We start from the raw sequence: 57,671 nt of genomic DNA on the forward strand, positions 1-57,671 counted from the left end.
ATCGAACGATTTGAGGGGCTCTGATATGCAACGAACTTCGGAGACAGGACACTAGTGTCCGAGTTGGTCGCCAGGCCGCGTCCATTTTCGGATGTTTGTGCACTCATGCGGCTGTGCGCTTGCGTGTTCGGCCCGGTTGAGACTGAGGACGAGGCCGGTTCTTCCCGCTGCGCGCAGCGAGCTGCTCCGGTTGGGGGAGCCGTCGGCTGATCCACTGGGGCAGCCTTTCGAACCCAAGAATGTTGGTTTCGTGTGACATTCCTGGTGTGAACTCTCGGGTACCCATCAGGTAGTCAAACCAGGGTTTGGTGACGCACCAGTTGGCGTTGGGGTTGGCGCCCATGTGGTGATCGTAATGCCAGGGGAGATGGCGGCGTCCCCAATCCGGATGGAGATGGGAGCGCTTGTGCACGCGGTAGTAGTTGGCAGCGCAATACCACAAGGTGCCCACAAAAAAAGGTGCCACCGGCAGCATGGGGGTCGCTACCGCGGCCCCGCCAATAAGCGCCCAGGCTTCTTTGCCCTGTGCGTGTGGGCCCAGGGGAAAACGCTTGTAGTTTGGGTCGAAATAGTTGTTTTTGCGGACGAGCCGATGGTGCTCATGGAAATGAAAAGACCAAAAGCGCCCGCGTTGCCGGCCCCAGCCGTGTAGCACGTGTTTGTGGGTCGCCCATTCGATGGCGTTCGCGGTGATCAAAGCGAGTGGGATGCCTAACATTCTGTCTCCTATAGCGTGGGGTCATGTTTTCGCGGTTGGGCTTTGCGCCGCCTCACCGTGGTTTACGCAGCGGCCTTTGTCCATCACGGCTTCATTCCTGGGCGCGGCGCTCCAGCCACTGCTGGATGCACTGGGTACCGATGGCAACATGGCGGGCCGCACAATGGCGTGCCTGGTCGGCGTCGCCTGCCTCGAGCGCGGCTTGCAGGTCCTGAAGATTCGCAAGGTCGCGAAACTCGGGGTCGAGGACGGGGGCGAGCAGGGCCTGTAAGGGCAAGTAACTGGCCCGTAACGAGTTCCAGGCGAGGCGATAGACCAGCTCCGAACTGGCCAGAACCAATTGATCCCAGTAATCGTGTGCAGCTAACAGGCGTGCCTTGCTATGCGGAGCCTCCTGCAGGGCAACTAATTGTTGTCGAAGCTGAGCCAATTGGCGTCCCTGCCGACGTTGCGCGGCTAGGCCCGCAATGGTGGGGGCCATATCTTCGCGCAGCCGCATGATGCCAAGTGCCAATGCGGCTTGTTCTTGGGAGGGCTGCAATTGCAGCAGCGCAGGGAGTTGCTCTAAGCCGCTTTGGTCTTGCCATGCCGCGATGCGCGTGGAGTCGCCATGCCGAATTCTGATCAAACCGGCTTGTTGCAGGCGCTGTAAGCCTTCGCGCAGAGCGCCGCGATTCACACCCAGGCTTTGGGCCAAATTCCGCTCCGCGGGTAGCGCGCTTTGTGCGGCTAAGTCTCCTCGAAGAATGCGGTCACGCAGTGTTTCAAAGACTTGTTGGCCTAGAGACGCAGCTCGCATGGGTTCGAACATGGTGGTCGCTGGAGTAAAAGGTCAACTGATCATACCAGTTGTTATAAAGAAGTTAACAACTCCCTGTACAACTTTTGTATCCCGAAATATCGGCGTTTGGGTTGGAGTTGAAGCCTTAGATCGCGCGTCTTCCGAACTTGGTACAAAAAAAATTGATTGAATTGCTTGGTAATTTCGTCGCTTAAGGCCTAGACCCGCGCCCGGCGGTCCTGGACTATAGATCCCGAATCGCAGCTCCCCCGGGCTGTGATCTCTTCAATCGTTGAAAAACCAGGCGGACACTCGCGTGCAGGCGAGTTTCCATAAGCGTGCAAACCCGGCCTTGAGCCGGGTTTGCTTTTTCTGGCTCTTTTTCAAAGTGAGCCTGTTTTACAACATGCTGTTGGTTGCAGCCGAATGCTCACAGCCTGATCTAGAGCGACTCACTGTCAGTGCGGCTGAGGCTGTGGCTAAAGCGCAAGGGCAATGCTTCGGGCAGTGCGGCGTTGAGCCTGAGGGCCTCGGCTTCCATTGGTGCGTGGCCGGCGACCACTCTTTGTAGACCTGCCAAGGCAGATTGCTGCCTGAGTGTCGGGGGTAGATCACGTTGCTGCGCGATGCAGCGCTCGGCTTGTTGTACCAAGGTCGCCATGCTCGCGGCATCTAAAACGCCATAATTGTCGTCAAGAGCAGAGCCTACCTTGGGCGCAATGCTGGGGCACTGCGCCACGAGTTGGGTCAGGTGCTCGACCTCCGCCGTCGATGCGGGTCGTTGGGCCACGTCGGCGCGCGGCGCGGCGAGTACCAGGGTCGAAGTGAGGGCGATGGCAGCGAGCCAGAGTTGACGGTGTTCCATGGCGACAGAGTGCCGCCGCAGTGGTCAACAAAATGTCATGCATGGTGAGGGCTAACGCATGGCCCCGGCAGCCTCGTGCTCTCTTCCGGTCTGCCCGCATTTACTTAGTCTCTGGTCTTCGCTCTCGCTATCACGAGCACGCAGATGCCGCCGCTGGCGCGCGTCACATGGTGCCAAGGCCCAGTCGGCGCTGAGGTCGGGGGTGCGCGCTCCGGAAAGCTTGATGGTGGCGCTATAAGGTATGGGCGTGGGCTCCGCAACCGCGGCCAGGGGAAGCAACCCAAGCACGCAGAAAGCTAAGCCCGAACGCAGTGGGAAGCTGCGGAGCATGAATAATCTCGTTGTATGAACCAGGCGGATTTCGCAGCATCCGGGATGCAAGCGTTATGCCAATCACCCCAAATTATAAGATGTCGCAGCGCAGGCTCGCGGCGAAATTGGCGCAGCTTTTGCACAACAAGAGCACACTACGCTTTGGGGCCGCCGTGTTGTGGCTGCCGGGACATTACGACTCAAGCTGTACCGCACCACACGCGCCCTTGGGTGCAGCTCGGATTCGCCACATTAATTAAGGGGTGGTTGGGGAAAAATGGCCATTACTGTCGCTCTCACGCACATTACGGAGTACCTCTACGACCGCGAAGTGGGGGTGTCGCCACAGATCATCCGCTTGCGCCCCGCACCCCATGCGCGCACGCCGATTCCCGCCTACAGTTTGCACATCGACCCTCAACCCCATTTTTTGAACTGGGCCCAGGATCCACAAAGCAATTGGCTGGCAAGAGTGGTGTTTCCGGAGCCTGTGCGTGAGTTTCGCGTGACGGTCGACTTGCAAGCCCGTTTGGAGGTCTTTAACCCCTTCGATTTCTTCTTGGATGAAGAGGCCCAAAGTGTTCCATTTCGCTACCCTGCGGACCTGCGCGAAGAGTTAGCGCCTTTTTTGCAGCCCCTACCCGCAGGTAAGGAACTCCGCGCTTATCTGCGTAGCTTGGAGAAGCTTCCCAGCACAACCATCGATTTTCTCGTCGCTTTGAATCAGCGCTTGCAAAGCGACATTGATTACACCATTCGCATGGAACCTGGGGTGCAAAGCCCGGAAGAAACCCTGCGTCTGGCGTTGGGCTCGTGTCGAGACAGTGCGTGGTTGTTAGTTCAATTGCTACGGCACTTGGGCTTGGCGGCGCGCTTTGTAAGCGGCTACTTAATCCAGCTCAAGGCTGATCAAACTCCAGTAGACGGCCCGGCAGGACCGACCGAGGATTTCACCGATCTCCATGCCTGGTGTGAGGCTTATGTTCCTGGAGCCGGTTGGATTGGCCTAGATCCCACCTCCGGGCTGCTGGCCGGCGAGGGGCATATCCCTCTCGCAGCTACCCCCGGCCCCAGCAGTGCTGCGCCTGTCACCGGCGGCGTCGAACCCTGTGAGGTGGAGTTCCGTCACCATATGGAGGTTCAGCGGGTACTCCAGCCGCCGCGCAATACCCGGCCATATGCTCCTGAGCAATGGGCCTCTATCGATGCCTTAGGCACTCGCGTAGATCAGCGTATGGCGCAAGCGGATATGCGTCTGACCATGGGTGGTGAGCCCACCTTTGTAGCCATGGATGACCCCCAGGCTGAGGAGTGGAATACAGCGGCGGTGGGGCCCACCAAGCAAGCTAGAGCGGCGGAGCTGGCCTTGCGCCTGCAGCAGCGCTTCGCCCCTGGGGGGCTGATTAGCTATGGCCAGGGCAAGTGGTACCCCGGCGAATCCTTGCCCCGCTGGGCTTACACCATTTTATGGCGCAAGGATGCAGTGCCAGTGTGGACCCGGCCGGCCTCGGCGCAAACCTTGGAGGGCTCCGGAACGACGCCCTCGGTACACGCAGCAAAGCATCTGCTCCAAGGTGTCGCCCAGCGTTTGCGCTTGCCGGAGGATTGTGTGCTGGAGGCTTATGAAGACCCCTGGCATTTTCTAGCAGAGGAGGCGGCCCTGCCCACCGGTGCCAGTGTGGATGAGCCTGCATTCTCCGATCCCGAACGGCGTGCTCAGCTGAGCCGCGCGTTTAGCAAACCCCTGGGCGAGCCACGCGGTTGTGTCTTGCCGGTGCAATGCTGGCAAACAGCTGCCGGCCCTACCTGGGTGTCGGAGCGTTGGCAGTTTAGGCGTGGCAAGTTGTTTTTGATTCCGGGCGACTCGCCGGTGGGTTTGCGGATGCCGCTGGATAGCTTGCCGGGTGGACACTCTGGCGAGGGTGTGGAGCTGGTGTTCCCTCTGGACCCATCTGAGCGCCCAGATCCGCTGCCCGCTCAATTTGTTTTTCAGCAGCCGTTTTTGCGCCAACAACAGCAAAGTGCGGGTCGACCCCAACATCAGCCAGAGGCGCCCGCAGGGCGGGTCACGCAGGGTATTCGTACTGCAATGGCAGTCGAGCCCAAGGCTGGGGCTTTGGGGGTGTTTTTGCCGCCTACGCATAGTGCCGAGGATTACCTGGCCTTGGTGAGCGCTGTGGAGGATGTCGCAGCGGAGCTGGATTTGCCGGTGCGCATCGAGGGTTACCCTGCGCCCACCGACCCGCGTTTGCAGCAAATGAAGCTCACGCCGGACCCCGGTGTTATCGAGGTGAATGTTCAGCCCGCGGCCAATTGGGAAGAGCTCAAAGCCATCAGCGAGGGGCTGTATGAAGATGCCCGCCAGTGCGGCTTGGGCACCGAAAAGTTTCTGGTTGATGGCAAACATACCGGCACCGGTGGTGGGAGTCACGTGGTGGTCGGCGGAGCCCATGTAGACGACAGCCCCTTCTTGCGGCGGCCCGATATGGTGGCCTCCATGGTGCGCTGCTGGCAGAACCATCCTTGCCTAAGCTACCTTTTTGCCGGCCTGTTTATTGGTCCTACCTCGCAATCCCCACGCACCGACGAGGCTCGCGATGACAACCTCTATGAGTTGGGCATTGCCCTAGCTCAGCTGCCGGATTCGGCCCAGACAAACATGCCGCCCTGGCTGGTCGATCGCACGCTGCGCCATCTACTCACCGACCTCACCGGCAACACTCATCGCGCCGAGATCTGCATCGATAAGCTTTTTTCGCCGGATTCCGCAACCGGTCGCTTGGGTTTGGTCGAGTTGCGTGCCTTTGAAATGCCGCCGCATGCGCAAATGAACTTGGTGCAACAGCTGTTGGTACGGGCCTTACTACTGTGGTTCTGGGAGCAGCCCTACACCCGGCCGCTGCGGCGCTGGGGACGGGATCTGCACGACCGCTACCTGCTGCCGTACTTCCTGGAGCAGAATCTGCATTCTTTACTGGCCGATCTGCGCCAGGCCGGTTTGGACTTTGATCCAGAGTGGTTCCGTGCGCAGTCCGAGTTTCGTTGCCCTGCCTTTGGCGTGACCGAAGTGGCTGGAATGCCGCTGGAGCTGAGGGCAGCTTTGGAGCCCTGGCCCACGATGGGCGAAGAGCCCGGTGGTGGTGGGACCGCTCGTTATGTGGATTCCTCGGTAGAACGGGTACAGCTCCGGCTGCAAAACTTCGACGCGGCTCGCTTTGCTGTGGTTTGTAACGGGCGCCGCGTACCCATGGAGGAAGTGGCCGATGGAGACTTTGTGGCGGGGATTAGGTTTCGTGCTTGGCAGCCTTGGTCTAGCTTGCATCCCGGCATTCCCGCGCATAATCCGCTGCGCATCTCAGTGGTGGAAAAACAAAGCCAGCGAGCTGTTGGCGGATGTCAGTACCATGTGCATCATCCCGGTGGGCGCAGCTATGACACCTTCCCAGTCAATGCCAATGAGGCGGAGTCGCGCAGGTTGAACCGCTTCTTTAGCTTTGGGCATCAGCCAGGGGTGATGTTAGTCCCCAGATTGCGGCCCAATCCTCGTCATCCTTGTACCTTGGATTTACGCTTTCCCGAGAACCTTGAGGAGCAGATATGACAGCTGCTACCGGCCCTTACGCTGATTTGGTTCAGCCGGGCTTTTACGATGAATTGGTGGCCCCGGCGCAGGCCGGAGACGTCGTCAGTCGGCGCATTTTGGAGTTTTTGCGCGGTATGAGCCCGCAGGAGCTGGCGCAACGCCGCGATGCGGCTGAGGTGGCCATTCGGTCTATGGGCATTACCTTCACGGTGTACTCCGAAGGCAGTGCTATTGATCGCATGTGGCCCTTCGATATCGTGCCGCGGGTGATCTTGCTGCAGGAGTGGGAGCGCGTCGCGCAGGGCTTGAAGCAACGCGTGGATGCCCTCAACCAGTTCATAAATGACATTTATAACGAGCAGGCCATCATTAAAGACGGCGTGTTTCCCAAATGGGTGCTGGAGAAGTCGGTGAACTTCCGCCCCGAATGTGTGGGGATGCAGCCGGCTTATGGGGTCTGGGCGCATATTTGCGGCTCCGACCTCGTGCGTGGCAAGGACGGCACCATGTATGTGCTGGAGGACAACTTGCGGGTGCCCTCCGGCGTGTCTTACATGTTGGAGAACCGTGCGGTGATGAAGCGCACCTTCCCCGAGCTTTTCGAGCATCAGGATATTCAGCCGGTGGATGAGTACACCACGCAGCTGTACGAGACCTTGGCCGCATTAAGCCCCTCCGGCTATGAAGATCCCACTATTGCGGTGCTCACACCAGGAATCTACAACTCGGCCTATTTCGAGCATTCCTATTTAGCGCAGCAAATGGGTGTGGAACTGGTCGAGGGAGCCGACCTCTTCGTAGACAGTGACGATTTCGTTTACATGAAGACGGTTGAGGGCGCGCGCCGGGTTGACGTGATCTACCGCCGTATTGACGATTTATTCTTAGATCCCGAAGCCTTCAGGCCAGATTCGGCGCTGGGTGTGCCGGGACTGATGCGGGCCTGGCGAGCTGGGAAGGTGGGCCTGGCCAATGCGCCAGGGTCTGGGGTAGCGGATGACAAAGTGGTATACGCCTTCGTGCCAGAGATCATCCGCTACTACACTGGAGAAGAGGCCATTCTGCCCAACGTCCCCACCTGGCAGTGTGCCGACGAAGAGCAATGCGCATATGTTCTGGATCACCTGGATGAAGTGGTGGTGAAACCGGCCAATGAGTCAGGCGGCTATGGTTTGCTGATCGGCCCACACGCATCAGAAACTCAGCGCAAGGCAACGGCTGCGAGCATTCGTAAAGATCCCCGCAATTGGATTGCTCAACCCTGTTTGAACTTATCGACCACGCCAACCCTGGTGAGTCGCGGGGCTCAGGATTGCTACCTTGCGGCGCGGCATGTGGATTTGCGCCCCTTTATTCTGAGCGCCCAAGATCAATACGTGACAATGGGCGGATTAACGCGCGTGGCCTTGCGTGAAGGCTCTTTGGTGGTGAACTCCTCCCAGGGAGGGGGCAGTAAAGACACCTGGATTGTGGATGCCGATTCCACTACACCTTTGGACGGAGGTGCTTGATGCCATTGTTGTCCCGCGTGGGTGAAACCTTTTACTGGTTCGGTCGCTATGTGGAACGGGCGGAAAACACCGCACGTCTCATTCTGGCTTACTCCAATTTGGCCTTGGATTTGCCGCGCCGCTCGCGGTTGGAGTGGGCCTCCATGGTCGACATTACCGGGGCCACGGAGCTGTTTGCCGAGTCTGCACATAACCCCACCGAGTTGGGTGTGATGCGTTTCATGATTGCCGACCCGGATAATCCGGGTTCTATTCGTTCTTCGCTGAAAATGGCGCGTGAGAATCTGCGGGTGACTCGGGACCGGGTGCCGCGCGAGGTGAGCGAGGCCATGAACGCCCTCTATGCGGTAATGGCTGATGAGTCCGAGGGTGCGATACGGCGCACGGCGGCTCGCCATGCCTTTCTGCGCAACGTGATTGACCATTGCCAAATCGTGCGTGGATATTTGGGCGGAGCCATGAGCCATGGCTTGGGTTACCAATTTATTCGCACGGGGCGGATGCTGGAGCGGGCGGATATGACAACGCGCATCATGGATGTGCGTATGGAGGCCCTGCTGCCTGACGAGGCCGAGCTTCCAGCGGCTTTCGATGCCTTGCAATGGATGGCGGTGCTGCGCTCATTATCGGCGTACCAAATGTATCGCCGCGAGCATCATGGGCCTGTTAAAGCGCGATATGTCATCGATTTTTTGCTCAATGAGGAGCAGTTTCCTAGAGCCGTACAGTCCTGCGTCGTCCAGGCCTATCGCTGTGTGTCGCGTTTACCGCGCAGTGAGGAGCCGTTGGCGACCATTCGGGCATTACTCGATAAATTGCAAAACCTACGCTCTGCGGTGTTATCCAGCGACAAGCAAATGCTGCGCATCACCATGGACGACCTGCAACAAGATATTCACAACATGCACAACACCATTGCGCGGACTTACTTCAGCCTAGGAGCGCCGGAGGCTTAAGGCCGCCACGCTGCACCGTGACCGCCCTGTTTGACAACTACCAGGCCCATGCGGGTCGTTATGACGAGCTGGTCACGGCAGACGGAGGCTTGCGCGCGCATTGGGCGGATTTGGCCCAAGTGGTTGCCGGCTTCGATGCGCGTCAACTCAGTGAACGGCGCTTCGAGATGCAGCGCATGCTGCGCGAGCATGGTGTTACCTACAACATCTACGGTCGGGACCGACGCACGCCCGGTGGCTGGGCCTTGGATTTGCTGCCGCTGGTACTCACCAGCGTGGAGTGGCGTGACATTGAAGTGGGTATGGCGCAACGCGCCGAGCTACTGCGTGTGATTCTGGCCGATATTTATGGCCCGCAACGTCTGCTCAGTCGGGGATTATTACCAGCCCGCTTGGTACTTGGGCATCCTGGGTTTTTGCTGCCATGTTGGCAGGCGGAAGCCGTGGGCGAACAGGCCCTGACTTTGTATGCCGCCGATCTGGGGCGACAGCCGGATGGGTCTTTGTGGGTGACGGCTGACCGTACTCAAGCTCCTTCGGGTATGGGCTATGCCCTGGAGGCTCGCACCATCAGTTCGCGGGTGCTGCCCAGCCTGTTCCGAGAGTCGCATGTACACCCTGTGCTCCCATTTGTGCGGGCCCTGCGGCGTCGGCTAGTCACCTTGGCCGAGGATGAGCCAGAAGCGATTGGTGTGCTTACACCAGGCGCGGCTAACGAAACTTATTCTGAGCATGCTTATTTGGCGCGCCAGCTTGGGTTGAGTTTGGTGGAAGGCGAGGATCTGATGGTGGAGCAGGGCAAAACCTGGATGCTGGGGGCTACCGGACCCCAGGCCATTCGGGTGTTGCTGCGGCGCATGGATGACCATTTTTGTGAGCCACTGGAGCTGAACCGGCATTCCTTGTTGGGGACGCCAGGGTTGTTGCAAAGCGTGCGTAATCGCAGCCTGTGCATGGTGAACCCGCTCGGTTCTGGAGTGGTGGAAAACCCAGGCCTGATGCCCTTTTTGCCGCAGATCTGTAAGCAGGTTCTTGGCGAAGAGTTGAAGTTGCCGTCGGTCACCACGTTATGGTGCGCCAATTCTGGTGTGACCCAAAAAGTGTTTCAGGAGCCCGAGCGCTGGGTGCTGCGCAATGTGCGTAGCCAAGAAACCGTGCATCAGTCCCTGGCTGAGCTTAGCCAAGAGGCGCGGACTGCGTTGCGGGAACAAGTGGAGGCGGACCCCGAAAGTTATGTGGTGCAACCGGCATTGGCCCATAGCTGTGCGCCGGTGCTCACGCGCCAAGGCGTCGTGACGCGTAGCGTGGAGATGCGTACTTTTGCTCTGGCTGAAGGCGAGGAATTTCGGGTGATGACCGGAGGCCTCGCTCGAACCGGGCGTAGCGCCGACAGCTGGCGGGTGTCTGGTCAGCTTGGCGGCGTCAGCAAAGATATTTGGGTCTTGGCCTCCGAAGCGCAGCGCGATGCACAAATACTGCCGCAATTCTTGCGCCCACGCTCAAGCAGTGCCAGCCTGCGCGATCCCCATGTGGCTGAGCGTTTGCTGTGGATGGGACGCTACTTGGTGCGCGGTGAGATTCTGGCTCGGCTGCTGCAGGTGGTGATCAAGCGTTTGATCGAATTGGCACCGCAAGCCCCCGATGTTGTCGCCCAGCAACTCTGTCGGGCACTGACCTGGCAGACCACGCTGTATCCAGGGTTTGTAGGGCCGATGGGGGAGTCGGCGCGGCAGCAACCGCTAACCGAGCTGCAAGCCATCATGTGCGGTGAGCACCCATCGGCTTTGCGCGGCTTGGGGCGCCAGCTGCGCGATGACGCTTTTGTGTTGAGACACCTGCTGCCCGCGGAAGGCTTAGCCCAGCTGGCACGGCTGGACGAAGATCTGGTGCAGCTGGCCGACTACGACAGTTTGCATCGGGCCGCTGAGCAGGCCGCCTTACGCTTGGCTGCGGTGCATGGGGGGCTGCTACGCAGCTTGCCGGAGGACAGCGTGCGCCACCTCCTGGAGTTAGGAGCTGCTGTAGAGAACACTCAGATGACGGTGCGACTGTTGCGCTCCCTGATTATGGATCCAGCCCTGCTGGATGAAACGGGGCCCGCACTGTTTGATGTGCTGGGTATTCCTCCTTTCGTTGTGGGCGCCGAGGAGCAATCTACCCAAGAGGCCTTATTACAGAATGTTCTACTGGCCGACCGTCACCCTGGAACCGTGCGTTACCAGCTGATGGTGGTAGAGCGTGGTCTGCGGGCAATGCCGGCATTGAATCCCTCTGAGCATCGCTTGGAAGCACATGTGGCCGACAAGCTTGTTGAGGTTGGAAGCTGGGATGCCGCCGGATTATGTGCCGATACCGAGCACCTTGAGGCAACCTTGAGTGCCCTCAGTGACTGGCTGAGGTTGCTGGGTAGCCGGTTGGAACGCCGCTACGCGCCGCGCCGTCCGGCACGTAGCGTTCAGCTGGTGCAAACCGCATGACTCTGCGCTACCTCCTTCGTCATTACACGGAGTATCAATACAAGGAGCCGGTGGAGTTCGCTCACAATCAGATTCGGATGCTGTTGCGTGATGCGCCCCATCAGGAAGTACTCGCGCGCAGCGTACGTATTCGACCACGCCCCTCTTGGGGAAAATTGCAAAGCGATTACTTTGCGAACCGCGTGCTCTGGACAGAGCTGGATCAAGCGCATCGTCTGTCGCGCATTTTTATTAAGCATGAGCTGGAGCTGCAGCCGCCTGCGCTGGTACCAGCCGAGCACACTCCAGGTCTGGCCGAGCTACAGGCGCAGCTGGCCTCAGCGCGCTTTGCTCAGGACCCGGCGCTGATGCTTTACACATTGCCGAGCCGGCTGGTACCCAGCCAGCATCCAGCACTGAGGGCCTTTGCTGCGCCTTTCTTCCACACTGGACGTCCGGTGCTCGAAGCGGCTGAGTCCTTGATGCAGCATATCTATGAACATTTCAAATTCGACCCCGAGGCCACCAGCATCACGACTCCGGTGTTGGATGTGCTGGAGCAGCGCCATGGCGTGTGCCAAGACTTTGCCCAATTAATGATTGGTGCTTGCCGAGCCATGGGGTTGCCGGCCCGTTACGTGAGCGGTTACATAGAAACCTTACCGCCGCCCGGTAAGCCGAGACTGGTCGGAGCCGATGCTTCTCATGCTTGGCTGAGCCTGTGGTGCGGGGCTGAGCATGGCTGGCAGGATCTAGATCCCACCAACAATCAGCGTCCTCAGGGTCAGCACATTATTGCCGCGTGGGGGCGTGATTATGATGATGTCATTCCCCTTAACGGCGTGATTTCTGGCGGCGGAGACAGCAGCAAGCTGCGTGTGCGCGTGGACTTAAAGCGCCTACTAGGCTCTACCTAGCTCTCCAGTCCCCAGTTCAGGTCGATCCCAGGCCCAGCTTCCGGCTGCCAGGGCGCATATTTCGTCATGATGCGGCCGAACAAGGGTGTAGCCAGTCCTTGCTGCAGCCAGTGCTGCAGGGCGGGCATGGGCGTTTGCGCGAACCACTGCTGGTCAATCATTGAAAATTGCCGCACAAAGGGCAGCAAAGCCCAATCGACCAGGCGGCGCTGGCTGCCGAGTAGGGCGCCACCATTGGCCTCCAGGCGCACATTCCAGTCGCGTAGGATGTGCATGGCTTGGTCGCGGTAATGCTCCATGCTGTGCTCGGGAAAGCGCACCGAATACTTTGTGCGGTCCAGCCAATGTTTGAACTCGCCGTCATTGATCGCCAGCAGCTCTTGGGTCGTAGCAGCATCATTGGCGTGTAGCCAGCCCTGCGGATCGGACTGCTGTAGCGCCCAATGCATCACGTCCAGACTTTCGTCGATGACTTCGCCTTCCGGCAGCACCAGTACCGGAACCGTCGCTTTGGCCGAGGCTTCGAGCATGGCCGCAGGCTTGTCTTTGAGCAAAATTTCCCGCAGCTCTAGATCGATTTGCGCGACAGCTAAGGCCAGGCGCGCGCGCATCGCATAGGGGCAGCGCCGGAAGCTGTAGAGAATAGGCCGTGGCCTCATGACTGGCGCTGAATCTTCTGGCCTAGATGACGTTGCTGACGGGCTTCGGCCAATTGCATTTGCCGCTCGCGTTCGGCGAGGCGCGCTTTTTTATCCTCATCGATGCGGTCTGCACAATGCGGGCAGCTCACGCCGGCTTCAAAGCGTCGGTCATTGCGCTCGGCGGGGCTTAAGGGGTGGCGACAGGCATGGCACTGGGTATAGGAGCCGGGGCGCAGCTCTTTGTCGACGCTGACGCGCCCATCAAAGACAAAGCATTCGCCTTCCCAGCGGTTGTCTTCACGCGGCATGTCCTCAAAATACTGCAAGATGCCGCCATCTAAGTGGTAGACCTCCGCAAAGCCTGACTTCAATAAGTGGTGGGTGGCTTTTTCGCAGCGAATGCCGCCGGTACAAAACATTGCCACTTTACGGTGCTTCTGCGGATCTAAATGGTCTTTGACGAAGCTAGGGAACTCCCGGAAGTGCTCGGTGTGTGGAGAAATGGCGCCGGGGAAGGTGCCCACATCAATTTCGTAGTCATTCCGGGTGTCAATGACCAGTACTTCGGGGTCGTCCAGCAGTGCATTCCATTCTGGGCCACGTACACGCCGGCCATTCAGGGCAAGCGGGTCGGTGCCGGGTACACCCATGGTGACGATTTCGTTCTTCAAGCGGACCTTCATGCGCAGGAAGGGCATGCTCTCCGCCGTCGACCATTTGACGCTGATCTGGTTGAGGCCGAGCTCATCGCTTAAATAGCCCAACAGAGCTTCCAGCCCCGGCCGTGATCCAGCGACCGTGCCGTTGATGCCTTCTGCAGCAAGCAGTAGCGTGCCTTGTAGTTCTTGCTCCTCACACAGGCTACGGAGCGGTTCTTGCAGGTCGGCAAATCCTGGTAATTCGGCGAACTGATACAGCGCAAGGATATGAACGGCGGGCATGGGTCTAATAACGAAACGCAGGCCCCGATTTTATCGGGTGCAGCGCGCGAGCGCGTAGCACCTATGGCCGCAGACTGGCGGAAAAGGCTTCGGCAAACTTGGGGTAGCACCACCATCATGCGCCGCATTCTGTGGCCTTTGCTGCTATTGATTGGCCTGAGTAATTTGCTGGTCATTGGTTTGGGAGCCCATCGCCTAGACCAGGAACTGCTCGATAACGCGGCCTCCGTTCTGCGCACAGAAACCCAGGTGCTCGGCGATCGATTTTTGTTTGCTGTAGACGAACTGCGCGCCGATGCCCATTTTATGGCGGCCGTATTGCCGCGCGATCTTGCTTTGTCACTCGCGCATAAAGGGCAGCCCGATACGGACTGGCTACACATTGAGGAGCACTTTATCGCGCTACTACAAGCCAAACCGCGGGACGCCCAGGTTCGGCTTTTGGATCGCTATGGTATGGAGCTGATGCGTGTCCATCGAGCGGCCCCTGGTGAGCCAGTCCGCAGCGCCCCGGTTGATCAGCTTCAAAACAAATCGACCCGGCCTTATGTACTCGCGTTAAGCCAGCTACCACAGGGTGACATTTACGTCTCCGGTATTGATCTCAATCGTGAACAAGGGCGGATTCAGGAACCGCCGCAAGCGGTCATCCGTGCTGGCGTGGCCATCCGTGATGCCCAGGGAGCCTTGCAAGGAATGCTGGTGATCAACCGCTTCCTCGACCATCATTTTGAGGGCTTGTTTGCCAGCCGAACTGTGGCTGAGGAGTTTCGCCTCGCCAACGCACAGGGGGAGTACATCCTGCACCCTGACCCCAGTCAGGAGTTCTGTTTTGAAATCGGAGCCAGCTGCAGCGTATTAGACGATATCCCCGCCGCTCGCGCAGTCATTGCCAAACGCCAAGATGTGCTGACCGAGTCGATATCTGGGGGAAGCCTGGCTGTGGTGCGTGCCTTGGATTACAGCCAAAATGCGGATGGACGCCTGTTGGTCGTGGCCTTAAGCAATCGCGACCGTGCAACCCAGTTGCGTGAGGTGGTGATCAGTCGTGTCACCGTCGCGGGTGTGGGCGTATTGTTCCTTTCGGTCTTGGTAGCCACCTTGCTGGCTCGCTATATCGCCCGGCCCATTGTGGATATGCGCGAAGCGATCCGCCGCGAAGGCTTAAATGTGCGGCCAGAGCATCTACCCTTGCGTGGTCATGGTGAGGTGCCTGAGCTGGCGCGCGCCTTTCATGACTTGGTCATTCAGTTGCGTACGCAAAAAACGTTGTTGGAGCTTGAGGTCGGTCAGCGTAAGGCCGCTCAGGCCGACCTGGAAGTCAAAAACGAAGAGTTACAGCGCGCCAACAAAGAGGTGGAGCAGTTTGCCTACATTGCTTCGCATGATTTGCAGGAGCCGGTGCGCACCGTGCGCAGTTTTATCGACATGTTGCGGCAAAACTGCGGTGACAGCTTAGATATGGATGGGCTGCAAATTCTGGAGTTCATTGAGAACTCCTCCTTGCGCATGCAAGAGCTCATTAAAGGCCTCCTGGATTACAGCCGCTTAGGCAAGCACGCCGCTCCCTCCCGCGTGTCCTTGAATGGCCTGTTGGAGGATGTGGAACAGGATCTCAGCACGCGACTTGCGGAAACGCAGGCGCAGCTTCATATCGCGGAGCTGCCCGATGTGATGGGACATAAGACCGAACTGCGCTTGTTGTTCCAAAACCTGATTTCTAACGCAATCAAGTTCGCCAGGCCAGGCGTGCCCCCAGTGGTGAAGGTGTCGGCTCAGGAAGAGGACGATCATTGGGTGTTCCAGGTTGAAGATAACGGTATTGGAATTGCAAAGAGCCAGTACGAACGTGTGTTCCTGATCTTTCAGCGCTTACACGGTCGTTTCGACTACGAAGGTACCGGCATAGGGCTAGCGCATTGCAAAAAGATTGTGGAACTGCACGGCGGACGGATTTGGTTGGAGTCCGAAGAGGGTCAGGGCAGTACCTTTTACTTCAGCCTCAAGCGGGTGGCCGAAGGCGCCGACGATGCACCACCAGAGTCGTCGCATGAGCATTCCCCACATCCTGCTGGTGGATGATTATCCGGCGGATAATTTTCTGCATCGACGTCTACTACTCAGCGCGAAGCTGGCTCAAGTGGTCAGCGTATGCGAAAACGGGCGTGATGCCCTGGATTGGCTGCAGCAGTGCTCTACCGACAATATCCCAGGCCTCATTCTTCTGGACCTGAACATGCCGGTGATGGATGGCTGGGGCTTTCTGCATGCCCACGCTTTGCTTCCGCTTGAGCAGCAGGTTGCCCAGGTGTTGATCATGCTCAGCACCAGTTTGCCACCGGCGCGGGAGGCAGAGCTGGGCCAACATACCCAGGTGAAGGGCTGCGTGGCCAAGCCGCTTAGCATCGACGCGATTCAGGAGTTGCTGACTTAGATCAAGTTCTGGTCATAGCAGTTGCGGCAGCCTATGGGGCCACTCCAGCCGCGATGGGCATGGCCATGAACGAACTGCACCCCCTGGACTGGGCCTGGTTACTCCTAGAGTCTGCTCGCGCCCCCATGCATGTGGGCTGCTTGCAGGTGTTCTCGGCGCCTGCCGATCAACCTGAGCACCGCCTTTTTGGTCCGGCGCCTCGCTGGCGTGGGGAGGTGGCTGCGGTGCCGCCGTGGAACTGGCGGCTACAGCGTCCCTTGCTGGGACGGCCATCGTGGGTGGAAGACACGCAGATGGATCTGGAGTACCACTTGCAAGATTGGGCGCTGCCGCAACATCAGCTGCAGCGGGAACTGAATCGCCTGCTAGGGCGCCTGCATGAGCAAGCTCTGGATACCGAGCGGCCTTTGTGGGAATGTCATCGCATCCATAATTTGGCGCCGTCACGAGTCGCGGTGTATTTCAAGCTGCATCATGCCTTGGTTGATGGAGTCGGAGGTGTGCGCCTGTTGCAACGTTTGTTGCAAACCCGTGCCGAGGATGTGCAGCCCCTACCGGCTTGGGCGCGATCTAGCCAAGCACCCTCAGCGATGGCGACGGAGTCTGCCCCAGCTTCTGCTTGGCAGCGCATTGGTCATGAGCTCAGCCGTGAGCTGGGTGAAGTTCCGGATGTCACCCGTGCTCTGGCCCAGCTGGCGAGGCGTAGCCTGCATCAGGCCGGCTCTGACTTGAGTGCTCCCTTTGCCTCACCCGCAACCATCTTTAATGGGCGGGTCTCTCAAGAGCGGGCTGTCGCGCGTACGCATTGGCAGCTTGATCGCCTGCAACACCTGGCCCACCAACGAGGCTGTTCCGTGAACGACGTGCTATTGAGTGTGTGCGGCGGGGCCCTGAGGCGCTACTTGATCCAACATGCACAGCTTGCACCCACCAGTCTGACCGCTGGAGTGCCAGTGTCACTGCGCCAGCCCGGCGATGTGTCTACGGGATCCGCTTTGAGCTTCATGGTGGCCGCCTTGCACACCGAAATCGCCGATCCCGCACAACGTCTACAGGCGGTCACCCGATCCACCCGCGCTGCCAAGGCCCACCTGAAGGGTATGCGACCGCAAAGCCTGCCCGACTACACCTTGCTCCTCATGGCTCCGGCGATGGTGGAGATGTTGAGCGGCTTGGCGGGGCGTTTAAGACCTCCCTTCAATGTGGTTATTTCCAATATTCCTGGGCCCAGTCAGCCGCTGTATGACAATGGCGCAAGGCTAGAGGCCATATATCCCAGCTCGATCGTGACGGACGGTCAGGCGCTCAACATCACGGCCATGTCCTACGCCGGCCAACTCTTTGTGGGGCTCACGGCGTGTGCGCGCAGCGTGCCGCATGTGCAGCAGATTGCGCAGGCCATGGATGAAGAGCTAGAGGCTTTGGAGGCAATCACCGAGGAGGCTGGGCAAGTGCAGTCTTGCAGTGCCAAAGCCGGCTGACGCTCAGCGGCAGTGATGCCCGCTACGCGTCTTAGTCCAGCGCGATGGGACACTGGAAATCGGAGGGCTTGAGGGCCAGCACCGCACAATTCACCTGATTCAACACATCTTCTGCGGTGTTGCCGATGAGCAGTCCGGCGAGATGGCTGCGCCCTACGGTTCCCATGACCAAAACCCTAGGGCTGAGCATCTGTGCTTGCTCGGCAATGACTTGGCGGGCATCCCCGCGCCGCAACACTTGGTGGCAATCCAGTGCGGGATGTTCTTGTTCCAGAGCTTGACTCAGTTCCCGCAGGCCTTGCTGCGCGCTGGCTTCGCAGCTGTGGGCATAGTTCGCGGCGTGGTCGTCGGCTTTGGGGTCGTCCACCCAATAGCGGATCACATCGGCCGCAGGGGCATCCCAAGCATGCGTGAGGTGTAAGGGTAGGGACCAGGTCAATGCCAGGCACGCGGCTGCATCCAGGACCCGTTGATTGAGCTGATCCAGCAGCTCGTTCTCTGCTGCGTCGGCGTCTGCTAAGTCCACACTGGCCACAATGTTGTGGCGATCGGTATTGGCTGTCAGAGGGTGAAGCCAGACCGCAGCCGGGCATTTGCGGAGCAGATGCTGATCCAAACTGCATAGCAGTCCGCGCTGCCAGCGATGATGCTGGCTTGTGGCTTTGAAGACCAGATCAATCTGATGCTGGTCGACGTAGCGCAAGATCTCCAAGAATGGTCGGCCGCAGCGCAGGGAGAACTCAGCCGGATAGTCCATAGACTGCAGCAGGGGTTGGAGCACGGTTTGCAGATGTTGGCGGGCTCTTTGTTCGACTTGTTCGGGCTCGAGTTCGCTGGCGCGTGCAAGATGATGGAGCTCGCGTTGATCAATCACCATGAGCAGGTGGAGTTCAGCCTGCCATTGCTTGGCCAAATGCGCTGCTTGCTGAAGAAGCGCGGTTTCCTGCTGGGGGTCGTCGACGTAGACCAAGAGGCGTTTCCATGGAGCGGGTGTTGTCATGGGGTCATGAGGTCCTAGGCATTGGAAGTGGCGAGCAGGAGTTGGGCCGCGCGGTCGGCCGCGTCGATATAAGGATGCAAGATCAGGTTGGGGCTGGCTACTCCGCTTGGTGCCTGGCTGGCCACGCTGCTTGAGAGCGCCAGTTGGCCTTGGTAGCGGCAGTGCCTTAAGTGCTGTTGCAATAAAAATTGCGGATCTTCGCCCCGCGGTGAACGAGGGTGTGGGGGCAGGGTCGAGACCACCCAGCGGGCTGTGCTCAGGGGCAGTTCGGCCACGAAATCGCCATCACCCACATCGCCATTCCGACAAGCAATGCCGGCGAGCCTGGCTTGCTGCGCAATGTCTGGATCCATATCCACACCGAGTACCTTATGGCCATCGCGTTGCAGCGCTTCGGCCAGCGCCCAGCCATAGCGGCCCAGGCCAACAATCACAAACTCGGCTTCGGTCGGCGCTATGGCGCTGCTTTCCAGACTGGCTGCTTGAGCACGGCGGGGCAGGGTTTTTAACCAGGGCTCCATGCGCGCATATAGCAGGTGGGAATAGCTGATCATGTACGTTGAGGCGGCAATGGTGATGAGGCCCACCAAGGTCACCAGTCCTAGAGCGCCTTCCGACACATGCCCCAAGCTCACACCCATGGCCATGAAGATCAGCGAGAACTCGCTGATCTGCGCCACCGTCAGCCCGGCTAGAAACCCGGTGCGGGCGCTGTAACCTAAAGCATTCAGTATCAGCAGCACGATGAGGGGGTTGCCCAGCAGCACAAAGGCGGAGAGCACGGCGGCGGCCGGCAAGTTGCTGCCCAGCAGCGAGAGCTGCAGGGAACTGCCCAAGGCAATGAAGAAGAACAGCAACAAAAAGTCCCGCAGTGGCGCCAGGCGGGCTGCGATCTGATCCCTTAAGGGCGTGGAGGCGAGCGTGACGCCGGCAAGTAAGCCGCCCAGTTCCTTGCCAAAGCCCAGATAGTGACCTACCGAGGCCCATAAGGCCGCCCAGCCAATGGCAAAGCACACCAGCAGCTCCGGCGCACGTGCTAATTGGTGCACCAGTGGGTTGGCCAAGTAGCGCATAAACAGCGCTGCCCCGAGAAGCAGGCCGAGGCCAGCGCCGAGTGTCTGCCAGAGTTGGGGCTGTTCAGCCGCCGCCTCCGCATCACCCAGGGCCATTGTGGACAGCGTCATCATGGCCACTACCACCACAAGGTCTTGCACGATGAGAAATCCCAGCGCAATACGTCCGTGCAGGGCGTCCAGCTCGCCTTTATCGGTTAAGAGCTTGACGATGATGATGGTGGAAGAAAATGTGAGCGCCACCGCGGTGTATACCGCGGTGATCACATCCAGACCCAGAGCATAAGCAAGCCCAAAGCCCACAATACTCGTGAAGGCCACTTGGCCCAGGCCCGTGAGCACGGCCACCTTCCCCAGCTTGCGAACCAGGCTCAGATCCAGTTTGAGCCCCACCAAGAACAGCAACAGCGCAATACCCAGCTTGGCCAGCATCTCAATGGGTGCATCGGAGCGGGCCAGGTTGAAGACATCCGGCCCGGCCAGAATGCCGACCGCGATAAAGCTCACAATCAGGGGTTGGCGGAGCATAACGCCGACCATCCCCACCCCTGCCGCGAGCACCAAGAGGCTGGCAATTTCATAGAACAGATAGCCGCTGATCGCATCGGTCAAAACATGGCTCCACACTGTTGAAAGGCAACTGTATAACGCCGATTGCTGCGGGACTAGCTCTAGGCTCGCTGCCCGGCCACAACTGGACATTGGGCGATACATCGGGCACTCTATGCTGCATTGCAGCAAAAGCGTGGTCCCGCCTGGGCGCGTGCAATTCCTATTTTTTTGCGTTGTCTTATGCGCCGCCTACGAGGCCAGGCCGCACGGCAGCGCTGTGCTTATGGAGTGCTTAATGACCGAATCTGGTCTGACCCCCGCCACCCTCAAAACCAACTTATTCAGTGGATTAACTGTGGCTCTGGCCATGGTTCCGGAGGCGATCGCCTTCGCTCTTGTGGCGCAGGTGTCACCGCTAACGGGTCTTTATGCGGCCATTCTTGTCAGCCTGATTACCTCTGCATTCGGCGGCAGGCCCGGCATGATTTCCGGTGCGACCGGCGCCCTGGCGGTGGTGATGGTGGCGTTGGTGGTGGAGCATGGGGTGCAGTACCTCTTTGCCACCGTCGTACTCATGGGCCTCTTTCAGCTGCTCTTTGCTGGTGCCCGCCTTGGCAAGCTCATCCGGATGGTGCCGTATCCGGTGATGCTGGGGTTCGTGAATGGCCTGGCCATCGTGATCTTCATGGCGCAGTTCCACCACTTTAAACAGCCTGGTCCGGACGGTGAGTTGGTGTGGATGAGCGGTATGCCGCTGTATGTGATGTTGGGCCTCATCGCCCTGACCGTGGCAATCATCTACCTCGCACCCAAGCTCACGCGCGCCGTCCCAGCTACCTTGCTCGCTATTTTGAGTGTGTCGGCACTGACCCTGGGGCTGGGGATCGATACCAAGACCGTGGGCGATCTGGGTTCCATTGCGGGCGGCTTGCCGCAGTTTGCAATACCCCAGGTGCCCTGGAGTTTTGACACCCTGCGCATCGTCGTTCCTTACGCCCTGATTCTGGCGGCGATTGGTTTGATTGAGTCCTTGCTGACCTTGAACTTGATTGACGATATGACCGACACCCGCGGTCAGCCCAATAAGGAATGTGCCGCTCAGGGCATGGCCAATGTGGTGACCGGTTTCTTCGGCGGTATGGGCGGTTGCGCCATGATTGGTCAAAGCATGATCAATGTGGGCAACGGTGCTTTGCATCGTATTTCCGGGCTAGCCACTGGTGGTTTTCTGTTGATGTTTGTGCTGTTTGGGTCTGCATTGATTGAGCAGATTCCCTTGGCTGCTCTGATTGGCGTGATGTTTGTGGTGTCGGAAAAAACCTTTGAATGGGGCAGCTTTCGCTTGTTCGGCAAAGTGCCACGCACGGACGTTTTTGTGGGTTTGACCGTTGCTGGTGTGACGGTGGTGGCAGATTTAGCCGTGGCGGTCGTAGTCGGTGTGATTCTCTCGGCTTTGAGTTTTGCCTGGAAACAAGCCAAACGCATTCAGGTGCAGCGCGTGCACGAGGAGCAGGTAGGCACGCTGTATAGCGTGGAGGGCATTTTGTTCTTTGCCTCGGTGACCAATTTTGCCGAGAAGTTTTCGCCACGCGCCGATGCGCAGGAAGTTCGGGTGGACTTCTCCGAGGCGCGTTTGATGGATCATTCCGCGATTGCTGCGGTGAGCTCACTGGCCGAGCGCTATCAACGCGCGGGTCGTCATTTGGTGCTGCTCAACCTGACCCCCGAGTGCCAGGACCTACTTCGGCGGGCGGCTCGTATGCTGCCGCTAGAGTTTGCACAGGGCGAAGTGCGCTTGCCCTTGGCGGCCTCGCTATAAACCGCGCTCGAGTCGCGGCGCGGGGGCACGCTAGCCGCTAGTCAGTTTGCCGCAGCTGCCTCTGAGGCTAGGGCGGGGGGAGGCCTAAGGCTTTCCTTGCCTCTGGCGTTTTGAGCACGAAATCGGCGCCTAAGTGGTCTTCGCCGGCCGGCCCACAGAGGTAAGCAACGGCTTGGGCTACCCATTCCGCGGGAATATGCGCGCTGGGCTTGAGCCGGCTCACCGGGTTCACCCCAGACTCCCGAATGCGGTCCTGCATCGCCGTCGCCACCGTGCCCGGGCTTAAGCCCAGGGCGCGCAGGCCACGGTCGGCATACTCTTTGTGCAGGCTGCGGGTCAGGGACAGCACCGCGGCTTTACTCGCGCAATAGGCGCTCCAGCCCTCTAGCGCCGAATAAGCTGCTCCGGAGCTAATGTTGATGATGGTGCCTTGACCGGCCTCCAGCATGCCAGGGATCACCGCACGCGAGGCCAAGTAGACTCCCTTGATATTGACATCGATGGCCCGGCTCCAGGCTTCTGGGTCGGTGTCATGCAACTTGGCAATGGGGTCAATCACGCCGGCATTGTTCACCAAAACATCCACCGCCCCAAAGCTCTGCTGGGTTTGTGCAACAGCTTGTTCCAAGGAGTGGGCATCGGCGACATCGCAGGCAAGCGCCAAGGCCTTCCCGCCCTGGCTTCTGATGCTTTGAGCCTGACTCTCTATGGCTTGAATGCTGCGGGCTAGAAGCACCACTCTTCCACCCAGGCTAGCCATGTGACGCGCTGTTGCGGCGCCAATGCCTCGGCTAGCCCCCGTGATCAGCACAACACGGTTGGCGAATGTGGGTCCACTATCTTGCATGCCTTCAGCCCTCAGTCGGCGGCCCTTCAGTGTATGCCAAGCCACGCGTCTCAGCATGTGCGCCCCCAATGCCTGGGGCCTTAGCCCAGATCCAGTGGAGGGGAGAGACAGGTAGGCCTGAACGCTTTGTGCCTGAGAGATACGGACGAATCCCGCGATGCATCAGCGTCAGCAGTGTTGAGATTAAACCCTTGGTTTCGGATCGATGCGGGTGGTTCGGCCGCTTCGGGTCGCTCTTGGTCGCTACCGGCTTGACAGTGTGCACTCAAATTATTTGAGCTTGCCCAGCCAGCTTAGCCAATCTTGGAGGCCCCGACGTTCCTTTTCGGCTTGGAGAACCTCCGGCGCTGGCGCTGGCGCACGTAGAAATTCATCACGGGCCACATCCGCCAGCGAGCGCAGACAGTCTTTCTGAGCGCGGGAGAGGTAAACGTCTGCGGTGTGGATCACACACAGGGTTCCCAGGCGTACATCTGGAGTGATCCGGATAGGCGCGCCCGCGTAAAAACGGATGAAGGGCGGGCCAGTCACTAAGGGGTTGTCGAAAAAGCGTTCATCAGCCAGGGCGTCAGGCACCTCGAACACATCCTGTTCGCTGGCGATGGCATGGCCACAAAAGGAAATGGTGCGCTCAGTCCCTGGAATACTCAAACCCATACAGGCCTTGAACCATTGCTGCTGGTCATCCAGTAGGGTGATCAGCCCGATGTCGGTATGACATAAGGTCCGCGCCGTGGAGGCTAGGCGCTGAAAGCGCTGCTCCTTATGTGGATCCATGATATTCAATGCCCGCATGACGGCGAGCCGTTCTTGTTCATTCGCGAGAATGGGGGCAGGCATCATGGCGAAGGCCTCTGGCGCGGTTGAAACTAGACCTCCGCTAACGGTCCCATGACAATACCGAGTGGGTCAACTCATGGCCGCACTGCTTTGGGCGAGATTGCTGCAAATCCTGCGTCATTGCCGCTGATGCCTGCCGGGATTCCTTTGGCGCATTTTTACTGTCACGTTTAGATATTTATGCATTCAGAGTCTGAGTGGGATTCGGTAGCCAGCCTGCAACGGCGACTGATGATGCGGCCCGTGGACTGCGCCTTTGCGCGCTGGTCCGTGCATATGCGCCCAGCAGATCGGGTCAGCGGCGATTTTTGTGTGATTGGGCGGCGCGAAGGTGATCGGCTGTGGGGCGCATTCGGAGATGTGATGGGGCACGGGCCCCTAGCCGCTTCGGTCAATGTGGCTATCCTTGCTGAGCTTGGGCACTTGGCGGACTGTTCCCCAGCACAGCGTTTGGCGGGGCTGAATGCCTTTTTGGAAAACGACCAAGGGCTGTTCGCCACCGCTATGAGCTTTGACTTGGGACCTGCCGGAGATTGCCTGCTGAGTAGCGCGGGTCACCCGCCGGCCTTGCTGATGGATTCCAGCGCGACTCGGCCGGTTCCAGAGTCGACGGGGGCACCGCTGGGTTTATTCGGCGTGGATGAAAACTATGCCGAGCATCACTTGCAATTGCGTCCGCAGCAGCGCCTACTCTTCGTGAGCGATGGCTTCTTGGAGCGCAATGCCGCCTCCGCGCGTACTAAAGCACTCCCCCTGCGTATTCAGCAGGGGTTGATGGCTGCCGCTTCAGCGAATGCGCTGAAGGAGGATATTGTGACCATGCGCCGACTGCTGGAGGCTGCGGTGAATGGCCGGCGCAAGGCTGCCGACGATCAGACCCTGCTGCTGCTGGAGTACCGCGGAGCTTCTTAGGCCGATGAGGGCTAATCAGTGTGCGCTGAAGGCTTGGTCCTAAGATCCCCAGGTCCAAACATCCGAATCGGGCTTGCCAAGCGCTTCCGAGCTGCGGAGTAGGGAGCTGACAATGGCATCGACCCGTTGCGTCAATACTTGATCGGCATCGAGTTGCATCAACTCTCGGGCAGCCTCCAGCATGGAGCGGCGCCCGGCCTCCAGCCGTGCAATCAAATCGAAAGCATGCAGCGCGGAATACACCACAGAGCGAAGGTGGTCCTGAGTCCATGCTGCCTTTGGCAAGAAGCCATCAAGCTCTAAACTGAGTGTGGCTTCCCACTCTGTGATGAGCTCGGTACGCGCCGTTGTGAGGATGATGCGCGTCATCCAGGTGTGGTCCTGTTCGCGTAGATTGCGTATGAAGTCCGCTCCCGTTTGTTGCGCCGCAAGGTCCCAGTCGACAATGGCTACAGCGGGCGGAGAAGGGTGCCACCGGGTCAGGGCCTGGGCCGGCGTCTGGCACCATTCGAGGGTGGCAGGGCGGCTCCTGAATCGCAGTCCGTCCAGCAACGCTGCACACAAGTCGGCCATATCCGGATCATCATCGAGCAGCAGAACCCGCCAGCTGGGCTGGGCGTCATCCGCAAAGGCAGTGTCTGACTTCATCGTGGCTTACATCTTCTTGGGCTGTGCTCTGACACAAAACTCAACCGATTCGGCGCAAAAGTTGGCGCGTTCGGACAAGTTCACAGTATGCTTGTGGAATAGGTTGAAAGACCACATAACTACAGTACCGGAAACAGGGTGGGGAATTGGTTGCTAAGCAGGAATATGCAGTTCCGCTAGAGCTTGTACAAGCCCGTCGACTGCGTGAGTGGATTGCACAGGCCGGCGGAAGTGATAAACCCGAATGGGCCCAACACTTAGTGGAGTCCGTGCAGCTTTGCCTCACCGAGTTGCTCACCAACCTCATCGTCCACGGGGGGCGCCAGGGTTTGGCGTCCATCAGCTTGGCGCGTCATGCACAAGTGTTAAAGGTGCAAGTCCGCTGTGCGGGGCATAGCTTCTCTTCCGTAGATGAATTCGAGCAGGCCAGGCAGAGCTCCTGCGCTGTGCTAGAGCAAGCTGCAACCGATCCCTTGGCACTCAGCGGTCGTGGCATGGGGCTCATTTGCGCGGCAACACAGAGCTTTGAGTATTCCCAAGTCCAGGACAATGGCCAGGGGCTGGATGTTTATGAATTGGTCTTTGTGGTTGGCTCTGCACCTGCTGGACCCTGATACTCGAAGGCGAGAAAACTCAGGTCATCATTGACCCAGCCCTGTTTGCGCGCCATGCGCAGGTCGGCCATCGCCAAGTCGGCCAGCTCAGCTGCATCTTGAGATTGCTTCAGATGCTTTCCAAGCCAGGTGCAAATTCCTTGTGTTCCATACAGCTGCCCCTGCGGGGTGCGCTGCTCCAAGATGCCATCGGTGTACAAAAAGAGCACATCACCTGGAGCCAAGGTCCACTGGTGCTCAAAGATATCCTCGGTTTGCAGCTCAAATAACCCCAAGGCAGAGCTAGGCCCGCCGATCAGGTGCAAGGACCGATCTGCGGCGCGTATCCACACCAAAGGCGGGGCGCCGGCGCTGTGCAGTTGGACTTGGCCATCGGCTTGAACTCGGCAGTGCATGGCTGTTGCAAAGAGGACTTCGCTAGAACTGTTCAAAGTGCGGTCGATGTCCTTGAGCAAAGCCACACCGTCAGCGTATTCCTTGTAGCGGGCGCTCAAGGCCTGTACCGATTGAGTGACCAAGGCCGCGGGTACGCCATGGCCCATGGCATCGGCCAGAGTGATCACGAACTGCTGATCATCAGCGGCCACCACGCAGGTATCCCCCGTGACATCGGCCATGGGCAGAGAAAAATACCGACTCCGGCCGAAAACGGTTTGTGTTTCATGGGGCTGTAATGCCCGTTGCAGGTTGCCGGCAGCTTGCAGTTCATCATGTTGTGCCTGCGCCCGTTCCTGCAGATTCTTTTGAACCCGGCGGCGCTCGCGGATTTCCCGCCGCAGTGAGTCAGTACGTTGCTCTAATATGGATTGCAGGTCGGTTTGGTGGCGCTCTAAGGCGCTGCGCATTTCCTCATTCCAGTCCAAAGACTCACTCAGTTCCATCTCTAGCTGACGGATGGCACGCGAGAACATCAGCAACAAAACACCGATAGCGCATTTCACCAGGGCATGCGCAAGCAGCAGAAAATTCTGTTCGTGATATTGAAAAACCTGCGGTGAGGTCAGATGATGGAAGGAGGTAAAACAAACGCCTCCGGCAATCATTGCAATGCTTGCCCACAGCGCTTTACGGTGTCGAATACGCCCAGGCGCAAAGGCAAAGGCAAAGGCAATGGCCTGGGCCATGGACGCAAATGCGCTGCCGCTGGCAACCGCCAGCAGCATCAGCTCTATAGCAGCTGCGCTTGCCTCCATCTGTGGGTTCCTCAATGCCCGTCCCAGGCTGCATAATGTAACAGTGGCTTTTAGGCCTGTCGTGGATTGGCGCCACGATATTTGGTCGTTACATGAGGGATTCCGACAGTTTATTGCTGCGCCTCATATTGCAGTGCTGGGGAGGTTTATGCCCGCCGAGAATGCTGCGCTTAATCGCAGCCTGCGCGAGCAGCGCGGGATTTTTCTGGTATTCGTCGTCGTCGAACTATTGGCGGCAGCCTTTAGCTTGCACCTCAGCATGCAAGTCGATGGGCATGGCGAAGCGCATTACCAACTTCAGCTCATCATCACAGCGATGGTGGTCGCCATGTTGGGCCTGTGCGCGTTTATTGGGGTGTCTGAAGCGGCACGGCCCACAATTTTGGTGGTTGGCGCGGCGGTATTTGCCTTGTATTTTTCGCGCATGGCTTATGCCATTTTTGTGTGTGCGCATGAAGCCGAGTTGGGTCTGCCGCCCATTTTCATCCATGGTGTGACGGCGATCGTTTTTCCCTTTGCCATCTTAAGACTGCGTCACGCCACCTGGCTCTCAGCAGGGGCTGTGGCAAGTTTTGCGCTGCTGTTTGCAGCGGGCGCTGCCTTTGGCGGGGTTGATCTGCAGTCCGCCCATGCCATGGAAATACTGCAGCAAATAGTCTTTGTGAACCCCGCGCTATTGTTATTACTGCGGTTAAGCATCGAGGTGCAAGCACGCTTGCAGGAGCAAGCTTTGATGTCCTCGCAGGGCCGCGCGCTACCGGAAGTGCCCGTAGTTTTACAATCGCCTGCCACAAGTGTGCTGCAATCCGGGTTGCTGACCGCTAGCGAGTTTGTTCGGGCGACACGCCGTCTCGGAGCACAGCTTCATCAGCAGGACAGCACCACAGTGGTTGCGGTCTTGGATCTGCTCGCGACGGAGCTGCGTCGCCCTGGGAGCAGACCGCGGTCACCTTCGTCACTGTCTGCGTCGCGCTTTCTACACTTGCGTCTGCGCGAGCTGTTTGGTTCGGCCGCATTGATCGGCCAGTTATCAAAGTTTAGGTTCGCTATTGCCTGTGAGACAGCCGACATCGACAGCCTGATGGACCGGCTCATCGACTTTGCCTCAGAGCAAAACGGCTATGGACAGGAGGCGGGAAAGCGAGTTGCGCTGGGCCTAGTCGAGTATCGTGTGGGCGAATCTGTGCACACTACTTTGGAGCGCGCAGAGCGAGCCGTGGAACGCGCTAAGCCGGCTCAAAGCACCGGGGTGAGCTTTTCCTCAGCAGATTTTACTGAGCTATAGCGGCGGACAATAAGGGCTGTGTTGGGAGCGTCGGAGCCCGGTAAAGGATGCCCAGGATTAAGTGTTTGCCTTGGCCATGGCGCTGTCGACGTCGGCAAAGCTTGGAATACGTTGGTCGATCTTCAGAAAGCTAATCATCTCTGCAGGCTGGCCTTGACTGCCGCACATGGCAAAGCTGAGCGAACGAGCGCTACATTGTTTGTACGCGTAAACCAATAAGCCGATGCCGCTGGAGTCGATCATCGGAACGCTGCTGAGATCCATTACCACGGATTGAGGGTTGGATTTGAGCAGCTTTTCCAGCTCGGGGCGAATGCTCTGCACCTCAAAGGCATCCAAGTCTCCGCTGATTGTCAAAACCACGGCGTTCTTGCGCTTGTCAACTGTGAGAGGCATGAGAAAAGTTGTTCATTGCGAATGGGCCTAGTTTAACAACTGCGGCTTAGACACTGCTTGGGCGGAGCGGATGACGGCAGTCACGGTCGCACTGGGGGCTTCGTCGCTGCTGACTTTGCGCTTTACGTCAATCATTTGACGCAGGACGCCAAATCATTGATTTGCAGGGCTGCACATCGCATATTGGGCGCTTTTTTAGGGGGAGCAGTTCAAGGCCATGCACCGCTCAGAGGAACACTTTGCGAACTCCAACTCCTTGGTGCACGGCGGCATGGTATCTGTGGCTTGGTTGTACCCCGTTTATCAGGAGCTCAAGGCCAAAGCGCTGTTGCCGAGGCTGCGGTCTGCAGAGGGGTGGCTGGTAGGTTCCGATCACACCCACCCTGACATGCGCCTGAGTCATGCTGAGGTGTATTCCTTTTGGGAGGCTGTGCGCACGCAGGTGCCGCAGCTAGAAGAAGCCCTGCTCGGTGCGGTCGAGCGCGTGCGCCTATTTGATCATGAGGGCTTACTTCCTGCGGCGTGTAGCGCGCCAACCATGCTCGAGGGCATGCGGGTCCTTGAACAGTACTGGTCTATTGCTCACGAACTCTTAGTGCTGGATGTCTTCGAGCTCGATGGGGCTTTCGGAATCCGCCTGCGCAACGACACCCGCGTGCACGCTCTCGATCAGATGTTCTGCTTTTTGCTGCTCTGCCGGACGCTGCGCGATATGTTGGGTCAGCGTCCACAGGTGCATGCGCTCTGCCTGAACTTTGCAGAGCCAGAATTAGAGTCAGCGATGGAGTCGGCCCTGGGTGTTCCCGTGTTAACGGACGCAGGGTATTCCTCGTTACTGCTAGACCGAGCGCAGGCCAAACTGTCTTTGCCTTTTGCACGGAAGCGCGTGCACCAAGCTCAATTGGATCTGGCCCGGCACGCGTTGGCGCGTCGCAGTAGTGAGCTGCAGGTGCGCACCGAGGAGTTGGTCGAAACCATACTCAACCGCCGTGAAAGCCCGAGTTTGGAGCGCGTTGCTCAGGGGCTGTACATGAGTGCGCGAACACTGCAACGCAAACTGGCGGCGCAGGGCTTATCGCTGAGTAGTGTGGTCACCGTGGTGCGACTGCGGCTTGCTCGGCGATATTTGCTGGCCTCTCAGCGACCAATAGAACACATTTCCTCGCTGTTGGGGTTCAAGTCTCAGGCCAGCTTTTCGCGCTTCTTCGCCGAGCATAATGGGATGGCCCCCACAGATTTTCGTCGCCGTCAGGGCATGCTGAATGATGCTCCGCATCGCCATTGGCGGCCGTGATGGAAACGATGCATTGGATAACTCAGTCCGAAGCTGGGATCATAGCGAGAGTAGATCCATCGGGACACGGGATGTTGAGCCGAATGCAGCGACTGCGCGACTTGCGCAAGCCGCCTCATACCGCTGTGATTTTGCAATCCTTGGCTGAGGTATTGTCAAATAGCGTCGATGCTGGGCAGTTGCGCTCTTTGCTCTATTTGGCAGGAGAGCAACTCGGGCGGGATCACCCCACGCCGCAGTGCGAGACCATTGAAGACTTGGAGCTGGCAACCAACCATATCTTCCAGGAATGGGGTTGGGGCTGGGTCACGATCACGCTGCGTGAAGATGTGATCGATATAGAGGTCGGTGATGCGCCTGTGCACAGCATTTTTGGTCCGAATAGTGCTGAGTGGGCGCCAGCCGTCTTTGAAGGTTTACTCAAAGAGTGGTTGGTGGAGCTCGGTGCTGGGGCCGACCTGGTCCTGCGGCAAATCATCAGTGACGCCGACGATCCACATATTTTGTACTTCCGAATGGCTCACGCCAGTGTATTCGACAGTGGGGAGAGTGAAGCATGACTCGGCGCCCACCGCAGAGCAGCGTAGACATTATGGCTAAAGACAGAAAACCCGATGCAGACAGCAAGCAAGCCATTGACGACGTGCAGATGATGCTGCGGTCCTTGGGGCTGGCAGACTTTGGTTATCAGGATGAGCCGCAACCCGATGGTCGGCCGTCTTGGGCGCCCGCGCGCGTGCCAGCCTCGCCCGAGCGTCGTCCATCGCAGCGGCCTCAGTCGCAGGCTGTATCTGCTCAGATCCCAGTTGAGAAGAACTCCGCGAAGAAGAGCGAAGAGAGCAAGCGGGAGTCGCCGCGAGCCCCTGCGCCGCAACAGGTGGATGCGCCAGCCGTGCCTGCGAATAGAACCCTGCACTCACACAGCGCGCCCCCCAAATCTGTGCCTCAGCCGGGCCAAGCACTGGAGCAGCCGCGGGCTGAGGACAAGTCTGTGAGCTTGCGTGAGGCCTTTTCGCGCTTAGCCGCCAAGGCGCCTGCAGCCAAACCCAAGGGATTGAAGCTGCAGCTGGATAAAGTGCCCCAAGCGTCCAGCCCAGCGCGGAGCGTGGCGCGCAATAGCAAACGAGACTTGCGCAGTGTCTTCGGCCGCATGACAGCGCGCCCGCCAAAGACATCAGGCTAATCCACTTCCTCCGCCAGTGGGTGTAGCCCATTGGTCTTCGATTGCCTGAGGCCAAGATGCTGTTTTCCGTCAAACCCAACACATTACTGCTGATTTTGGCTGGAGCCGGGCTGGCCTTATGCGCCGCGCCTTTGCTCACCATGCAGCTCAGTCTTGTCGGCCAGCTCCTGTTTGGCCTGGGGTGTATTGCCACCAGTTATTTGCTCACGCGACTGAAGGATCGGCCGTGGCTGCTCTATACCCTGATGGGGATATCGGGCTTAACCACCTTAAGGTATCTGAGCTGGCGGCTGACCCAAACCATGCCCTTTGGTCCGGGCTTTGGCCTCGTCGATCAGGTGTTGGCGCTTGGCCTGATTGCAGCAGAACTCTACGCCCTGGTGATCTTGGTTTTTGGCTACTTTCAGGTACTCAAGCCTTTGCGGCGCAAACCGGTCCGCTTGCCCGCTGATCAAGACCTGTGGCCCAGCGTAGACGTTTACATCCCTTCGTATAACGAGCCTTTGGATGTGGTCCGCCCTACTGTACTCGCGGCGCTCAAGCTGGATTGGCCTGCGGAGAAACTCAAAGTCTATGTTTTGGACGATGGGCGCCGAGAGGAATTCGGTGCCTTCTGCGCGCAGGTGGGTGCGACCCACATCACCAGGGACAACAACCGGCATGCCAAGGCTGGAAACATTAACCAAGCCATGGAGAAGACGACGGGAGAGGTCATCGCCATATTCGATTGCGACCACATCCCGACTCGGTCCTTTTTGCAGTTGACGGTTGGCACCATGGTGGCCAATCCCAAAGTGGCGCTGGTGCAGACTCCGCACCATTTCTTCTCACCCGACCCTTTTGAGCGCAATCTCGATCTGTTCCGCAAGGTGCCCAACGAGGGTGAGCTGTTCTATGGCTTGCTCCAGGACGGTAATGATTATTGGGGGGCGACCTTCTTTTGCGGCTCATGCGCCTTGCTGCGTCGTACGGCGCTGGAGGAGGTCGGAGGTATCGCCGTGGAAACCGTGACCGAAGATGCGCATACCTCTTTGAAAATGCACCGCCGCGGTTGGGAAAGTGCGTACATCAACATTCCCCAAGCCGCTGGCTTGGCCACCGAATCGCTGTCTGCTCATGTTGGCCAGCGAATTCGATGGGCACGCGGTATGGCGCAGATTTTTCGCGTTGACAACCCGCTGCTGAAAAAGGGGCTGCGCTGGGGACAGCGAATCTGCTATGCCAATGCCATGCTGCACTTTTTCTATGGCATTCCACGCATTGTGTTCTTGACGGCGCCATTGGCTTATTTGTTCTTCGACGCCAAAATTATTGCCGCTCAGGGCAGCCTGATTGCCGCTTACGCCTTGCCCCACCTGGTGTTGGCGATTATGACCAACTCGCGCATTCAGGGGGCCTATCGACATTCCTTCTGGGCAGAGGTTTACGAGACGGTACTCGCTGCATTCATCATCGTCCCGACCACATTGGCGATCGTCAATCCCAAGCTGGGTAAATTTAACGTGACGGCTAAAGGCGGCATTGTCGATCGCGATTACTTCGACGCGGATATTGCCAAACCCTACATGTGGCTATTCATCCTGAATATGGTTGGCATCGCAGTGGGTATGGGGCGGCTGATGTTGCCCGACGCGGCGACCGAAACCCTTTGGCTGAATATGGGTTGGACGGCGTACAACCTTTTGATCCTGGGGGCGGCCATTCGGGTGGCCGCGGAGAGCCAGCAGCGTAGGCTGCATGTGCGCGTGGATATGCACGTCCCCCTCCTAGTACGGCCTGCGCCGAGCGCCGAACAGCCGGACCCAGATTATGAGATTGGCGAAACCGTGGATATGTCCTATGGCGGGCTGAGTTATCTCTCGCTGGGTCTGATCGATCTGGACGATGGTGCTCCGGTGGAAGTGGCCTTGCTGCCTGAACGCAAAATCATGTGGTTACCAGGCACCGTTCGCCGTATTGGCGAAACGCGAGTTGCCATCCAGTTCTCGGAGATGACCTTGGAACAACAGAGCTATTTGGTGTACGTGCTATACGGGCGGGCCGATTCTTGGCTGGCCTGGCGTAAAGAAGAAACCCGTGATCGGCCCTGGCGGGCTTTGGCACATGTCGCCCGTTTCGGTTGGGCTGGCGCTGGAATCGCGCTGCGCTCCTTGCTCAATGGGCTTCGAGGAGCCAAGCATGCTTAACAAATTGTTTGTCCCCGTCTTGCTGGCCTTGGCGCTGGTTGGGCCTGGTTATGCGCAATCATTGGCGGCGCCGCTCAGCGCTCCTGAACATGGCTATGCCATGGCTGCTGAAGGTCCGCAGCGTCTGGATTTTCGGCGCCTGGGGGCGACCACCGCCCTCCGTCTGCGGGGGGAGTTCGCGCAATACTCCCTGCCATTTGCGGTGCGTGAAGACCAATATGTCCGCGATGCGCGTCTGGAGTTGAAGGTGGCTTTCTCTCCGCAGCTCAATCCCGAGCGTAGTCAGCTGCGCGTATTTCTCAATGATGAGGTCGTCGCGGCTGCTCGCTTAGCCGATTTGCCAAGTCCAGGCCAATGGACTCTGGCTTTGGATCCGGCCCTGTTCGTGGTTTACAACGATTTACGCTTTGAGCTCATTGCCGCCGACGCAGGGGTTGGCCCCGACAACTGCTTGGATCCCTTGAGCCCAGCACTGTGGCTGGAGGTGGCGCAGTCGAGTGCTTTGCAGCTGGAGTTGGGCAACCTGCCTTTGGCGCCCGACCTCGGCCGCTTGCCCGCGCCTTTTGTGAGCGCCGCAGATAGTCGGCGGGTTGGAGTCACGATGGTACTTCCCAGCCAGCCTGGTCCGCAGACGCTGCGCGCTGCGGTGACTTTGGCCAGCTGGTTGGGTATGCATGCCGATTATCGGGGGCTGGAGGTGACGGTGCGCCAGGGTGAGCTGCCTCCTCAGGGGCATGTGATCGTGCTCCAGAACACCACCGAGACGCGCCGGGCGCTGACAGCAGCGAGCATGAATGACGGCCCCCTCGTTCGCATCCAAGGTCACCCCCTGGATCGATCGGCGCAAATGCTCATCGTCTCTGGGGCCACACCGGAGCAGATGTTGCTGGCCGCACAGGGGCTGGCCTACGGGCATGCGGGTATGAGCGGAGAGCAGGCACGGGTGGTGAATTTCTCGGTGCCGGAGCCGCGGCCGCTTTATGCATCGCCGCGTTGGCTGCAAACGGAGGAATCGATTGCCCTAGACGATTTGATTGATGATCCCTTGTCGGTGCGCGGTTTGAATGCCGGGCCACTACAAGTGGAATTCCGGCTGCCACCGGATCTCTACTTTTTCTCCAGCGCTGAGCCGCGTTTGCACTTCGATTACCGCGCATCCGTGGCTGCGGCTCAAGGGTCATCTCTGAGTGTCTTGCTCAATGACCAGTTCGCTGATCAGGTGCCGGTGGCTCGGCGCGACGATGGTCGTGCCACGCGGGCAGTGACCAGCCTGCCGCCGACTCAGCTGACCCACCGCAATCAACTGAGCTGGCAATTCAACTTTGTCAAAACCACCAATAAGCCCTGTGAGGCCTATGACAGCAATAGCTGGGAGGGCTCGATCGATCGCAATATTCGGATGGTCTTGCCCAGACATGCGCACTTTGCGCAGATGCCGAACTTGGCCAAGCTGCGCAATGGAGGCTATCCCTTTTCACGGGCGGTGGATGGGGCACAAATGGCGTTTGTGCTCGGCCAGCAGCCCAGTTCCCAGGAACTGTCGGCTGCTCTTACCTTGGCTGCCTACTTAGGCCGCGAAGCCGGCGTGCCTTTATGGCATGCGCAAGTGTATGCCGACAGCCCCGCGGTCTTGGAGCAGGACAAGGACTTATTAATCGTCGGCACTCTTGCGGGTATGCAAGTCTTGGATGCCCTCGACGATGCACTGCCGCTGAGTCGGGAAGGCAATACCTTGCGGCTACGCCGCCCCTCATTGGCCGAGCAAGTGCAGGCCTGGCTAGAAGATCGCGACCTGCAAGCGGCCAATGACTACGCCGGAAAGGTGCTGCTCGAATCTCAGGGACGACTTGCGGCCTACATGCAAATCGAGTCTCCGCAGCATGCCGGGCGCAGTGTGGTGATTGTGGCCGCCGAAGACCCTAGTGGTCTGCCGCAAGCCGCGAAGACCTTGCTCGACCCCGGGCGGGCGCAATACCTCAGCGGCGATCTCGCTTTGGTCAATGCCCGACAGGTATCCAGCTTTGACCTGGGGCCCCGCTATGGTGTGGGCGAACTGCCGCTGGATCAGCGGGTACTGCGTTGGTTACAGCGTCACCCTTACAGCGTCATCCCTCTCATGCTACTGACGGTGCTGCTCTTTGTACTCTGCATACGTTTGGGGTTGAGTCGCCGTGCGGGTTAGCGCTCATGCCGGTTAAACCGCGTCGACTGCCTTGCCTGCGAAGGCTTGGGGTGCTCTGCTTGTGCCTGGGTATTTGCTTTCAGGCTCAAGCCAGCTCCTGGCCGCTGTGGGAAGGCTTCAAGCAAGGTTTTATCAGTGACCAGGGCCGGGTGATTGATTGGCAAGACGGGGCCAGAACGGTCTCGGAGGGGCAGGTGTACGCCTTGTTCTTCGCGCTGGTCGCCAACGATCAAGAGACCTTCGAGTCGGTACTGGAATGGAGTGTGGCCAACTTGGCCCGTGGCAATGTCGCTGACATTGGCATGGCATGGTTGTGGGGGCAGGACAAAGTCACCAAAAGCTGGGGTGTCTTGGATGCGAACCCGGCCACCGACGCCGAAATGTTTCTAGCTTATGCGTTGCTCGAGGCTGCTCGGCTGTGGCAACGGCCAGACTGGGCGAAACTGGGTGATCAGGTCTTGGCCAGGGTCGAGTCACAGATGATCAAGCGCCAGGGGGATCGGGTGGTGTTGTTGCCGGCTCCCTTCGGTTTCGAGTTGGCCCAAGGCCTGCGTACCAATCCTTCCTACTTGCCGGCCTGGCAGCTGGCTTACTTCGCCCAACACTCCCAAAACCCGCTGTGGTTTGAGCTGTTGGCGCAGCTTCCCCAACTCTTGCAGAGCAGCAGCCCCCATGGTTTGCCTCCAGACTGGGTGCTGGTCACGCCGGAAGGCTATGCGCCTGACTCAGAGCGGGGCACTTTGGGCTCGTATGACGCCATTCGCTGCTACCTTTGGGCAGCGATGAGCCCCGCCCATACCGACCCAGACAAACACGCTCTCAAGCCGGTGATTACCCTGTTGCAGCGTCAGCAAACCGCTCCGGAGCGTTGGGATGTGGCCACAGGCTGGACCACGGGGGTAGGGCCAGTGGGCTTTGAGGCTAGCCTGGCCTTGTACGCCACCTGGCAACAAGAGCCAGAGCTGGCGCAGCGTCTCTGGGCCCGCGTGGCAGCGCAAACGCACGATGGTTTGGTCGGGTCGCCGGCACGCTATTACGATCAAGTGCTCACTCTGTTTGCGCAGGGTTATGCGCAGAACCGCTTTGCCTTTGCCGCTGATGGCGCTTTGCGTCGTGGGGAGACCCTGTGATGAAGCCGACCCTCTTGCTGGTCTTGACTCTGTTACTTGCTGGGCCGGCCCAGGCGCAAGATTCCAACAATGGCTTGCAGCCCCTGATTGACCGAGCCGAGGAGTTGGAATCTCGCGGTCGTTTGGACCTGGCCATACAGACCTGGGAACGACTGTTGAGCTTGCAGCCAGACAGTGAGCTGGCGCTGGCTCGTTTGGCCGGTCTGCATGAACAAAACGGTGCCGCTGACCTCGCCGCGCAATATCGGCGACGCCTGGCAGAGCTCAACCCAAACAGCAGCCACTTACAGGGCTTGCAGGCCAAACAAGAGGCCTTGTTGCGGCAGCGGGAGTTGGTCTCTACGGCTCGCACCGCAGTGCGTGAGGGGGATTTCGAGCGCGCGGCTCAGGCCTACTATCAGGCGCAGGATGTGCTGAGCCCGGAGGGAGCACTGGCCGTTGAAATATATGAAGGTATGGCCGGACAGGAGGCCTATTGGGAGCAGGCTGAAAAGGCTTTGCGCTCACTGGCACAGGCCGATCCCGATAATGCTCGCTTGCAGCTCGCCCTGGCGCGCGTGCACTCTTATCGACCGCAGACTCGGCGCCAGGCCATTGCTGAGCTATTCGACCTGCAGCAGCAGCTGAGTGTCGCCGCACCTGCCAAGGCCAGCTTGCGTCAGGCCCTGATCTGGTTGGAGCCCAGGGCCGCTGATCGTGGCTTGATTCAGCGCTACCTGCGCGAGATCGACGACGCCCCGGAGATTCGCGCCAAACTCGACCTGTTACGCCGGCAAGCCAGCAATCAGCGCCAGCAGCGCATTCAAGATCAGGCCGATGAGGCTTATGCTCTCTTAAGTGCAGGTGATGTTGCGGCTGCACGGCTACGGTTTCAGATGCTCGCAGAGCAGTACCCAGATGCTGGAGCGCCATTGGCTGGGCTGGCTGCCGTGGCGCAAACGGCCGGTGACCAGGAACAGGCGGTGGCTTTCTACGAGCAGGCCAACCGCAAAAGCCCGGCCCAGTCTCGCAATTGGGCCGCAGGGCTGCGCAGTGCCCGCTTTTATCGTGACTACAATCGCGCCGAGCAACTGCGCCTGCAAGGCAACTGGGAGGCGGCCGTGCCCCTCTTTGAGCAAGCGTTTGCCGCTGCGCCACCGGATGTGGATCCGAGCTTGCGCTTGCCCTATGCGCTGAGTTTGCAGCAGCAGGACAACTTCTCGGCTGCCATCGAGCAGTTGCAATTGGTGCTCGCCCAGCAGCCCAATCAAGCCGATGCGCGCCGGATGCTTGCCGAGGTGTATTTACGCCAGGGGAATTTAGCGGCCGCGGAAGAGCTGGTATCTACTGCAGAGGACGAGCAAATCCGTACCCGCTTACGTCCAGCGCAGGCCGAGCGGCTGCGCGATCAGGCTCAGCAGCAGTATGCGGCGCAGCGCTACGCTGCTGCTCGTAGCCTGCTGGAGGAGGCCCTGACCCTAGACCCCGACAGCCCTTGGATCCGGCTTGATCTGGCCAGGAATCTGCGGGAGTTGGGTCAGGTGGAGGCTGCGGGTGATCTCCTCCAATCCTTGCTGCAGACGCATGGTGACGAAGCCGATGTCCGCAAGGCGGTGGCTTACCAGCAGGCTGATGCGCAGCAGTGGCCTGCGACGCTGCGCATTCTGGAAACCATTCCCGTCGCTGCACGGGACCCGGAGCTGGTCAAACTGCAGCGCAGAGCCTGGATTGAATACCAAATTCAGCGTGCCAAGCAGGCCGCGGCACGGGGGAATTGGAGCACCGCAGATGCGGCGCTCTCAGCGGCAGCGCGGGCTGTAGGCAATGATCAAAGCTACTTTCCAAGCTTGGCCACGGGTTGGCAAACACTGGGAGACTCCGCACGGGCGCTGAGTTATCTGCGCAGGGCGATGGCCGGCGAAGCCGCAGATACCGGGGTCAAGTTGCAGTATGCCGCCATGTTGCTGCAAAACGGTCTGGACGCGGAATTTACCGCCTTGGTCAACAGTTTGCGGGATGAGCCCCTGTCCTCGACGCAACAACAGAATCTGCAAGAGTTAGTTGTGGGCTACCGGCTGCAGCTGGCGGACAGAGCCAGGGAGGCCGGCGATTATGCGACGGCTTATGATGCTCTGCGCGACGTGATTGTGCGCAGGCCCGAAGACACCAATGTGGTGCTGGCGCTGGCCCGTATTTTCGCTGGCGCTGGTGATCATGAGGAAGCGCTGGCCCTCTACCAGCGGGTCTTAGATGAAGAACCCGGTCACCGTGCTGCCAACCTGGGGCTTGCGCAAACCGCCATTAGCGCTGGCCTAGATACCGAGATAATCCGCGGGGCATTGCGGCGGCTGCGGCGCGAGGATGCAACAGACCCTGCCTACTTAGAACTGGAAGCTCAATATGCCCAGGCGCGCGGACTAGATGCCCGGGCCTTGCGCTTTATGCGGGCGGCGCAGCGTCAGCAGCAGACCAAGGAGACCACGCGCCCACCTCGGTTGGCGCTGCAGCGCTTAGCACCGACCAACTCAGTGCCATCCACGGCGGACGCTATTCCCCTGGCAGAGCCGCTGGCCCTCAAGCCTGGGGCATTTGCACGCCCTGTGTCTCCGCAGGCAGAGCCAAGTCTGTTTGCCCAGTTGCAGCCCTTACGTTTGCAATCGGCAGATTCCACCACGCAGATGCCCGCGAGTATTGTGCTGAAGCTGGCTCCACAACTGCGGCCACGTTTTTTACGCTCGCAGCAATCCCTGCCCGCGAATGAGAGCGCGGAGAATCGGCCCATGCGTAGCTCTCCTACGGCCATGCAGCGACTACAAGCGCAGGTCAGTCCTAGGGCGACTGCGGACCTACGCTCTAGACTCCGCCAAGGGGAGGCCGGTTTGTCACGCTTATCCGATGTGGCGCTACCCCTGCAATTGCACTCCAAAGCTTTCGAATGGGGCACGGTGGGCGTTGCCGTCCGGCCTCAGGTGATTAGTGCGGGGGAGCTGAGCGGCGAAGCCCGCCTGCGGCTGGGGACGCTGGCATTGATTGGAGGCGGGGAGGCGGACTCGATTTCTGTGAACGACTCGGGTTTGGCCGGTAGTTTGCACTTTGCCCAGGGCGCGTTGAGCGCGAGCATTGGAGTGACGCCCTATGGGTTCTTGGAGGACCGCCTCACAGGGCATGTACGCTGGCAGCCCCAATGGGGCGATTGGCAGCCCAAGCTGGGTTTTGTGCGCCTACCCGTCACCGATAGTGTTTTGTCCTGGGCTGGCCAACGCGATGCTTTGCTGGGCGTAAATTGGGGCGGTGTGTCCCGCTCTGGCATGGAGCTTGGTCTGGTGCGCGACATTGGCTTGTCCGGAGTCTATGCGGATCTACGCGTATCCCAGCTGGATGGACGGAATGTGGATGAGAACGCCAGCGTGGAAATGAGCGCTGGCACCTACCGCCATCGCGATTTACCCACATGGGGCCGGCTGACCTACGGCTTCAACATCACGGCCTTTGGTTATCAGACTTTCCGTGAAGACGGCGCGCCATGGTTTCCAACCAGCGCCATACTTCAGCAGGAGTTAGATCTGCTGCGCGTCGCAGAGCCCGAGCTAGACCTAGCTGGGGGTTATGCAGGCCTCGATGATTCCGGTTTGGCCTACTTGCTGCGCGGCGATTTGAGTTACCCCGTAGCGGATCGGCTTGCTGTCACGGGGCGTTTTTCCGTAGATAACGCCCAGAACTTCCGCGAGTACATTTTCCATATGGGCTTGCGTTATTCCTTTACCGGTCCCGTGGAGTTCAACAATGCCTTTGCGCAAGACTTCTTCCGCTAACTGGATGCTGAAAAACCCATCTCGAGGACTGCTACGCCGCATCTTCGGTCTGGGCATCATGGGGGGCGCCTGTAGTGTGCTCTCAGGAGCCGCGTTGGCGGCGGATCTGGCCCCACTCATTGATGGCCGTCTGGACGCGGCCATCCGCAGCTTCGAGCAACGCTTGGCGGCCAATCCATTCGACCCGGTATTGCTCAATAATTTAGCGGTATCAGAGGCCCAGGCTGCGAACTACAGTGGTGCTCGAACCCTGCTCAGGCGCGCCGCGAAACTCGCTCCGAAGAATATCGTCATCGCCGATAACTTGGAGCAAATCAACCAATTTCTGGACCTCAGAACCCAGCAGGCAGAGTCACCTGAGGCCGCAGCCTCGCAGACACAGGCTCCAGAGGTGCTCCCCGCACCTCCAGCACTTTGGATGTCGCCCCGAATGTCGCCCCGAATGTCCGAAGAACAGTAGAGCACGCCGCAGAAGATTGAGGCATTGACCTCGGCGCGGAGGCCAAGGCGAATGCCTGAGCCAAAGCGCTCAGGAAGCAACGAGATACGTCGTTAAGCGCTTGAGAGGAGGCTTGGGCGTGCTTTGCGGCTTCTTCAGGGCCCTCCAAAGCGCAGTGTTTAGAACCTAGGCTCGCGCTCGGGCGTTAAGAAAAACCCCAGCACCTCGCTGCCATCACGATAGGGGACGATGGCAATCAGAGTCGAGGGGCCGTCCACCTGGGGGTTTTCTGAGGCTGGACGAATGGTGGCCAAGCCCGTGGCATCCAGTGTTTCATTGCAGCGGGAGGCTAAGAAAAACTCGTAGAGGTTAAAACGGGTGTTGATCAGGCTGAGCTGACCCGCCAAAGTGCAGTCCTCGATACTACGTCCGCCAAAGCCGCCTTGGTCATCGAACTCCAGACTGATGTTCTCCCGGCCAAAGGGATCGAGGTCGCGCCATTCTCCAGCACTCAGCTCAAATCCGGAGATGCGCTCATACCAATTCTGCACATAGCGGCCGTCGACAGTGGCATCAACCTCCTCACCGGAAAGAGTGCCGAAAACTCGGCCATCTGGTGCGAGTCGAACATTGAGCACCGCCGGACGTATCCGGCGCTCAAACTCGGGCTCCTCTTCTTCGCCAGGGGTAATGTCTTCAAGCTCAGGCTCAACCTCGACCAAGTCAAACCACAAGACATTGGCGCGGCGATCGGCGGTATTGTCGTTGACCACGAAGCGGCCGGTGATGAACTCATCCAGCGAGTCTTTTTGACGATAGGCCACCAGGCGATTGTCGGCTCCATCCGGTGCCTCATCACCGAAGATCAACACCCAGTTCGCGGTTTGATCGTCACTGCGAATGGTTGCCTCGTAAATTCCACCCAGGGCCGCCGAGCTGCCTTCAATGTCCGGCGGGGCGATCACATCAGATTCTGAGCTGCACCCGCAGAGAGCGAAGCTGAGCACAATGGCCATCGCTCCGAGTGGTCGCCAAGCGTTGGAGGCGTGTTTCATAGCAGAACTTGCTCTCGGATAATTTGCCAACGACCATTTCTCTGGGCCCAGACCAAGCGCTTGCGCGTTTGGTCGGAATAGCGCTCGGATGTGTAGCTTTGCACGTAGCGGAAATCGATAGAGCCGTCGCGGCGGATTTTTGTTTGCACATCCGAGACTGAAATCTGTGCAGCACGCGCTTTGGGAACTTTTTCTCGGCGGTCTTCGGCCCAACTTTGCCGACTTTGGCCCAAACTGGGCTCAAAATCGGCGGCGTAATGCGACAAGTAGGCGGCAGCGTCGCCGCGTTGCCAGGCCTCTAGCCATTGCTGATGGGCGCGCCAAGCAGGCATTGCGACTGCAGGGATGCTCGCTGCGGTGGCCGCCGATCGTGATGGCACTGCCGCCTGCGACGACGGGAGGGCTGCTGGTGTGGTTTGCGGCTTGGCCAGGCCAGCTTTTTTGGGGGTCTCGCTGGGCGCTGGAGGCAGCACGGTGTTTTTGGGTGCCTGTTTTGTCCTTGCGGGCATTGGTTGCAGGCCAGGGACTGATCTTGACGTTGGCACTGAGCCAGGCTGGGACACGGGGCTTGGGCGAGGGCTAGCGCTGGGCTGGACGGGCCGCTGAGACACGGCGGAAGTAGAGGGGGTTAAAGCGGCCGCCCGCTGTGCGGCCAGACTGGCTTGCTGGGCATGCAGCGCCGCTTGGTTCTCCAGCGCGGGAAGGTAATCAGGATGGGCGGCCAGCACCTCCTTGAGCACCGCCGCGGCTTGCAGAGCTTGGCCTTGGGCCGCGAGAACCACAGCGAGATTGTTGCCGGGTTCTGGAGTTTCCGGGTGCTGTTGATGCAGACGCTCAAAGATTCGAGCGGCGAGGCTGAGCTCACCTTGTCGGTGTGCCAACAGCCCCTTGAGGTATTGCAGCTGTGGGTCTGGGCCGAGTACTGGCTCGAGGTTGCTAATGAGTTGCTGGGCACGTGCCAGCTCCCCAGTCTGTAGGGCCGCTTCAACTTCGCTCAAATTGGCTGCAAATGCACTTAGGCTGGTCAACAACATTGCCAGCAGTGCAGGAGCGAGGCCACATTTGCCCAAGTACGCCATGGTGTCCTTTCCCCAAGGGAGGTTGCGGTGTGTGAATGCCGGTTCACAAACCCGAGGGTTCACATGGTACTAAACTGTCAAGACAGTGAATGTGCAGGCAACGCCAAAGTGATGTTTTTCCAGCGCGCGTATATGCAGTCGATTGTCCAGCGGTTTCTAGCCTGCGGCCGGTTGGTCACTGCGTGCATACTCGCAGTGGCGGTGACCGCGTGTCAGAGTGAGCAGGACGATATTGAGCAGCTCCTATCGCCTCTGCCAAGTTTGGCGCCTTCACCCAGTACTGCGCCTACGGCGACTCCGTTGCCGTCACAGGCTCCCACTGCGACACCAGCCCCGCGCCCGACGGCGACGCCCAGCCCGGTCGCTCTGCTGCAGTCATTGGAGTTCACGGTCAACGGGCAAAACACCCGAGTCACCGTGGACGGCGACACTCAAGAACTCACAGTGGAATATGGCAGCAATCAGTTTGGCCCTGCTGAGCTCAGTGCTTTTCAGGGGGCTCCCGGTGCCGGAATCGTGCCTGCGGTCGGGAGTCAATTTGACCTGGACCAACCTCAGGCCTTGGTTGTGCGCAGTGCGGACAACAGCGAGCAGCGCAGCGTACAAATTCGGTTCGTCCAAGATCAGGACTTTGGTCAGCTGCAAAGTTCTGCTGTAGAACAAAGCTGCACCGATTTCGCTTTGTTTGATGAGGGCTCCAAGTGGCTAGAGAACAACACTTGGAATGTGGAAAGCTTTGCCCAAGATCAATACAGCCAGTGCATTTTCCGCGGCCCCGCGCCTGCAGCAAAAATGGGCTGGAGTTGGAGCTTTCCCCTGGCACAGGCCTCCGAGGTCTACTCCTACCCGGAAATCATTTTTGGATGGAAGCCTTGGTTTCAACAGTCCACAACAGTGGTTTTGCCCAAACGACTCGGTTCAATTCGCCGACTGGATGCGGACTTTGCGGTAGAAACCTACAGTATCGGTAGCGGCCTGAACTTGGCCTTCGATATGTGGATCACGGAAGGAGCCGTTGCTTCTTTGCCCGCCATCCGCTACGAGCTCATGGTCTGGGAATATGAGCCTGGAGGTGTTGTCCCCTTCGGAGAATTACGCGCTACCCTGCGTACGTCTGAGGGACGTTATCTGCTGTATCAGGGGGAGCCAGACTGGGAACCAGAGGGTGCGAATTGGACCTACCTCGCCTTTGTTCGAGAACAGCCTCGGTTGCAGGGCGTGGTGCCCATTGGAGAGATGATTGAGGCCTTGATCCAGGCTGAGATTGTGGATCCAGATCTGTACTTGGCGTCAATTGGTTTTGGTAACGAAATTGGAGCCTCTAGCGGCTACACCGTAGTTCACCGCTACGATCTGAGCATCGAGTCTGAGACTGCCCCTTAAGGGGGGATGAGCATGCCCATCCTGGCCAGTTCACCGAGGGTGCACCGCGCTGCACGCCCACGGCGTACTCCAGGAATCACACAGTGGGGTGATTGATTGTTGTCGGCACATCCCCGTGCCGGAGGAGCAGGGGCGGCAAGCCTGCTAGGCCGAGCCCAGCTTTCGCTGCATCACTATGGTTCGGCCCTCATCTTCCCAAACGGTTTGGTCCATGACGCGCCGGATCAGGAATAAGCCGCGTCCACTCTCCTCCAGCACGTCGGGGACCGTGTCACTATTGTGCTCGGAAGGGCGAAATCCAGGGCCTTCGTCCGTCACCCTGAGCTCCGCGACACGACTGGATTTGGCCAGACGAAGCTGTATGCGCACCAGACGGTGGCAATAGGGCGGTTGTTGCTCACGCTGCGCGATGAGTTGATCGTAGCCAGACCATCCTAAATCTTCGCGTTGGTGGCCGGGAATCTCTAAGTTGCCATGGATGACAGCATTCAAAAGGGCTTCATGTGCTGCCAATCGAATGTGCTCTAAATCCTGTGACTGCGCGCCAAAGGGCTGCACACAACGTGTGATGTGCTGACAAACGCCGGCTGTGGCCCCGACGCGAGATTGCATCTCCCAATGGTGCTCAGCGGTAAATAGGGGGTCTACCGTGTCCTTGCGCGCATCCCACCAGCCCTGGCAGCGGGCCAAGGTCGCATTGAGTTGGGCGCGCCCAAAAGGCTTCAGTAAGAAGTCGACGATGTTGCCGCGCACCGCACGTGCCGCCTCGCGGAAATCTGCATGCCCGCTGACGATGACGGTGGGAAGCTCGATATGGTGGTCGGCCAGGGCGCGCAGCATGGAAAAGCCATCGAAATCAGGCATTTTGATGTCGAGGAACAGCGCATCGAAATTGTGAGGTGTTTGCTGCAAACGAGCCAAGGCGGTCCGTGCATTGGTGTCCGCGGTGACCACATGCCCGAGTAACTGCAAGCTATTGGCGATTTGCTCGACGAAGCTTGCATCATCATCAACTAACAACATGCGCATCGATGGCGGCCTCCGAGTAAGCGGGAAGTTCAACTTGCATAGCGGTGCCACTGGCCGAGCTTATCGCGCGAATCTTCCCGTGGAGTTCGTTCTCAACGATGGTTCTTGCGATGTAAAGCCCTAAGCCGCGATGTCCTTGATGAGACCTTCCTGTGGTGAAGGGGTCGAACATCACTTTCTCCAGTTGCGCAGGCACTCCGCTGCCATTATCGCGAATGATGATCAGGTTGTAATCCACGTAGCTTCGCAGCTCTATGCGAATGGATGGGTTGGCTTGGTCAGCCGCGAAGGCATGGTCCAAAGCATTGTTCACCAAAGCCATGCACACCTGTTTTATCAAACTGGGTTTACTCATGACATGCACGGCCTCCGTACGGCCATGCAGTTGTATTGTGACCCCGCACTGCGCGCAGTGCGGCTGCATTAACTCGACGAAATCACTGAGCAGTTGAACCAGGTCCACAAGTTGCGTGGAGGCATAGGTTTTGGTGTTTGAGTGCAGGCGATATTTGCGCAGCAGGGTGCGTGCTTGGCCCAGAGCCTGCTCCATGCGTCTAAAGGTCGCCGCAGACGCGGCCTGATCATTGTTGCGTTGTTGCCCATCAATGGCTTTTGGGGGTGTCTCCAGTACGGCTTGCAAATCATCCAAGGCGAGCTGGGCAATGCCCAAGGGGGTGGCGAGTTCGTGGGAGATGGTTGATAGCACGCCCTCAAAACCCAAATGCCGTTCCGAGGCCAATAGCTGTTCATGCAGTTGTTTGGTCTGCCGTCGGTGTTTGGCACGCAGGCGTTGTTGTTTGACGTTGTCCAAACGGCGTTTGCGTTGGGCCGCGCCGAGCTGGGTCAGCAGGGCGGAAAAAAGCAATAAGGAGGCCAGCTGCCAGTGGGGGTTTTGCAAATTCCAGCTGTGCTGAGGGTAGGGCTCGGTACTGGCATGGAGGCCAAACTCCAAGTCGCCCAGGAGCAGGCGGCGCTCACTTTGAATGAGGTCTGTAGTTCGCGGAAGCGTCCCCAAATCGACCGTGACAGCTGTGGAGCTGGGGCCTCTCAACTCTAGTCGGGCGCCTGCCAAGAGTGTGTTGGCAGTCTGCTGAAACGCGAATAGAAATGCGCTGAGGTTCAGATCTGCGATAACCGCCCCAGGGCGTGCTCGAGTCGCTAAACCCAACACCAGTCGGGGTTGCTGGGTGGCCCCAGTCAGCGTCATTGCGTGAACGTCCGAGCTTGTTTGTGTGGCCTCCAGCAGCGTGGCCCATGCCAACGGAGGCTCATGGCCCAGCCGATGGAACACCCGCTCTGCTGGAAATCCCAGTCGTAGCAGGGGACTGCCGTGGAGATCCACCCAATAAAGCTGCGACAACCAACCATGGTCCCGCAAGCCCAATGTCTCCAACTCTTGGCTGAAGACCGAAGCGTCGTTGCCGCCTCCGTCCACGATCAAGCGAGCCAATTCCAGGCTATTTCGAGCTTGCTGGAGCTGGCTCTGTAACTGGCTGCTCGCAAAGGTCAGCAGGTCATCGAGGTCGTCGCAGCGTGTTGCCCGCGCCTGATACAGGCTGAGGGCAATCAACACTGTAAACAGGCTCAGCGATGCCAGGCTGAGGGCAGCGAGTCCGCGTTCACGGGCGTCCCAAGCAAACCGTGGCCGGGTTAACAACGCGAGGGTAGCGCGCTGCATGACAAAGTAAGTACATCCGCTGACAAGCCACTGCGAGACCCAGAGGCTACTTAAAGCCGCTGCATCAGCTTGGGTTTGATGATCGGCGAGGATGATGCTTTGAAGCGTCGCCAGCAGGCTGATGACCCCTAGGTCATACCAGCGCGCCGCACGTGGCAAGTGGCGGCGCAAGCTATACAGACGCCGCCGCATAGCTCGCGCCAGGAGAATGCCACTCAACCAGGCGCAGCTGAGATGAGCGGCGGCAATCCATAGGCCATGGTGATGTGGACTCGGCTCAATGACGGCGTCTATGTGATGTCCAAACACGCTGGCTACGGCAGCGAGAAGCGCGGTCCCCGGTTTGAAAAAGGCCACCGCAATGCTCAGCACTCCTACTTCCAGGGGAAGTATGGCCCCCGCGTCATTGGGTATGAGTATCGCGCTGATGACAGGCAAGAGTCCGCTGGCAGCAATCACGAGAAGGCTGGAGTGGGACTTTGTTGGTCGCTGCGCGGTATCACTCACAACAAAAGGAGTTGGCCCAAAGGTCTGCAGGCGTACCTGCCAGCGTTGAGTCTACCGGGTTGTGGTTTCTTCAGGCGCTAGGGCTTGTTTGTGCGCGAGCCTGAAGGGCTAACCAGCGGCGCAGGCTCTCATGCGCCTCTGCGGTTTCCGGCGCTGGCGCCCGGAGTAATTCATCGCGTGCAACAGCGGCCAGTGAACGCAGCATGTCTTGTTGCGCTTGGTTCAGGCTGCGTGGTTGGGTGTCGATCAAGCACAGCGTGCCTAGCCGTATGTCGGGTGATACTTCAATCGGTGCCCCAGCATAAAACCGAATGTGCGGGGCCCCTGTAACTAGGGGGTTATCGGCGAAGCGGGGATCTAGTGTTGCGTCCTCCACCAGCATGATGTCCGGTTGCAGGATGGCGTGACTGCAAAAGCTCACCGAGCGCGCGGTTCCAGGAATGTCCAAGCCTACGCAGGCCTTAAAGTGTTGTTGGTCGGTATCCAGCAAAGTCACTAAGGCAATGGGCACGCCAAAGGTTGTGCTGGCAATGGAGGTAATTCGCTCGAAGCGCTGTTCCTTGGGCTTGTCCAGCAAATCCAGCGCATGCAATACGGCGAGGCGCTCGTCTTCATTGCGAGGCTTGGCGGCTTCCAACATCAGGATCTCTCCGGCGCTGCGGGCTTGGTTAAAGCCCCTGCTGGCCTGTGGTCAATATCTTGGGCTATGAGGGGGTTCCCGCCACGAGCTGCGGGCAGTAAGGGCGTAGAACGGGGAGCGGGTCCAGGCAATTTTCAAGCCATCGGGCACGTTGGGAGGCTAAGCAGACTCCAGGAAAATCTCCGCGCGCATCACCAATATCGCGCATGATTTGGAAATGCAGGTGTGGCACCCAGCCCACATTCTCGTGGGGTTGGCCGATGCGGGCGATACTGTCACCAGCGCTCACAACCTGACCCGGCTGCAGTTGGCGAATGGAGTCTGCCGCCAAGTGGCCATAGAGGCTAAAGAAGGGCATGCCTGTTTCACTGCGGTGCTCCAGAAGCACGGTGGGGCCGTAGTCTCCATGCGCTGTGTTGTTACCGATGGAATGCACCACGGCATCCCAGGGTGCGAAGACAGCTGTGCCTGCCGGTAGCCATAAGTCCAGGCCGAGATGAACGCTGCGAATGTCTTGGCCGGCACCAAACAACGAACTCATGGCGTACAGGGCACGGTCTTCCCCATAGCCGCCCAAGCCCCAGGTACAGCCGGCCCTTGCCATTTCCGTCTTCAACCAGTGCTCAAAGCGGGGGATGTGGGCGCAGTCCATCTCCGCTAGGCGCGGGTTGTGCCGGCTCAAATCCAGAAGTAGGCCGGGCTGGGCAAGTTGCTCGGTTGGCAGCAGAGCTGCCGCCGGCGCGGGCGTAGGAGTCATGAGGATGAGGACTAATGGGGAAAACGCGAATATACCGAAGCCCTATGCATCCTGGATGCAGCCCAACGCCTGCGTGTTCACTGCAAACCGCACTGTTAGGGGGGCTGCGTGTCCCTCAGCAGATATTCGTCGCCTCAATGAGCTCCCCAAATCATCTGATACAAGGTGCGCTCCGCCGGGAATGTTTATTCCATTGCCAAAGGCACTAATAGCCCATCTGCCGTGCCGCCAAATCTTTCATGATCTCTAGGGAACCGCCTCCGATGGTGAGTACCTTGGTTTCGCGGTAAATCCGCTCCACCTTGCTTCCCCGCAAATAGCCAGCACCACCGAGAATTTGCATGGCCTCATTGGCGACAAATTCCAAGGTGGTCGTAGCGTAGGCCTTGAGCATGGAGAGCTCTGCGACGGGCATCTGTTTTTGGCTCACGCGCCAGGTGAGCATGTCCAGATTGGCTTTGACTGCCTCAATGCGGGTTTTCATATCCACTAACTTGTGGCGGATCACTTGGTTTTTGATCAGAGGCTTGCCGAAAGTTTCGCGCTCCCGCGCATAGTTCAAGGCCTCCTCGTAGCAGACCTGGGCAAAAGCGCTGGCATTGGCGATGAGGCCAATGCGTTCACTGTTGAAGTTCAGCATGATGGGCATAAAGCCGGCGTTTTCTGGGCCAATGCGGTGGCTTACCGGCACTCTGCAGTTTTCAAAGTACAAAGTAGCCGTATCCGAACACCACCAGCCCATTTTTTCCAGTGGCGTGCGCGTCAGGCCGGGGCTGTCCCCCTCAATGACGAGTAAGGAAATGCCTCCAATGCCGTCGCCGCCGGTGCGTACGGCGGTAGTGATGTAATCGGCGCGCATGCCCGAGGTGATGAAGGTTTTGCAGCCATTCACCACATAATGATCGCCATCGCGTTCGGCGCGGGTGCGCAGCTGGGCAACGTCGGAACCGCCGCTGGGCTCGGTGACGGCGAGGGCCGCAATTTTCTCGCCCGCCAACACTGGCGCCGCAAAACGGGCTTTTTGGTCGGGGCTGCCGGCGTGAACAATGGGTGGAGTGGCAATCCCATGGGTCATCAGGCTGGCAATCAAGCCGCCACTGCCGGCTCGCGCCAGCTCCTCAGTCACGATAATGGGGTACCAGGGGTCGGCGGGAAAGCCGCCACAGTCCTCGGGAAAACCAATCTGCAGTAAACCTGCGTCAGCTGCCTTGCGATGTAGCTCGCGAGGCAGCTCTTCTGCGACTTCCCAGGTCTCGATATGCGGGCTGATTTCCGTTTCGGTAAAGCGCCGCACTTCGTCGCGAAAGCGCTCATGGTCATCCGTGTAGAACGGGGATTGGGCCATGACTGTCTCCTCTGGTCGGCCGAGTTTTATGGAGTTGCACAGATTTTGATGGCCCCACGATGGGCGCCGAGCATCTGCTGTTGGATGAGTGCTCAGCCCGACATTGCCGTCGCGTGGTCGGAGCATTGATCACCATCCTGCTGGCAGCATAACCATGCCATTGAACAATGTCACCGATAATGGAGGTGCTAGCCCACAGTGGTCGTAGGGCATGGGCGGTGGCCGCATTCAGCCAAGGCCTGCTTGGTAGCAGCAAGCTGGGCCAGGGCTAGGGCCAGGGCCAGAGGGAGCGGTAAGGGTAGGGGTATGCGATTTGCATCCCTCAAATCCCATCCCGCATGTGTTTTCGACTCCGTGGCCGTACGCCATCTCCGCCCACTCATGTTCAACCTTCTCCCTCATGCGCCCTGGTAGCGCGCCATTGCTGTCTGTAATTCGTGACGTTGCCGACTGCGCCGCGGTTATTGCGGCGACGTGTGTGAACAATTGGCAGGGGGTGGAGCAGGTGGCTCCGATTGTGGAGTTGGAGCCTGAGCACAGTGATTGTTTAGGTGCCTACCTGCACCAATGCCAGCAGCCAATATGGCTGCGGCTGAGCGATGGTGTTGATGCAAAGCTGCACCAGGCTTTAATGCAGGTCTGTGCCCAGGTGGGCGCTGTGCACGTGTTGCCGATCTTTGGGCCGGACCAGCAACACTGCGCGACTGTGGCCCTCCTGTATGAGGGGGCTACTGATGAGGTCACAGCCCCGCCGTTATTGGAGTCCTTGGCCAAAGCCTTGGCGGCGGACCTGGACACACGTGCTCAGCTCGCCACCCAGCGCCTGAAACTCAAAGCCCTAGAGCATGAGCATTGGAAGCTTGAGGCGACTCTACGTGGAACACATGCGGGTACCTGGGAGTGGAATGTGCAAACCGGTGAAACCCGCTTCAATCAGCGTTGGGCGGAGATCATTGGCTACGATTTAGATGCGCTCCAGCCAGTGTCCATTCAAACCTGGCAAGACCACACCCATCCCGATGATTTGGCCGAGTCCGAGCGCTTATTAAACGCACATTTTCAGGGCGAATCAGAGTTTTACGAATGTGAAGCGCGCATGCGCCACCGTGATGGTCATTGGGTATGGGTGCTGGATCGCGGAGAAGTGCGTACCTGGACCGCCGATGGTCAGCCGGAGTGGATGTACGGCACGCATCAAGAAGTGACTGAGCGGGTGGAACGCGAGCGACGGCTGCAACGCAGCGAGGAGCGCTTGCAGCGCATTAGCGAAACAGCCGGAGTGGGCGGCTGGGAAGTGGATGTGGCAACTGGGCAGATGAGTTGGTCGGAACTGACCTTCCGTATTCACGGCTTGCCGGTAGGGCCTGTGCCATCGGTTCCTGATGCCATCGAATTCTATGCGCCTTCAGCGCGAGCCAAGATCCAGCAGGCGGTAGACGAGGGCATGCACCATGGAACGCCCTGGGATTTAGAACTGCCGTTTATTCGGGCTAACGGCGAGCAGATCTGGGTGCGGGCCGTCGGGCGGGCAGAGCGTGTTCATGGCGAGGTGGTGCGCTTGACCGGCGCCTTTCAGGATGTCACCGAGGCGCGCAAGCTACGGTGTTCGCTACTTCTGAAACAGCGTGAGGCTGCGCGGCGGCGCCGCGAAGTGGAGCGCCAGCAAAAGGAGCTGGAGAAGTCCAACCAGTTGTTACACAACTTTGCCTACATGGTGAGTCATGATCTGCGGGCACCCTTGAACAACATGCGCGGAATGCTGGATTTATTTCTGGCTGAGATGCAGTGCGAACTCAGCGCGAACCAGGAGCAGTGTCAAACTTATCTGCTGGACGCTATCGACAGAATGAATGCTCGCATAGCAGGCCTGCTGGCTTTGTCGCGGGTTCAATCTCAAGACTTACAAGTCAACCCCAACTGCGCCAAAGAAATGGTTCAGGACGTCCTTGCGGATTTAGACTCATCGATTCAGGCCGCTAAGGCTGAGGTTGTCGTAGGCGAGTTGCCTACCGTGTGCTGCGATCGAGGCTTGGTCGAGCAGGTCTTGCAGAATCTGCTTGAAAACAGTCTGCGCTACGCAGCCTCTCCCTCGCTGCAGATACACATCACAGGCGGCACTCGGGAGGGTCGGGCCTGGTTGCGCCTAGAGGATAACGGGCCGGGTATTCCCCAGGCAGATCGTGAGCGCATCTTCGATATGTTCGAACGAGCCGCGGGGGACGTTCAGGGTTCAGGTTTGGGCTTAGGGATATGCGCCTTGATCATGCGTAAGCATGGAGGGCGAATCTCCTGCGAATCCGCCCAGAGTTTCCGCCTCGGAGCGGCCTTCTTGCTGCAGTTTCCCTTGCGGAAATAAGGTTGTGGGCGCGAAGTGCGTGTCCCATAGCACGGCTGCGATGACGGCCCCGATGAAGATCAGGCCCCACAGCCCAAGCAGCTGTAACCAGAATCGAGACTGCATCAGGCTCCTCTCCCCAGGAAGAAGGGCAGGTGGCGTTTATGCGCCACCTGCCGGAACCCAAATACCCAAACTGGGACGCTGTTCGGCCTTAGCTGCCAGCCTGGAAGGGCATGGAAGACTGATGTACGGCGATTTTTAGCTGGTCGTTGGCGTCTTTCACATATGCCAGGGTGTATTCCACTTTGACGTCTTCGCCTCCCGCAGCCGGAGTGAAGTAGTAATTGCCCATAGCAACCGCCACTTTGCAATTGTTATTGATGATGCCGGCATTCTCCCAGCGCACCTTGCTCCAACCTTTAATAGCGAAGCCTTTGTCCTCTGGGTAGCTGGGGTTGCCGCCCACAAAGTAGCTCAGCGCCGAATCGAAAGAATTCCGGAACTGCTTTTCGGCGGCAAGCGTAGGCTTGAAGAGCACTGAGCCCAGGTCATAACCGTAGTAGGTTTGGATGTGGTCTTTGGCGGCGGCGACGTAATCGCCATCGTCCCTATGCACCCGACCGATGCGAACAATGCCGTCTCCCCAAGCGCTTTGGGCGTCAATCACTTCGGCTTCAGTGATGCACGCATTGGAATACAGCAAAGCATTGCTCTGCGCCGTTTGGCGGATTTCCGCCGCGGTCGCTGGCGATGCCGCGTATTGGCAACCACTGAGCAGCGTCAGGCTTGCGATGGCGGCTGCGCTGGATAGAACGAAAATCGATTTGCTCATGGGAGTTTCTCCGTGCTGTAGCGTTATGCCAAAAAGCCCTACGGCTTTGGCTTGATACACAGATTGCACCCGAGCAACTAAGCGCGGCTTGCGCAAATGGTGAGTACGGATTAACGACAAAATGAACAATTCATAAAGTCGTCTTTGGTGTGCAGCCCTCGCGATTTGAAGTTGTGCCCGCGACACCCGCTTCCCCTCTCCAAGGTGGCCAGCGCGCGTAAAAACCGCGCCGCTTCTTAAGTGTCCTGCGGCAAGCTCAGGCGGTAGCCTACGCCGCGTACGGTTTGCAGCATGCCGCGGGCTGTGGTGCTTTCGAGCTTGCGACGCAAGCGGCCGATGTACACATCTACAACGTTTGTCAGTGGGTCTACAGATTGCCCCCACACCCGATTCAAAATGCGTTCTCGGGATAGGGCCGTATCCAAGTTCTCCACAAACAACCTGAGTAGATCGAACTCCAAGGCCGTGAGATTAAGCTCGACCTCGTCGACCCAGCTACGTCGAGAACGGGTATCGATGCGCAATGGGCCGAGTGCAAAGTCGCGATTGTCCGGGGCTTGGGGAAGGCGCCGCGCCAGCGCTTCAATACGGGCCAGAAGCTCATCAAAATCGAAGGGCTTGGTCATGTAGTCGTCAGCGCCTGCGCGCAAGCCGCCAACGCGTTCCTCGACCGCATCCATCGCCGTTAACATCAGTACGGGCATGGCATAGCCTTTTGCCCGGATTTCCTCGCACAGGCTCACGCCGTCGGTGCCTGGCAACATACGATCGAGAATGATGAGGTCTGGTGTAGAGATTCGCAGAAAATCCCAGGCCGGCTGCGCCGCACCGACGATATCGCAGTTGTATCCTTCAGCGGTAAGGCCCTTAGCGATAAAGCGTGCGACGCGAGCGTCGTCTTCAACCAGCAAAATATTCACGCGGCCTCTTTCTCCAGTGGAAATCGCAACAGGAACTGCGTGCCCTGCTGTGGTGCGCTGCTTGCCTGTATAGAACCATCATGTGCAGTGACGATGGCTTTTGCGACAGCCAAGCCTAAACCTAAGCCATTACTTGCAGAAGCATCGTTTTGCCCATGGCCGCGGAAGAATCGATCAAAGATGTAGGGCAAATCCTCAGCATCAATACCCCGGCCGTAGTCACGTACCAGCAGTTCGATGCAATCCTCGGCAGTTTTCCACTGCAGAAGAATTTGCTGCCCATCCGCGGAATAGCGAATGGCATTGTCCAGCAAGATGAGCAGCAACTGGCGCAGTCTGTCCGGGTCGCCAAGCAACTGCAGGTCCTCGCCTTCAGGTGCGGTGACACTCAAATCAATCTGCCGGTTCTGAGCCAATTGGCGAACGTCTTTGAGTACATCTCGGCTGAGCTGGACCGGGTCTACGAAGCGGCGATTCAGGCGAATGGTTTGGGCGTCGGCGCGGGCGATGAAGAGCATGTCTTCAACCAAGCGGCTCAAGCCAATGCTTTGGTCAAGAATGGAGGTGAGTGCGTCGCGGTAATCGGCGCCGTCCCGGTCTTTGCCTCGCAATGCCACTTGGGCCTCACCCCGAATGATTGTCAGTGGCGTGCGTAGCTCATGACTCACATCCGCGAAGAAGTGGCGGCGCACACTGTCTGCCCGCTGTAAAGCCGCATTCGCCTCGGTCAGCTCTTGGGTGCGGGCGAGCACCGATTGCTCCAATTCATGCCGGGCATCTTCGCGCTGACGCACCTGCTCTGAGAGCTGGGAGGCCATGGTATTAAAGGCCTCAGCCATGCGGTCGAACTCAATATCGAAGCCGCGTGGGACGCGATGTTGCAACTCGCCTCGCCCGAGCAATTTCGCCGCTCGCTGAAGTGCGCCTAGGGGCGCGGAAATGCCGCGAACCAGGACCTGCGTGACCAGCAGCGCGCCAATAATCGCGACTAAAGCCAGACCCACAGACGCCCCCACGAGTTGTACGTGTACGCGATCGATTTTTTGGTTCATGCGCTGAACAACGGCTTGTTGGCGTTCTAACGCAGCGTTCACAGCTTCCCTAAAGCTGATGTCGATGCGGTCTTCAAGGATGGTGTTCACTTTCAGGGCACGTGCACGCCCAGCTGGGAGTGGGAACAAGGCCTCAAATTCGGCAATGATTGTGTCGATCAGCTCTTCCAATGCGCCGGTGTCTTCGACGGCGCCAGGGGCTGCTGCTGCACCTAAAGCCCGCCGCTGTTCTAGCTCCAGCATCCGAATGCGTGCCAAGGATTCAGCGATGGATGCACGCTTGTTGCGAACGATGGTTTGGTTGGCTTGTGTGCCCAGCAAGATTTCGTCAGTGAGCTGTTTGAAAAGTCGATAGGCATATACAGAAAGCTGCAAATGCTCGGACAGCAAGCTGTGGGCAACATTGGCCTGCTCAAGATGACGTTCTGTGGATTTCACAGCCCACACCGAGAGCATGGCAGCTCCAGCGACGATCGCTACAGCGAAGATGGCAACGAGTCGGATCTTTCGCTGATACATGTTCAGGTGCGGTCGGAATGTCGTCACAGCTTATCCAATGCGCTCACCCGGCGTTATCTTTCAGTGATGGTTTTGGGGTGGCGAGGCCATACCGCATTGGGCATAGCGGGTTTTTGCAGAGCTTGCGCTCCAGGCAGGCGTGGGATGGTGTGTAGACATGACTAAGCGCGTAGGAGCAGTGCGTCGGGGCCACAGGCAGAAAGGTACAGCCGCTGCCGGGCTGCAGTGGTGGTGCTCGTAACCGCTATGGTGCAGGCCGAAAGCTAAGTGACGCAGCAGCGTTTCATGAACGCTGCGCATCGGAAACATGAACCAACGATGAATCGCTGCAACTCTCTGCGGCCGTTGGGTGGGGGCTGCTGAATGGTCGCTGACATTTGACCGCCGAGCTCAGTTTCTCCCTGTCACCTGAGCGCAGCTACCATGGGCGCACTATGACACCCCCAAACCTCATTATGCAGCTGCTTCAATCCGCGTTCGGCGTCTTCATCGCTTGTGGTTTTCTGGCCTGTTCCGAAGAACAGCAAGCCACCCAGAATGGGACTACAACTCAAGCTGCGTCAGCGCCGCCTGCGCCCCAAGTTCGCGTTCAAGACATGTTCTCCTTCGCCCAGCCAGAGGTGGTTCAAATCCAGGATCTGCAGCTAGATCTCAAGCTGGATTTTGAGTCACGCCAGCTCTCGGGGTGGGCGACCTATACCTTAGACTGGAAGACTTCTGCGCCCAAGTCGCTGGTGCTGGATACGCGCGACTTGACCATCCATGCGGTTCAAGGGCTTGATGCCGGCCAGTGGCACGATCTGGATTATGCGCTTGATGCGCCGGACCCAGTCTTTGGCGCCAAGCTCAGTATCACCAGCCCCATGCCCTTTCCACGCATACGCCTGCGGTACACCACCTCTGCGCAGGCTTCGGGCTTGCAGTGGCTGCGGCCTGCGATGACGGAGGGTGGAGCCTTGCCGTTCATGTTTAGCCAATCGCAGCAAATTCACGCGCGCTCCTGGGTGCCGCTACAGGACACGCCTCAGGTGCGCTTCACCTACAGCGCCCGTATCACCGCGCCTGAAGAGGTCATGGTGCTGATGAGTGCGGATAACGACCCTCAGGCTGAGCGCGATGGCGAATACCGCTTCAACATGCCACAGCCTATTCCCTCCTATTTATTGGCGATTGCAGCCGGCGATTTGGTGTTCAAACCCATCAGCGAGCGTAGCGGGGTTTGGGCAGAGCCCAGCGCGGTCGATGCGGCGGTTGCGGAGTTTGCCGATACCGAAACCATGATTGAGGTGACCGAGAAGCTCTATGGTCCGTATCGCTGGGGCCGTTACGATATGTTGGTGTTGCCCCCCTCCTTCCCCTACGGAGGGATGGAGAATCCGCGCCTCAGCTTTATAACGCCCACTGTGATTGTGGGCGACAAATCGTTGGTGTCGCTCATTGCCCATGAGCTGGCGCATAGTTGGTCGGGGAATTTGGTCACCTTCGCCGCGCCGCACGAAGGCTGGCTCAACGAGGGCTTTACCAGTTATGTGGAGAGCCGCATTGTGGAGGAGCTAT

The 57,671-nt window shown here is 58.8% G+C and carries 45 protein-coding genes (1 of these 45 running past the window's edge); 23 read left to right on the top strand and 22 right to left on the bottom strand.

Annotation, left to right across the window (positions count from 1 at the left end):
* Window positions 1-103 precede the first annotated feature (103 nt).
* From KI787_05785 to KI787_05795, 3 genes are all read right to left on the bottom strand, one after another.
* Window positions 104-718, bottom strand: a complete 615-nt coding sequence (locus KI787_05785) for a hypothetical protein (protein ID MBV6629452.1) — start codon at window positions 716-718, stop codon at window positions 104-106.
* 91 nt (window positions 719-809) lie between these two features.
* A complete protein-coding gene (locus tag KI787_05790; GenBank protein MBV6629453.1) occupies window positions 810-1,517 on the bottom strand; it encodes a FadR family transcriptional regulator in 708 nt (235 codons plus the stop codon).
* 424 nt (window positions 1,518-1,941) lie between these two features.
* On the bottom strand, window positions 1,942-2,364 hold the full coding sequence (locus KI787_05795) for a hypothetical protein (protein MBV6629454.1): 423 nt from the start codon (window positions 2,362-2,364) through the stop codon (window positions 1,942-1,944).
* A gap of 589 nt (window positions 2,365-2,953) precedes the next feature.
* Here KI787_05795 and KI787_05800 point away from each other — a divergent pair.
* The 5 genes from KI787_05800 to KI787_05820 are packed head-to-tail and all read left to right on the top strand — an operon-like array spanning window position 2,954 to window position 12,099.
* A complete protein-coding gene (locus tag KI787_05800) occupies window positions 2,954-6,277 on the top strand; it encodes a transglutaminase family protein (protein ID MBV6629455.1) in 3,324 nt (1,107 codons plus the stop codon).
* Complete coding sequence (locus tag KI787_05805) at window positions 6,274-7,770, top strand: circularly permuted type 2 ATP-grasp protein (GenBank protein ID MBV6629456.1); 1,497 nt, start codon at window positions 6,274-6,276, stop codon at window positions 7,768-7,770. Before KI787_05800 ends, KI787_05805 begins: the two co-directional genes overlap by 4 nt.
* The gene (locus KI787_05810; protein ID MBV6629457.1) at window positions 7,770-8,726 is read left to right on the top strand and encodes an alpha-E domain-containing protein; all 957 of its coding nucleotides are present in this window, start codon (window positions 7,770-7,772) and stop codon (window positions 8,724-8,726) included. Before KI787_05805 ends, KI787_05810 begins: the two co-directional genes overlap by 1 nt.
* Before the next feature lie 17 nt (window positions 8,727-8,743).
* A complete protein-coding gene (locus tag KI787_05815) occupies window positions 8,744-11,203 on the top strand; it encodes a circularly permuted type 2 ATP-grasp protein (GenBank protein ID MBV6629458.1) in 2,460 nt (819 codons plus the stop codon).
* The gene (locus KI787_05820; protein MBV6629459.1) at window positions 11,200-12,099 is read left to right on the top strand and encodes a transglutaminase family protein; all 900 of its coding nucleotides are present in this window, start codon (window positions 11,200-11,202) and stop codon (window positions 12,097-12,099) included. Before KI787_05815 ends, KI787_05820 begins: the two co-directional genes overlap by 4 nt.
* On the opposite strand, the gene KI787_05825 is transcribed toward KI787_05820, so the two are convergent.
* Together KI787_05825 and KI787_05830 are read right to left on the bottom strand one after the other, a co-directional pair.
* Window positions 12,096-12,758, bottom strand: coding sequence for a glutathione S-transferase (locus KI787_05825; protein MBV6629460.1), 663 nt, complete (start codon window positions 12,756-12,758; stop codon window positions 12,096-12,098). The two genes, KI787_05820 and KI787_05825, sit on opposite strands and share 4 nt — an antisense overlap.
* Window positions 12,755-13,681, bottom strand: a complete 927-nt coding sequence (locus KI787_05830; protein ID MBV6629461.1) for a rhodanese-related sulfurtransferase — start codon at window positions 13,679-13,681, stop codon at window positions 12,755-12,757. Before KI787_05830 ends, KI787_05825 begins: the two co-directional genes overlap by 4 nt.
* A gap of 117 nt (window positions 13,682-13,798) precedes the next feature.
* On the opposite strand from KI787_05830, the gene KI787_05835 reads away from it, so the two are divergent.
* The 3 genes from KI787_05835 to KI787_05845 all read left to right on the top strand — a co-directional run bounded on the left by KI787_05835 (window position 13,799) and on the right by KI787_05845 (window position 17,596).
* Window positions 13,799-15,763 (top strand): hypothetical protein, encoded by a 1,965-nt coding sequence (locus KI787_05835; GenBank protein ID MBV6629462.1) that lies wholly within the window; start codon window positions 13,799-13,801, stop codon window positions 15,761-15,763.
* Window positions 15,732-16,115, top strand: coding sequence for a response regulator (locus KI787_05840; GenBank protein ID MBV6629463.1), 384 nt, complete (start codon window positions 15,732-15,734; stop codon window positions 16,113-16,115). The genes KI787_05835 and KI787_05840 overlap by 32 nt, the downstream gene beginning before the upstream one ends.
* Window positions 16,116-16,180: 65 nt before the next feature.
* On the top strand, window positions 16,181-17,596 hold the full coding sequence (locus KI787_05845) for a wax ester/triacylglycerol synthase family O-acyltransferase (GenBank protein MBV6629464.1): 1,416 nt from the start codon (window positions 16,181-16,183) through the stop codon (window positions 17,594-17,596).
* Window positions 17,597-17,627: 31 nt separating this feature from the next.
* Here the strand turns inward: KI787_05845 and KI787_05850 are convergent, their stop codons facing one another.
* Together KI787_05850 and KI787_05855 are read right to left on the bottom strand one after the other, a co-directional pair.
* Window positions 17,628-18,596 (bottom strand): universal stress protein, encoded by a 969-nt coding sequence (locus KI787_05850; GenBank protein MBV6629465.1) that lies wholly within the window; start codon window positions 18,594-18,596, stop codon window positions 17,628-17,630.
* Window positions 18,597-18,610: 14 nt separating this feature from the next.
* A complete protein-coding gene (locus tag KI787_05855; protein MBV6629466.1) occupies window positions 18,611-20,269 on the bottom strand; it encodes a cation:proton antiporter in 1,659 nt (552 codons plus the stop codon).
* Between the two features lie 235 nt (window positions 20,270-20,504).
* Between KI787_05855 and KI787_05860 the strand changes: the two genes are divergently transcribed.
* A complete protein-coding gene (locus KI787_05860; GenBank protein ID MBV6629467.1) occupies window positions 20,505-22,040 on the top strand; it encodes a SulP family inorganic anion transporter in 1,536 nt (511 codons plus the stop codon).
* Window positions 22,041-22,107: 67 nt separating this feature from the next.
* Here KI787_05860 and KI787_05865 read toward each other — a convergent pair whose 3' ends face one another.
* Window positions 22,108-22,887 (bottom strand): SDR family oxidoreductase, encoded by a 780-nt coding sequence (locus KI787_05865; GenBank protein MBV6629468.1) that lies wholly within the window; start codon window positions 22,885-22,887, stop codon window positions 22,108-22,110.
* A 270-nt stretch (window positions 22,888-23,157) separates the two neighbouring features.
* Complete coding sequence (locus tag KI787_05870) at window positions 23,158-23,730, bottom strand: GAF domain-containing protein (protein ID MBV6629469.1); 573 nt, start codon at window positions 23,728-23,730, stop codon at window positions 23,158-23,160.
* 177 nt (window positions 23,731-23,907) lie between these two features.
* Here KI787_05870 and KI787_05875 point away from each other — a divergent pair, with 177 nt between their 5' ends.
* Window positions 23,908-24,639, top strand: a complete 732-nt coding sequence (locus KI787_05875; GenBank protein MBV6629470.1) for a serine/threonine-protein phosphatase — start codon at window positions 23,908-23,910, stop codon at window positions 24,637-24,639.
* A 39-nt stretch (window positions 24,640-24,678) separates the two neighbouring features.
* On the opposite strand, the gene KI787_05880 is transcribed toward KI787_05875, so the two are convergent.
* The gene (locus KI787_05880; protein MBV6629471.1) at window positions 24,679-25,287 is read right to left on the bottom strand and encodes a response regulator; all 609 of its coding nucleotides are present in this window, start codon (window positions 25,285-25,287) and stop codon (window positions 24,679-24,681) included.
* 146 nt (window positions 25,288-25,433) lie between these two features.
* On the opposite strand from KI787_05880, the gene KI787_05885 reads away from it, so the two are divergent.
* Window positions 25,434-25,901, top strand: a complete 468-nt coding sequence (locus tag KI787_05885; GenBank protein ID MBV6629472.1) for an ATP-binding protein — start codon at window positions 25,434-25,436, stop codon at window positions 25,899-25,901.
* Here the strand turns inward: KI787_05885 and KI787_05890 are convergent.
* On the bottom strand, window positions 25,856-27,094 hold the full coding sequence (locus KI787_05890; GenBank protein MBV6629473.1) for a serine/threonine-protein phosphatase: 1,239 nt from the start codon (window positions 27,092-27,094) through the stop codon (window positions 25,856-25,858). The two genes, KI787_05885 and KI787_05890, sit on opposite strands and share 46 nt — an antisense overlap.
* Before the next feature lie 148 nt (window positions 27,095-27,242).
* Here KI787_05890 and KI787_05895 point away from each other — a divergent pair, with 148 nt between their 5' ends.
* Entirely contained in the window at window positions 27,243-28,379 is a 1,137-nt protein-coding gene (locus tag KI787_05895) for a hypothetical protein (GenBank protein ID MBV6629474.1), read from the top strand.
* A 57-nt stretch (window positions 28,380-28,436) separates the two neighbouring features.
* Here the strand turns inward: KI787_05895 and KI787_05900 are convergent, their stop codons facing one another.
* Complete coding sequence (locus KI787_05900) at window positions 28,437-28,775, bottom strand: STAS domain-containing protein (GenBank protein MBV6629475.1); 339 nt, start codon at window positions 28,773-28,775, stop codon at window positions 28,437-28,439.
* 217 nt (window positions 28,776-28,992) lie between these two features.
* On the opposite strand from KI787_05900, the gene KI787_05905 reads away from it, so the two are divergent.
* From KI787_05905 to KI787_05940, 8 genes are all read left to right on the top strand, one after another.
* Window positions 28,993-30,069 (top strand): helix-turn-helix domain-containing protein, encoded by a 1,077-nt coding sequence (locus KI787_05905; protein ID MBV6629476.1) that lies wholly within the window; start codon window positions 28,993-28,995, stop codon window positions 30,067-30,069.
* Window positions 30,070-30,140: 71 nt separating this feature from the next.
* Window positions 30,141-30,629, top strand: a complete 489-nt coding sequence (locus tag KI787_05910; GenBank protein ID MBV6629477.1) for a hypothetical protein — start codon at window positions 30,141-30,143, stop codon at window positions 30,627-30,629.
* Complete coding sequence (locus tag KI787_05915) at window positions 30,626-31,252, top strand: hypothetical protein (GenBank protein MBV6629478.1); 627 nt, start codon at window positions 30,626-30,628, stop codon at window positions 31,250-31,252. The genes KI787_05910 and KI787_05915 overlap by 4 nt, the downstream gene beginning before the upstream one ends.
* A gap of 56 nt (window positions 31,253-31,308) precedes the next feature.
* On the top strand, window positions 31,309-33,438 hold the full coding sequence (gene bcsA / locus KI787_05920; GenBank protein MBV6629479.1) for a UDP-forming cellulose synthase catalytic subunit: 2,130 nt from the start codon (window positions 31,309-31,311) through the stop codon (window positions 33,436-33,438).
* Complete coding sequence (locus KI787_05925) at window positions 33,431-35,620, top strand: cellulose biosynthesis cyclic di-GMP-binding regulatory protein BcsB (GenBank protein ID MBV6629480.1); 2,190 nt, start codon at window positions 33,431-33,433, stop codon at window positions 35,618-35,620. The genes bcsA and KI787_05925 overlap by 8 nt, the downstream gene beginning before the upstream one ends.
* A gap of 59 nt (window positions 35,621-35,679) precedes the next feature.
* Window positions 35,680-36,750 carry a cellulase gene (bcsZ, locus tag KI787_05930; protein ID MBV6629481.1) on the top strand — a complete coding sequence of 357 codons (1,071 nt, stop codon included), beginning with the start codon at window positions 35,680-35,682 and terminating at the stop codon, window positions 36,748-36,750.
* The gene (locus KI787_05935; GenBank protein MBV6629482.1) at window positions 36,750-40,541 is read left to right on the top strand and encodes a BCSC C-terminal domain-containing protein; all 3,792 of its coding nucleotides are present in this window, start codon (window positions 36,750-36,752) and stop codon (window positions 40,539-40,541) included. Before bcsZ ends, KI787_05935 begins: the two co-directional genes overlap by 1 nt.
* A complete protein-coding gene (locus KI787_05940; GenBank protein MBV6629483.1) occupies window positions 40,513-41,001 on the top strand; it encodes a hypothetical protein in 489 nt (162 codons plus the stop codon). Before KI787_05935 ends, KI787_05940 begins: the two co-directional genes overlap by 29 nt.
* Window positions 41,002-41,159: 158 nt before the next feature.
* On the opposite strand, the gene KI787_05945 is transcribed toward KI787_05940, so the two are convergent.
* On the bottom strand, window positions 41,160-42,035 hold the full coding sequence (locus KI787_05945; protein MBV6629484.1) for a hypothetical protein: 876 nt from the start codon (window positions 42,033-42,035) through the stop codon (window positions 41,160-41,162).
* Complete coding sequence (locus tag KI787_05950; protein MBV6629485.1) at window positions 42,032-43,114, bottom strand: tetratricopeptide repeat protein; 1,083 nt, start codon at window positions 43,112-43,114, stop codon at window positions 42,032-42,034. Before KI787_05950 ends, KI787_05945 begins: the two co-directional genes overlap by 4 nt.
* A 195-nt stretch (window positions 43,115-43,309) precedes the next feature.
* Here KI787_05950 and KI787_05955 point away from each other — a divergent pair, with 195 nt between their 5' ends.
* Window positions 43,310-44,497: a hypothetical protein gene (locus KI787_05955; GenBank protein MBV6629486.1), complete on the top strand. Its 1,188-nt coding sequence runs from the start codon at window positions 43,310-43,312 to the stop codon at window positions 44,495-44,497.
* Between the two features lie 144 nt (window positions 44,498-44,641).
* On the opposite strand, the gene KI787_05960 is transcribed toward KI787_05955, so the two are convergent.
* From KI787_05960 to KI787_05980, 5 genes are all read right to left on the bottom strand, one after another.
* Window positions 44,642-45,526 carry an ATP-binding protein gene (locus tag KI787_05960; protein MBV6629487.1) on the bottom strand — a complete coding sequence of 295 codons (885 nt, stop codon included), beginning with the start codon at window positions 45,524-45,526 and terminating at the stop codon, window positions 44,642-44,644.
* Window positions 45,507-47,663, bottom strand: a complete 2,157-nt coding sequence (locus tag KI787_05965) for a HAMP domain-containing histidine kinase (GenBank protein MBV6629488.1) — start codon at window positions 47,661-47,663, stop codon at window positions 45,507-45,509. Before KI787_05965 ends, KI787_05960 begins: the two co-directional genes overlap by 20 nt.
* 118 nt (window positions 47,664-47,781) lie before the next feature.
* Window positions 47,782-48,351 (bottom strand): GAF domain-containing protein, encoded by a 570-nt coding sequence (locus KI787_05970; protein ID MBV6629489.1) that lies wholly within the window; start codon window positions 48,349-48,351, stop codon window positions 47,782-47,784.
* Window positions 48,352-48,415: 64 nt separating this feature from the next.
* The gene (locus tag KI787_05975; GenBank protein ID MBV6629490.1) at window positions 48,416-49,108 is read right to left on the bottom strand and encodes a peptidoglycan DD-metalloendopeptidase family protein; all 693 of its coding nucleotides are present in this window, start codon (window positions 49,106-49,108) and stop codon (window positions 48,416-48,418) included.
* A 205-nt stretch (window positions 49,109-49,313) separates the two neighbouring features.
* Window positions 49,314-50,453 (bottom strand): acyl-CoA dehydrogenase family protein, encoded by a 1,140-nt coding sequence (locus KI787_05980; GenBank protein ID MBV6629491.1) that lies wholly within the window; start codon window positions 50,451-50,453, stop codon window positions 49,314-49,316.
* Between the two features lie 478 nt (window positions 50,454-50,931).
* Here KI787_05980 and KI787_05985 point away from each other — a divergent pair, with 478 nt between their 5' ends.
* Window positions 50,932-52,809 carry a PAS domain-containing protein gene (locus KI787_05985; GenBank protein MBV6629492.1) on the top strand — a complete coding sequence of 626 codons (1,878 nt, stop codon included), beginning with the start codon at window positions 50,932-50,934 and terminating at the stop codon, window positions 52,807-52,809.
* Window positions 52,810-53,002: 193 nt separating this feature from the next.
* Here KI787_05985 and KI787_05990 read toward each other — a convergent pair whose 3' ends face one another.
* The 3 genes from KI787_05990 to KI787_06000 all read right to left on the bottom strand — a co-directional run bounded on the left by KI787_05990 (window position 53,003) and on the right by KI787_06000 (window position 56,141).
* Window positions 53,003-53,623: a hypothetical protein gene (locus tag KI787_05990; protein MBV6629493.1), complete on the bottom strand. Its 621-nt coding sequence runs from the start codon at window positions 53,621-53,623 to the stop codon at window positions 53,003-53,005.
* A gap of 236 nt (window positions 53,624-53,859) precedes the next feature.
* Window positions 53,860-54,543 (bottom strand): response regulator transcription factor, encoded by a 684-nt coding sequence (locus tag KI787_05995; protein MBV6629494.1) that lies wholly within the window; start codon window positions 54,541-54,543, stop codon window positions 53,860-53,862.
* The gene (locus KI787_06000; GenBank protein ID MBV6629495.1) at window positions 54,540-56,141 is read right to left on the bottom strand and encodes a HAMP domain-containing protein; all 1,602 of its coding nucleotides are present in this window, start codon (window positions 56,139-56,141) and stop codon (window positions 54,540-54,542) included. Before KI787_06000 ends, KI787_05995 begins: the two co-directional genes overlap by 4 nt.
* A 407-nt stretch (window positions 56,142-56,548) precedes the next feature.
* Here KI787_06000 and KI787_06005 point away from each other — a divergent pair, with 407 nt between their 5' ends.
* Window positions 56,549-57,671, top strand: partial view of a M1 family metallopeptidase gene (locus KI787_06005; GenBank protein MBV6629496.1) — the 5' portion only. Its footprint extends 875 nt past the window's final position; only the first 1,123 of its 1,998 coding nucleotides appear in the window; its start codon is at window positions 56,549-56,551; the stop codon falls past the right edge of the window.

The organism is Oceanococcus sp. HetDA_MAG_MS8 (assembly GCA_019192445.1).
Lineage (GTDB): Bacteria > Pseudomonadota > Gammaproteobacteria > Nevskiales > Oceanococcaceae > MS8.

What these genes read in the sequence shown, in the direction of transcription:
- KI787_05840 (MBV6629463.1), top strand. Translation starts at nt 15,732, where the DNA reads ATGAGCATTCCCCACATCCTGCTGGTGGATGATTATCCGGCGGATAAT.
- KI787_05950 (MBV6629485.1), bottom strand. Translation starts at nt 43,114, where the DNA reads ATGGCGTACTTGGGCAAATGTGGCCTCGCTCCTGCACTGCTGGCAATG.
- KI787_05875 (MBV6629470.1), top strand. Translation starts at nt 23,908, where the DNA reads ATGCATTCAGAGTCTGAGTGGGATTCGGTAGCCAGCCTGCAACGGCGA.
- KI787_05785 (MBV6629452.1), bottom strand. Translation starts at nt 718, where the DNA reads ATGTTAGGCATCCCACTCGCTTTGATCACCGCGAACGCCATCGAATGG.
- bcsA (MBV6629479.1), top strand. Translation starts at nt 31,309, where the DNA reads ATGCTGTTTTCCGTCAAACCCAACACATTACTGCTGATTTTGGCTGGA.
- KI787_05820 (MBV6629459.1), top strand. Translation starts at nt 11,200, where the DNA reads ATGACTCTGCGCTACCTCCTTCGTCATTACACGGAGTATCAATACAAG.
- KI787_05800 (MBV6629455.1), top strand. Translation starts at nt 2,954, where the DNA reads ATGGCCATTACTGTCGCTCTCACGCACATTACGGAGTACCTCTACGAC.
- KI787_05910 (MBV6629477.1), top strand. Translation starts at nt 30,141, where the DNA reads ATGTTGAGCCGAATGCAGCGACTGCGCGACTTGCGCAAGCCGCCTCAT.
- KI787_05825 (MBV6629460.1), bottom strand. Translation starts at nt 12,758, where the DNA reads ATGAGGCCACGGCCTATTCTCTACAGCTTCCGGCGCTGCCCCTATGCG.
- KI787_05925 (MBV6629480.1), top strand. Translation starts at nt 33,431, where the DNA reads ATGCTTAACAAATTGTTTGTCCCCGTCTTGCTGGCCTTGGCGCTGGTT.
- KI787_05970 (MBV6629489.1), bottom strand. Translation starts at nt 48,351, where the DNA reads ATGTTGGAAGCCGCCAAGCCTCGCAATGAAGACGAGCGCCTCGCCGTA.
- KI787_05905 (MBV6629476.1), top strand. Translation starts at nt 28,993, where the DNA reads ATGCACCGCTCAGAGGAACACTTTGCGAACTCCAACTCCTTGGTGCAC.
- KI787_05860 (MBV6629467.1), top strand. Translation starts at nt 20,505, where the DNA reads ATGGAGTGCTTAATGACCGAATCTGGTCTGACCCCCGCCACCCTCAAA.
- KI787_05890 (MBV6629473.1), bottom strand. Translation starts at nt 27,094, where the DNA reads ATGGAGGCAAGCGCAGCTGCTATAGAGCTGATGCTGCTGGCGGTTGCC.
- KI787_05960 (MBV6629487.1), bottom strand. Translation starts at nt 45,526, where the DNA reads ATGCGCATGTTGTTAGTTGATGATGATGCAAGCTTCGTCGAGCAAATC.
- KI787_05870 (MBV6629469.1), bottom strand. Translation starts at nt 23,730, where the DNA reads ATGATGCCTGCCCCCATTCTCGCGAATGAACAAGAACGGCTCGCCGTC.
- KI787_05805 (MBV6629456.1), top strand. Translation starts at nt 6,274, where the DNA reads ATGACAGCTGCTACCGGCCCTTACGCTGATTTGGTTCAGCCGGGCTTT.
- KI787_05835 (MBV6629462.1), top strand. Translation starts at nt 13,799, where the DNA reads ATGCGCCGCATTCTGTGGCCTTTGCTGCTATTGATTGGCCTGAGTAAT.
- KI787_05935 (MBV6629482.1), top strand. Translation starts at nt 36,750, where the DNA reads ATGAAGCCGACCCTCTTGCTGGTCTTGACTCTGTTACTTGCTGGGCCG.
- KI787_05975 (MBV6629490.1), bottom strand. Translation starts at nt 49,108, where the DNA reads ATGACTCCTACGCCCGCGCCGGCGGCAGCTCTGCTGCCAACCGAGCAA.
- KI787_05865 (MBV6629468.1), bottom strand. Translation starts at nt 22,887, where the DNA reads ATGCAAGATAGTGGACCCACATTCGCCAACCGTGTTGTGCTGATCACG.
- KI787_05940 (MBV6629483.1), top strand. Translation starts at nt 40,513, where the DNA reads ATGCCTTTGCGCAAGACTTCTTCCGCTAACTGGATGCTGAAAAACCCA.
- KI787_05990 (MBV6629493.1), bottom strand. Translation starts at nt 53,623, where the DNA reads ATGAGCAAATCGATTTTCGTTCTATCCAGCGCAGCCGCCATCGCAAGC.
- KI787_05830 (MBV6629461.1), bottom strand. Translation starts at nt 13,681, where the DNA reads ATGCCCGCCGTTCATATCCTTGCGCTGTATCAGTTCGCCGAATTACCA.
- KI787_05945 (MBV6629484.1), bottom strand. Translation starts at nt 42,035, where the DNA reads ATGAAACACGCCTCCAACGCTTGGCGACCACTCGGAGCGATGGCCATT.
- KI787_05795 (MBV6629454.1), bottom strand. Translation starts at nt 2,364, where the DNA reads ATGGAACACCGTCAACTCTGGCTCGCTGCCATCGCCCTCACTTCGACC.
- KI787_05895 (MBV6629474.1), top strand. Translation starts at nt 27,243, where the DNA reads ATGCCCGCCGAGAATGCTGCGCTTAATCGCAGCCTGCGCGAGCAGCGC.
- KI787_05850 (MBV6629465.1), bottom strand. Translation starts at nt 18,596, where the DNA reads ATGACAACACCCGCTCCATGGAAACGCCTCTTGGTCTACGTCGACGAC.
- KI787_05915 (MBV6629478.1), top strand. Translation starts at nt 30,626, where the DNA reads ATGACTCGGCGCCCACCGCAGAGCAGCGTAGACATTATGGCTAAAGAC.
- KI787_05810 (MBV6629457.1), top strand. Translation starts at nt 7,770, where the DNA reads ATGCCATTGTTGTCCCGCGTGGGTGAAACCTTTTACTGGTTCGGTCGC.
- KI787_05790 (MBV6629453.1), bottom strand. Translation starts at nt 1,517, where the DNA reads ATGCGAGCTGCGTCTCTAGGCCAACAAGTCTTTGAAACACTGCGTGAC.
- KI787_05880 (MBV6629471.1), bottom strand. Translation starts at nt 25,287, where the DNA reads ATGAAGTCAGACACTGCCTTTGCGGATGACGCCCAGCCCAGCTGGCGG.
- KI787_05900 (MBV6629475.1), bottom strand. Translation starts at nt 28,775, where the DNA reads ATGCCTCTCACAGTTGACAAGCGCAAGAACGCCGTGGTTTTGACAATC.
- KI787_05845 (MBV6629464.1), top strand. Translation starts at nt 16,181, where the DNA reads ATGAACGAACTGCACCCCCTGGACTGGGCCTGGTTACTCCTAGAGTCT.
- KI787_05980 (MBV6629491.1), bottom strand. Translation starts at nt 50,453, where the DNA reads ATGGCCCAATCCCCGTTCTACACGGATGACCATGAGCGCTTTCGCGAC.